Here is a 57671-nt window from a genome sequence, read left to right as displayed (position 1 = left end):
TTCTTAGATCCGAAACTGGAAATCAGACCGTATAAAACCGGTGTGAGTTACGGACTGATCAAGCCTGTGGACGGTGTTGTTTTCTCACTGAACAATGAAGCGGTTACCGGGATTAACATTGAGCGAACCAAGCAGATCCAGGAAAGCCGCTACCTGATCCATTCCACTATCGGAGATCAGGAGATGCGTGTTTGCGATTACACCTTTACCTCACATCTTGCACTTGGAAAACGGGTGGAATTCACGACCAAACCACACGAAAAATACAATCACAACGGGAGTCTCGGATTAACAGACGGCGTTGTAGGCCGGAAACCCTGGAAAGGAAACGAATGGCTGGGCTTTAATAACGACACCATTCAATTTATACTGGATCTGGAAACGGTAACCTCATTCAGCAAGATCGAGATCGGAACCCTGAATGACCCCGGTTCCTGGATTTACCGTCCTGAAAAATACCTGATCCAGCTTAGTTCCAACGGGAAGAAATACAAAACGGTGGCAAAATCAAGTATGAACGGAGACCTCATCCGGGTAACAAAAAAGATGAAAGCCCGTTATATCAAAGTCAGCATTTACAATAAAGAACTGATTCCTGCGGGACAAACCGGTGCCGGTTTCACACCCTGGACATTTATCAACGAAATCATCTTATCCGAATGAAGGTAGAAATTTGTGTAGGCACCCTGGAAGCCGCCCGTATTGTCAGCAAACAATCTGTCAATCGAATTGAAACATGTATTGCTTTGGAACAAGGCGGATTAACTCCTTCAAAAGCAATGGTTTCCTGGATCCACAATACTTTTCACCTGGAACAGCATGCACTGATCCGTGTCCGTGCCGGTGGCTTTGTTTACAACTACGACGAAATAGTGGTCATGCGCGATCAAATTGTGGAATTGAAAGATTCGGGAATAACAGGTTTTGTAGTAGGTGCTTTGACAAAAGATTTCAAATTGAACATGGAAGCTTTGGAAACATGGAAACGCACGGCACCAAATGTAGATTTCACGTTTCATCGGGCATTTGATCATATCGATGACTGGAGAACTGCCATGGACCAACTTATAAAAATGGGTTTTAAGCGCATTTTATGCACCGGATCTGATCAGAGTATTGCCCAGGGATTAAATCGCTTGAAAGAGTTTGTTTCGTATGCAAACGGACGTATAGAAATTATGGCTGGCGGTGGAGTGAAAGAAGAATTGATTCCGGAACTCAAAGCAACAGGTGTGGATGCCATTCATTTTTCAGGCACTTCCAAAATAACAGTTGAAGCGGGAACTGCGTTTGAAGAGAACTTGCTGTTTCCGGATGAGAACAAACTCACCGCAATTTTAGCAGCCATCCAGGGATAAATTATTTTATCCTAATCAAATTGGAATTTCAGAATTCGCGTTTTAACGAACTCCAAATCTCTCCATACAAAAAAATCCCGACCTCCATCAGCTGACAGAAATCGGGATTCATTATTTCAAATATTATTAATTCTTAATCAACTTGAAAGATTGTGTAGCACCTCCTACTTCAATGTTCAGAAAATAAACTCCCTGTGCTTCAGTAGAGATATCGAAAGTAATCCCACTTGTTGTCTGTGGTCTTTCTTCACGAATCATTCTGCCTGTTACGTCACGAATCACAAATGATTTCAAATTCACTTCTTTATTGAAAGAAACAGTGATCTTTCCATTTGAAGGATTCGGGTAAACCGAAACATCTTCAAAATTCAAATCATCGATTCCAAGATTCGAGATGGTTACACATGCACTTGTATCAGAACAGCCTAAGCGTGTTACGATAACAGCGTATGATCCGTTTGCAGGAGCAATAAATGACTGGCTGGTTGCACCAGAAATAACACTGTTTCCGTTTCCGCAATTGATCCACTGGTATTGCGCGGTTCCTTGAGCAGAAGAGATCGTAGTACCGGCAAGTGTTGTATTTAAATTCAAAGTTGTCTGAGTAACCGAAACCGTTGTACACGTTCCAGCTGTTACACATCCTCCTTCTCCTCTTACGAAATAAGTTCCGGGAGCAGAAACATTAATGGACGTTCCCGAACCTGCGGATGTTCCTCCACAAGATCCTGAATACCATTGCCATGCCGTTGCATCGTTCAAATCACCTGCAGTAACAGATAAGGTTGTTGAACCACCCGGACAAATCGTTGTTGTTCCACCGATCGTTGCAGCAGTCGGAGGGGTACAAGGTGTCGTTGGAGTATAACAAATTTCAAGTCCCCAAGAAGTTAGTGCACCACCGTCTTCATTAAACACATCCGCAACAGTTAGTGTCCAGACACCACTCATGTTTTCTCCGTCGAAAGCACTCAATAAATCCTGAGCCTGGTATGCTCCACCACCAATCGGCGGACAAGGAAGAGCGCCCGCAGCTGCCTCATCGTCAAAATTGACATCGAAATTATCTTCATCTTCACAAATATCTTCCCATAAGGTAACAGTTGTACCATTCGGGCTGGTTAAAGTAACAGCAAGGTCATTAATCCAGGTATGTGTTCCAGCAAGATTTACAACGTTCAAATCATTGATTGTTCCTCCAGCAGGAATTGTTAATGTAGAAGTTACACTTGTCACCTGATCGTCCGGAATGGTAACCGGAATATTGGTTGAATTGAACGTAGAACAAGAAGCAGTTGTAAACGAGAACGTTGCTGATGCTACCGGTGCGGAACATGAATTTAATGTTTCAACTTTCCAATAGTAAGTTGTAGCCGCACTTAATAACGTTGGCGTGTAAGCAGGAGAAGTTAAACCCGTTGCACTTTCAACTACAGCTGTAAATGCTGCATCAGTAGCAATTGTAATATTAAATTGAACACCAATTCCTGCATTTGTCCAAGTCATGGACGGACTTACAGGAACACTCGTTGCAGTATTCGCCGGACTGGTTAAGGTTGAGGCAACAACACCCGAAGTTGAGATCAGTACGGTACCATTTGTAAAATGAGGTCCTGATGTTGAAGCACCATTGATTGTCAGGTTATACGTTCCGGGAGTTGCACCGGCAGTATTGCTGATCGTCATAGTAGCATTCGTTCCGGGAGTTGCCGGGTTCGGATTAAATGTAACCGATGTTCCAGCCGGATTTCCGGTTGCAGACAAGGTAACAGGATCCGTGTACGCCCCGATTTGTCCAACAATCACTGTAAAGACCGCATCAGTTCCCTGACAAGCCGACACAGAAGTATTTTGCAAATTCAAAGTATAATCATTTGTTGATGCAGTAATAGCAAACACGTTATTTGAAACATCGAAAAATGTTCCATTTTCACACATCACCATGATGATTGCAGTTGTAGTAGCAGTATTCGGTACCGTGATAATTTGTGATCCGTCATTTGGAACATCATTTGCAATTACGGAGAATGTAGCACCACCATCTGTAGAGATCAATACATCTACGTTAGCACATGAAACCGGTGCCAGGTTTGTACTTGCAACAGACCAGGTTACTGTTTGGGTTGAATTACCCGGCCAGCTGATTCCTGAAGCTGTAGGATAATTTACAATAAAAGGTCCGGCAGCAGTTGTTGTTGTTATAACAAGATCCTCGTGATCATTACATCCGCCATTTGCTTCATTGTCTCTAACAGTACAACGGAAATTCATGGTTCTATTTACCGTTGGAAGGACTTCCCAGGTAAATGGTCCGCCGGACATTAAACTTGCGATGGAAGGGAAATAACGAGTACCGCTTGCAGAAGGAGTTCTGGAGCGGAAATTTGGTCCGTTCGTTGAAGTTCCAACCGGCGGCTGAGTCGAATTCTGATTATCCATTTGCTCCCAACAATACGTCAATACATCCCCATCGGGATCAGTTGCCGTTGCGGTCAAGGCAAACGGAGTGTTTGCAGGAATTGTCACACTTCCAACTGTTCCTGTAATTGTTGGTGCAGCCTGGCTTGGGATCACTGTTGAAACCGCACAGCCATTTCCTGTACCAGCCAGGAATACATGCATTTCATTCATATTTACTCCGTGGAAATGGTCATCTGAATTTGCCTGTACATTTTGAGGCGAACAAATTCCGGCATAAGCCATAATTGAACTTCCCGAACCAGGCTCCATAGCTGTTGTTCCATTTGCATTTCCTGCACAAGAACCGGCATTTCCTCTGAAACTGTGGTTTCCGGAAAACTGGTGGCCCAACTCATGTGCTACATAATCGATATCAAAAGGATCTCCAACAGGAGCGCCTGAACCGGTTACCCCGCTTGCTTTCTGACTATTCACGCAAACTACGCCCAAACCGGCAAGTCCACCTGAATTTGTGCCGAAAACATGTCCTACATCATAGTTTGCAGCACCAATGTTCGTATTTGTATATGTTTGGTTCTGATTGATCATTGTACCCGGGTTTCCGTTTGTAAACGGATCTGTTCCTGAGTTTGTAAAGATCAAAATGTTATTGTTTGCTATGATTGTCATAGTTACAGCCAAATCACGCATGTAAACACCGTTTACGCGATTCATTGTGGTAACCTGAGCTGCCTGAGCCAGAACAACTGTTCCACCGTGGAAAGCTGTGTATTCTCCCGTAGCAGATAATGCCAGGCGGTACGTACGTTTTGTACAGTTTCCAAAGCTTTTTACCATGCCATCCGCTGAACCTTTGATCTCTGTTGGAAATTGTTCTTCCAAATGACAGGTGAAAATTTTGTCTGTTGTGAAATCTGTACGGGAGTAAACCTGGTAATTTTCAAGATCTCCACCACCGAAAGAATACGGATCAATGAACAAAGTCGGTTTTCCCGGAACTAAGGTCATTGCATGGAAACCCTGAGGAGTTAAATCAAACTTCACGACCTCACCTGAATTATCCATCGCAATTCCATCAAAGGATCGGATTTCGGGAAACTGAGCAGCCAAACCAGGAGACATGGTTTCATTTTCATGAACCTGGTAGTTTCCGAATGTGCCATCCGGTTTAGGAAGTTCAAGGAAAACAGGAATGTAATTCGGGTCATCAATTCGCTTAACCTGCGACAGGAGCTGATGCATTTTTGCAAGGTCCAATTTAAAAGTCACGAATTTCGCCGGTTTAATGTGACGGGTTCCGCTAAGGGGAATTTCGCTTTCCGAAATCATTTTCCAAGTGCCTTTTTGCGTTTTCGTTGTTTGCGAAAAACTAACAGAACATAGAGATACACTTAAAAAAAACACGCCGGAGAGTAGTATTTTTCTTTTCATAAGAGAGTAATTTGAGCACTGAATTTACAATTTAAATTAGTATCTCAAATAATTTTTAACTTCTAAAATTGAATTCTCAAAATGTCTTTGTCGGTTTATTTGTCATTTCAAACACCAGTTTCCCTCCATTTTTCAAACTTTGAAAGCCCAGTTTGAAGTCCTTCATCCTTATTCCATTCAAATAGGCAGCTTTAACGTATACATTGTTTTCACTTTGATTTTTTGCAGTGATCTCAATTACGGAGCCATTCTCCAGGTGAATCTTTGCAGACTTTACCAAAGGACTTCCTAAGATATAATCATCCGAACCCGGACAAACAGGATAAAAACCCAAAGAACTGAAAATATACCAGGCACTCATTTGCCCGCAGTCATCGTTCCCGCTTAAACCATCAATTTTAGGAAGATATTTTGTTCTCAACACCTGGCGGACATACTTCTGAGTCAAGTCCGGTCTCTCTACCCAATCAAACAAATAAATGACATGATGTGAAGGTTCGTTTCCATGGACATAAGAGCCCATAATTCCTTCCCTTGTAATATCTTCGGTATGTTCAAAATACTTATCTGCCAATTGCATTGTAAACAAGGAATCCAAATGTGAAGCAAAGCGTTTTTTTCCGCCCATTAACTTAATCATGGAATCTACCTGGTGCGGAACATATAAACTATAATTCCATGCATTTCCTTCAATATATCCGGCCTGATGTGTTTCCAGAGGATCAAACTTTTCAATGAATTTCCCTGAACTCATCCGCGCACGCATAAACCCGGAGTTTGGATCGAAAACGTGCCGGTAATTCGCACTTCGCTTGGTGAACTCTTCGTAAACATCCATCCTTTTCAAGCCAAGGGCCAACTGCGCAATACACCAATCGTCGTAAGCATACTCCAGGGTCTTGGAAACTGAACTTCCGCTTTTGTCCTCAGCAACATAGCCCAAATCCACATAAGAACCGATTCCTTCAAAATAACGTGTTCTGGCAGTTTGAACACAGGCATCCAGGGCTTCATTGTAATCAATTCCCTGCAAACCCTTATTATAAGCATCTGAAATAACAGAAACCGCATGGTAACCGATCATACACCAATTCTCATTTGCATAATGCGACCAGATCGGCAGCATTTTTTCCGCACTTTGTTTCTGATGAGCAATCATGGAATTGACCATCCCTGCGTTTCGTTTTCGCTGAACCAGGTTAAACAAAGGATGCAGTGCACGGTAGGTATCCCAAAGTGAGAAAGTGGTATAATTCGTAATATCTCTGTTCTTATTGTACCAATTGGAAAAATCCAAGCCGCGGTATTGTCCGTCAAAATCCTGGTAAACAGTGGGGCCTAAACAAGTATGATAAACAGCCGTATAAAAATTTGTCCGGTCTGCTTCATTGACCATTTCAACATCAAACTTATTGAGTTCCTTTTCCCACAAGATTTCTCCGGCTTTTACATAGTTATCAAAATTCCAATCAGGCGCCTCGTATTTCATGTTTTCCGAAGCCCCGGCCATACTTACGCTTGACAAAGCAACTTTGAGAAGCAATTCTTTCGAAGAGTCCAGATCGAAATCAAAGAAAGCTCTGAATTGAGCAGCCGACATTTCAGGGAAATTATCCTTCAGATTGAATTTCCGCCAAAAACCCTGGTAGACTTTTTTGGATTGAAAATCATCGTAACCGTAAGATTTGATCGGGCGGGAAAATTCAATTGCAAAGTATACCGTTCGGTTCTTCGCCCAACCGGAAGTTTGCCTGAAACCGATAATATGGTATTCATCCACCACACGAACGTAAGTATTTACGTTCTTCCCGCTGTAATTATAAATCCCGGAAATCAGGTCGAGGATAATATGCGCTGAATCCTGTTTTTCAAAAGTATATTTGTGAATGCCAACTCGCGTAGTCGTTGTTAATTCTGCTTTGATCTGATGATCATCCAGCAACACGGAATAATAGTTCGGTTTTGCAATTTCATTTTTATGACTGTAAGCAGATCGAAAACCGCTTCCCGGGTTGGCAGCAATACCGGGATTCAACTGCAATTTTCCACTAGTCGGCATGATAAGGATGTCTCCCAGATCCGAATGACCTGTGCCACTGAAATGGGTATGACTAAATCCGACAATTGTAGGATCCTCGTATTGATAACCCGCACAATATTTATAGACATCCGGATTGTATTTTCCATCAACGGCGTAAGAAAGTGTATCTGTATCAGGACTTAATTGCACCATCCCGAAAGGAACAGTTGCCCCGGGAAAGGTGTGACCCATTTTAGAGGTACCGATCAAAGGATTGACATAATTCAGTTTGCTTTGACCAAAACAGTGGCCGGATAGATTAAGGATCCCAACAATTAAAAAAATAAGACGCATGAGCTTCGATTTATCCGAAGGTAGCAATTTGTTTACTCATACTTTTTGCCGAGGCTGAAAAAGTATGCAAAACAGCCTTTAAAGCCATTCAGGGAAGCTCGTGCAAAATTTTGTTTTCTGTGTTTTCAGTCAAAAGTGGCAGATCAGGATCTGAAACGCAAGCGCTTTTGACAAAACAAAACTAAAACAAAATTTTCCTTACTTCACTTCTTGGAATGGCTTTTTTCAACGCATTAAAAATTCTCTGAATGCTTTTCTACGCAAATTAATCTATTCCATTATTACTAGAATCTAAGATGTTTTACCGTATGTCCGTTATAGATCAATTGTTTCAGGGAATCGATTCCGATTGTAAGGTGTGCATCAACATATCCGGCAGTTACAATTGAATCACTTTCGCTGGTTTTTACTCCTTCCGGTGTCATAGGCTGATCACTGACTAAAAGCAAAGCACCGGTTGGAATTTTATTCGCAAAACCAACCATGAAAATAGTTGCTGTTTCCATGTCAATAGCCATCGCACGGATCCGGCTTAAGTATTCTTTGAATTTTTCGTCGTGTTCCCAAACCCGGCGGTTTGTGGTATAACATGTACCCGTCCAGTAATCATAACCCGCATCACGAATGGTGGTAGAAATTGCTTTTTGAAGTGCAAAGGCCGGTAAGGCCGGAACTTCCGAAGGAAAATAATCATTACTTGTTCCCTCACCGCGAATGGCAGCGATCGGCAAGATCAAATCCCCTACTTCACTTTTGTTCTTCAACCCACCACATTTTCCAAGAAACAAAACAGCTTTCGGTTTGATAGCAGACAGCAGGTCCATACAAGTAGCAGCAGATGCGCTTCCCATTCCGAAATTGATAATGGTAATTCCGTTAGCTGTAGCACATTGCATCGGCTTATTTCTGCCGATTACTTCTACACCGTATGTCGCTGCGAATTTTTCCACATAATTATGGAAGTTGCAAAGTAAGATGTATTCCCCGAAATTTGCCAAGTCTTCACCGGTGTAGCGCGGCAACCAATTTTCTACTATGTCTGATTTTGTCTTCATTGTGTGATGTGAGTTTTGTGAAAATAGGGAAGATATTTGAGACTGCTGTGTTATTTTTTGGTGAAATCAGGCTAAAACGATATTCTTACATCCCATTATCTTGTTTCGCTCCGTTCTCATTTTTTTACCACAAGGGACACTAAGAACACGAAGACTTGTTTTCAAAAAACTGTTCAGAATATAATAACCTTTGTGTGCCTCGTGCGCTTCGTGGTTCACTATTTCCGAAGGAAAGTCCAAAAGGTCTTTTTACTGATTCCGGTAACTTTAATCTGAGGATATAACTCCTGGAAGGATGCCGGAACTTTGATCTTTTTCGAATCATCCCAACTCATTTTTGTTCCAAAAGCTTCGTTTCCGTTAATCTCCAAATAATCCACTTCCTGCTTTGTATGAGTAAGCCAAAAGAATACTTCCGGTGTTTTTCCGGCATATTGATTGGCTTTATAACGCTCACTGATCACCAGGTTTTTCCACAGCTCTTCCACATCGTTCCGGAATTCCAAAGGCTGAAATGCACGGATCAGGCCATTACGGATCCCATTATCCAGGAAATATACCACATGACTTTTCTTCAGTTCGTAGCGGTGGCCATTGTTGTAGGAGGAAATCAAAACCAATAAATTGGCTTTGGCGAACAATTTCACATACCGTTCCACGGTTTCATTGTCCAAACCGCACTTTTTACCCAAATCGTTGAAACTAATGACCTTCCCGATATTGAAGGCTAAATGTCTCAGTAATTTAATCAGGTTTTCTTTCTTATTGATTCTTTCGGAGGCGCCTAATTGTGTGAAAATACTCGATTCAATAATTTCCGAGACGATGCGTTCCGCCTGATCTTCCTGCATAACCACTTCCGGGTAATAACCGAAGATCAAGCGCTGTTCCAGGGATTTATCTTCCTGGACCAAACCATGAAACTTTGCGCTTTCCGAATAGGAAACCGGGAACACATTCAATTCCAGGCCCTGTTCCCTCAAAGCTTCCCATAGATCTTCGTGCAATTCCGGTTCAAAAGAACAGATCAAAATCAGGTTTTCAAGGGAATTCAGTTCTATAGCGAAGTCGATATATTCCTGAAGTGTTTCCAATAATTGAGCATCGCGAATGATGATCACTTTTTTATCCCGGCTGAAACTTTTCAATTGAGTTATGGAATCCATTGATTTCCGTTCTTTTTTATTTGAACAATCAATGATTCCCACATTGGGATCTTCCAGATTGAAAATCCGGGAGAGAAGGGTTAAGCGTCCGGTTCTCCGGGCTCCTTTCAATACAACGATCTTACTTTCCTGGCATTTTTGACGGAGGACGGGTTCAAGTGTTCTTTCAATCATGATTTACAATTAGCAAATCGAAGTTACTCTTATCCGATAAATTCATTTGAAGGTTGCGAAAAATGAATAAACAATCGCCTGTTGGTTACTCCTTTTCTCTCAGGATTTCAAACTTTTGGAAGAATTTGACAGGGCGGTCCGAATGCATAAATTTGTTTCCTCCATAACAGATCAATTCGTAGCATACATCTCCAAATTGGATAATGCGTTTCCACTGATAACCTTTTATAGGATCCATTACCAGACCTTCAATACCTTTCGCACCGTCGTCCAGTACAAATTCCCTTGTTTGTGCAATTTCGTTTTCGATGAAGCTATATCGGTTATCATCCAGATAATCAGGTGAATCGTGAATCACCAGTTCAAAGGTATTTCCCTGGCCCAATTCCTGGTAAACGTAGTGTTTCTTGCCGGTATCCTCCAATTGAATCGGTTTTCCACCGAAAGTCATTTGGAACGTATTTTCCTCATCTGTCACCACATAACTTCTCCAGGATTGCACGAGTTTCTTTGTTGCAGCAGTAGAATTCGAGTAATTGGCAGTAACGGCGCGAACCTGAAACCCTTTTTGTCTGAGTAGCTGCAAAACTCCATCTGCTCCGTATAAGTGACCGGAACCAATCGCGCAGAAAACACTTCGTTTGCGGATTAAAGTATCCAATCCTTTTGCCATAACATGATTTCGTTTGGTAATCAGTTCGTCATAAGCATCGGGAGCGGTTTTGAATTGTGCTTTCAGCATATTTGTGAGCGAAGCAATATCGCCGTTTATATACGTTTGAATAAATACCTCTTTGGTAAAAAACAATCCGTTTATAGCTGTCCGGGTGTTGAACAATTCCGGATTTTCAGCCAGTTTCATTTGGTCCTGAACTGTTTCCAGCTGGTAAAACCCTTTTCCTCCGCAATAACCTGTTTGCTGAAACCAGGCATCCAAGAACTGGGGCCGGCCATCTTCGGATCCGTAAACTGTTTGGGTCGCTTTCCGGGAACTGGCAAACGAACGTTTCTTATCGAATAAATCAAAATTGAAAAGATTCAAACGCACATCGTACTGATCATAGATCTGTGTGACATCTGTTTCGAGGACAACTGCATCCACACTCGCAAAAGCAGTATACAACGAATCCGGGAAATTGAACAGCCGCGGATCATTCGAATGCATACTTCCAAAGACGTAGCTTGGTTTTTTATTGCCTTTCGCTTTAATTTCCCATAATAACTGGTATTCCTTTCCAGTCTCCTGCGCAAATGAGGTAGAAGAGCTGATCAAAAAAAGAAATATCCCGATTTTATACATAGCTGCAAAAGACGATAAAAAAAGATTAATAGTTATATTTCAGTGAGTTAAACAAAGCTAAAATTAACTAAAAAATCAGTCTGTCAACATGATTTTCACCAAAAGCATAAGGAATATATGCCAGGGAATCAATTGGTTTGGTTAAAATCAGTGGTGTTGACTTCCCAAGTGAAATAGTTCCATGAGTTTGAGACAATCCCATTGCATACGCAGCATTGATCGTCAGCGCGTTTAAAGCTTCTTCCGGAGTGAGTCGCATTTTGACACAAGCGAGGGAAAAGATCTGCTGTAAATTGTCGCAGGGAGTAGTTCCCGGGTTGTAATCCGTAGCCAGGGCAACCGGAAGTCCTTCCTGGATGAACTTTCGTGCATTTCCATAAGGAATACTTATAAAATGTGAGCATCCCGGGAGGAAGGTAGGCATGCATTTACTTCCCTTCAAAGCCTCAATATCCTCATCGTTCGATTCTTCCAAATGATCTACGGAAAGTGCGCCCAATTCCACAGCAGCCTTTACGCCACCCATGATCGAAAACTGGTTGACATGTACTTTCGGGATCAAGCCGGCTTTTTTTCCTTCAATAAGGATGTGCTGCATTTCTTCTACAGAAAAATAATTCCGCTCACAAAAAACATCAATGTAATCTGCCAGCCCTTCTTTCGCAATCAGGGGAAGCATTTCATTCACGATCAGGTCGATATAAGCCTGGTGATCTTCCTTGAATTCTTTCGGGAAAGCATGTGCTCCCAGAAAAGTTGCTTTGATGGCAATCCCGGCTTCCTGCTTTAAGCGTTTGATCACCCGAAGAATTTTCAATTCAGCTTCTACAGACAAGCCATATCCCGATTTGATTTCAAGAGCTCCGGTACCATTGGCTTTCATTTTGCCGATCCGCTTCATTGCTTCCTGGAACAACTCCTCTTCCGAAAGTTCCCCCAATCTGCGTGCAGAATTGAGAATTCCACCGCCTTTCAAAGCAATTTCTTCATACGTCAGGCCATTGATCCGATCTACAAATTCCTCTTCGCGAGTCCGTGCAAAAACAGTATGCGTGTGCGGATCACAAAAAGCAGGCATGACACTCTGGCCTTCGGCGTCAATTACCTCAACACCGCGCCAATCGGTAATTCCTTCCCAATCTTCCATCGCTCCGTAAGCCATGATCACTCCGTCTTCCAAAGCCAAAAAAGCATTTTTAATAACAGGAACTACTTTCATTGCTTCACCGCAGAGCATTTCCGGAAAATTCTCTCCTACCTGGTACAGTGTGTGAATATTCTTAATGAGGATTTTAGACATTGTGCTTGTATTTCAGGTTTCAAAGGTAATACTTACAAGCAGGGAATTATCAATTATCGATGACTTAATAGCACGAATTGAGAAGAGAATTAATTAACAAAAGGTGGGGTATCCATGCTTTATCTATGCTTTATCTACGGAATATAGTAGCTATATCCATACTTTATCCATTTAATATCCTTCCTGACTCTATCGAACATTTAGCTGATTCTCTTATTGTTAAAATGCGATATTAAGAAATCGTTAAGCCAATTTTAACTAATTTCGTTACTGAACTGCGAAAAACTATGAAGAATACACTCCTTTGCTTATTTCTGAGCATCTCCTATTCCGTATTTTGCCAAACATTTACCGGCGGAGGCGGACCCATCAATGACAACACCACCATTGACATTCCCGTTTCGGTTACGGGGCTTCCAACAACCATCGATACCAACAACTTTGGTCTGGAGACGGTTTGCATTAATCTGACACATACTTACAATGCCGATCTGACAGTTTGGATCGTTGCACCGGACGGTACGACAGGTATGCTGTTTTCCAATACAGGTGGCGGAGATGACGATTTCACTAATACTTGTTTAAACGCAGATGCCCCCAGCAGTTTGTCTTCCGGAACAGCACCTTTTACCGGAACATTCAAACCATCCGGACAAATGGGACTGGTCAATAACGGTCAAAACCCGAACGGAAGCTGGAAACTGCGTGTGAATGATAATTACGGAGCGGATCAGGGAAATGTAATCTCTTTTTCAATCACTTTCGGAAACAATCCGGCTGGGTATTTCGCTTTTTCGTCCTCCCTTCTTCCAATTGTGGAGATCAATACGAATGGCAATGTGATTCAAAATGATCCAAAAGTAATGGCAGACATGAAGATCCGCTTTAACGGACAAGGTGTTCGGAATTATATGACCGATTCACCTGCTGAATACAACGGAAAAATCGGAATTGAACACCGCGGGAATTTCTCTTTATCGCTTCCACAAAAACCATATGCTTTCGAAACCTGGGATATCAATGGGAATACGATTGATTCTTCCTTACTTGGAATGCCTGCTGAGAGCGATTGGGTTCTGCTGGCAAATTACAACGACAAATCTTTTTCCCGGAACATTCTTCCCTACCACTTGTTTGACTCAATGGGTCATTACGCTACACGAACCCGTTTGGTAGACGTTGTTCTGAACGGAGAATACCAGGGCATTTACTTATTGGGTGAAAAGATCAAGCGCAACAACGACCGCGTGGATGTCAACAAACTGGAAGCTACGGAAATTTCAGGTATTGATCTGACAGGTGGTTACATCCTTAAGATCGACTATTGGGACAACAGCAATTCCTGGCAATTAAGTCACAGCCCGATCGGTTTCCCCGGACTGGATATCCACATGGTTTACGTTTACCCGAAGCCTGACGAGATCATGCCACAACAACAAACCTATATTCAAAATTTCATAGATGATTACGAGGACGCTTTGTACGGAGTCAATTTTAACCATCCGAGTCTTGGGTACCGTGCTTTTATCGATGTCCCTTCTTTCATTGATTATTTCATTGTGAACGAAGTCTGCAGAAACGGAGACGGATTCAAGAAAAGCCGCTTTTTCTCCAAGGATCAGGACAAACCCGACGGAACAGTGAAGAAATTGAAAGCCGGTCCTGTTTGGGATTTCGATTGGGCAGAGAAAGACATGTGGGGAGGTTCTGAAGACGGATCTCAATTCATGTACGGTGAATGCGCCCAGGATGTAAATGCTCCGGGATGGTATATTCGTTTGTTGCAGGATACCTTATTTGCCAATGAACTGCGTTGCCGTTATGATGACATGCGAAGAAGTATTCTGAAAGAATCTTATATCAATGCAAAAATTGATTCGGTAGCTCAGACTGTGAATGAAAGCCAGGCCTGGCATTATCAAACCTGGGGACATTTGGGCAGTGCAACCGGTACACCGGAAGTACAAGCACCAAGCCAGACCTATGCGGAAGAAGTGCAGCGACTGAAAGCCTGGTTTCAAAGAAGACTGGAATGGCTGGATATAAACATGCCTGGAACATTGAATGGTTGCAGTATGCTTGGAATCCAGGATTTGGTGAATGCAAACAAAATTACGGCTTATCCGAATCCATTTTCATCCATTATCATAATCGAATGGACACAGGCAGATCTTGCGGGAGCACAACTAGCCATTCGCGACGGTTCGGGAAGAACGATCAAAACCCAGGAAATCACGGCAGGATCAGCAAACGATAAATCGGTAACAATTACAGATTTACACGATTTGAGCAATGGTGTTTATTTTGTTGAAATTGTAAAAGGTGATGAGCGGGCTACGTTGAAAATCATTAAATAAGCTGAGGGTTTAAATTCCCGCAGATGTCGCAGAAGAACGCAGATATGCAAGTAGGAAAATGAAAAAGCTGATAATTATAGAATCAATTAGAGCGAGCAACAATGTGAGAGAAGAGGACAATAAAAAAGCCGATGAAAAAATCATCAGCTTTTTTATTGGTACCTCGGGCCGGAATCGAACCGGCACACCCGAAAGTACAGGATTTTGAATCCAGCGCGTCTACCAGTTCCGCCACCGAGGCATTTATATTTTGCTGTCCGACTGACAGCCACTTACCGATGCAAGCGGGTGCAAAAATAAGGAATTATTTCAAATCAACAAGTGCATAGGAAAAATTTACCTCTCAAATCCATATTTTTCGATACCGTAAGTAAGGATTGACAATCTTTCGTGCAAAAATTCGTATCGGATTTAAGGTGCTTGTCTAAATCAAATGAATGAATTCTTCGCCGATTTGGTTGAGCTCATTGAAGTAAATAGTGGGAGAAGTACCAACAATTTTTTGAAAGTCCTTGTTGAAATGTGACTGATCCGTATAGCCCAACTCATCCAGTATAGGCGCATGTGCAGACCGCTCCAGTTCGTAACGCTTGCTAAATGATTTTATCTTTATTATTGTTGCATAGTGTTTCGGGCTCATTCCTACACATTCATTGAACTTTCTCCGGAAATTGCGCTCGCTCATGAAATGATCTTTGTATAATTCCGAAATGACTATGTTTCCCTCCAACGAATGAATTTGTTCGACAGCTGCAGAAATCCCTGGGGAATAACGATTCAGATTTCTCCTGGTAAGCGTATCCAGCAGAAAATGTTCCAGCAACAGGTGTTTTTCCCTTTCACCGGGTATTTCCCTTAATTGTTCCGGCAAGTTATTGATCGCATTACCAAATATCAACGCTGCCGGAATATTACATGCTTTATACTGCTCCAGGGTATCATTCACAAAAAGGTGAGCTGAACCCGGTTTAAATACAACTCCCACCAGGTGAACATCTCCCTGGTAGCACAAAAAATTCCTATCCGGGTGAATACCGGTTAAAGCCACTTCCGGCATCATTGAAAACCCACTGCCGTCGCGTGAAACAAGCACCGGAGCAGTGCCCAGGTTAAATACCAGGTCCAGTGTGCCATCCGGTAAGCGCCGGTGTGTGGTGCTCAGCTTCTCCCCATTCGACGAATAGAGTGAATAGAAAGAATGAATGTATTTTCCCAAAGACCTTGGGATTGTTTTTATAATATTCATCAGAATGGCCGTTTTTTACACAAATGGTCTAAAGGAATCCATCTACATTTACGCCAATCAAATTTAATGAAATTCAAAAACAGATGACAACAATCAAACTTCTTGCACTATTTCTTCTCTTATTCATAAATCCAGACTTCGGTCATGCACAGGATTCCGGGAAAATGAATCCAAAAGAAATCAAACTCCTGATTGACAGCCTCGGGAATGCTTTAAATCGCTGGTACATTTATCCCGATAAGGCCGCACTCATGGTTCAAAATGTCAAAAAGAATTTCAAGAGCGGCACATACAACACCGTTCAGAACAAATCCGAATTGTGTTTACGCATAATCAATGATCTTCAGCAGGTTCACAAAGACCCGCATCTACGTATGGCCTATGATCCGGAATTGGCCGGTTTCTTGGAAACACCCATGTCTGACGAAGCAAAACAGCAGAACTATGAATTCGATTTGAAAAATCACCGGGAAAGTAATTTCTCTTTTGTCAAAACAGAGATTTTGTCCGGAAATATCGGGTATTTGCGATGGGATGGATTTTCCGGCTTCGTACAGGAGGCAAAACCAACCCTCGATGCTGCCTTTGGATTTGTTTCCAACTGTAAAGCATTGATCGTAGATATGCGTTATAATGGTGGTGGATCTCCCCAAATGGTACTTCAAACCGCTAGTTATTTCTTTGAACAAAAAACCCGCATGAATGACATCATCGACCGGAATAACGATACCGTAAAGGGATGGACAGATCCAACTATCAGTACCTTCAAGCTTAAGATGCCGGTTTACATTTTAACCAGCAGGTATACCTTTTCAGGGGCAGAAGATTTCACATATGGACTGCAGCAAATAAAACGCGGAACTGTAATTGGTGAAACGACCGGCGGCGGCGCACATCCAACGGGCAGCTTTAGCATTGGCCAAGGATTCATATTGGATATTCCGACCCATCGGTCGCCAAATATCATAAGTAAAACAGATTGGGAAGGAACCGGTGTAACACCCGATGTTGCGGTACCATTTGAACAGGCCCTGCAAAAAGCACAGGAACATATTTTCACCGATTTTTTATCAAAAACCAACGACGAAAGAGAACGCAGGATGCTTCAATGGAATCTGACAAGCCTTGAGAACAGGAGTCTTTTAGCAAAACAAGTCCAGGAAGGAAACATAAAACTGACGAAGGAAACCCTATTGAATTATTGCGGCGAATACCATCCCTCCGAACCAAACTCGGGACTCCCTGTAATGACGATTGTTTTAAATGAAAATTCCTTGTACAGAAGATACGAAGGAGCCCCGGATTTACGCCTGATCCCCATTTCTGCAACTCAATTTGTCTACGATGATGAAAGCGGCAGAACCATGAACTTTGAGGTCAACGGAAATGAAAAAGCATCCAAACTGATTTTATCCAATCCACGGGGGATGTTTACATTAAACCGCAAGCCTTAATATTTGGAATATTGAAATCAAAAGGGTAACTGAAACGTCGTTCAGCTACCCTTTTTTAGTTTAACAATTACTTGTCAGTTTGCACCGGAAGTTCTCTCATTTCATGCACTACTAATCACTTTAAGTATTCCGATGTTTTTAGTTTTAAGGATCGTTATTGGTATTTTTAATTGTTCAAATCTCGTCAATTCGCATTTGATCTGAAATAATGCAATTGAGGTATAATTTCTTAAACACTAACAGTTAAAATCTGCAGTGCTTTTCTGTCTATTTGTTTGAAATACGCAATTTGAGAGCTGACACTCATAAAAACTTCATTTTGGCGGTTTTGATCCAAAAAAAAGTCGTAATTTTCATTTTGAAAATTCATATCAATATGAAAAAGAATTGGGGGAATCTTCTTTTTGAACGCGTTTTATTTGTAATCATCGGATTGCTCCTGATATTCGTATGTACTACCGGATATTGGGTCTACGACAGTTTATCCCAGGTTTCAGAAAGTCCGCTTCCAACAAATCTGAAGGAAAACCGGAGATTTATTGTTCGCGATCTGAACAGCAATATTCTTAAATCCGATAACCTTACCTATTCTTACCTCTATCAAAACAATGTAGATGCTCCCCTGGATTTTGAAATTCTTGAATCGCAGACCAATCGTAAAATAGAATTGCTAAAGTCTTATAAAAGCGATGATTCTACCTATCAAAAACAGATCAGGGTTTTAAGCACATTGGTAAAAGACCGCTTTTCCAATCTCGATACACTCATGAGTATTAAGAATGAAAACCGGGTGGACGAGACCATGTCGATTGTGCAGAATGAAGTACAGAATGCCAGCGAGATAGCCAAAATAAAAATGGAGATCCGCGACCAGGTAAACGAATTGCAAACTCCACAGGCACAGCCCCAAAGTGAGGAAGCGAAAAAGAAATGGTTCCAGCGGAAAAATAAAAAACCGGCGCCAACTACTACTGTAGTTCAACCTCAGGTAAAAATCAAAGCATCTGATATTGCTGCTGCGAGTACAAATGAAATCGCTAAAAAGATCCAATCGGTTAAAAACGTCGCCGTATCTAAAGAGTCTTCACTCAATTTATACAAACTCAATCTGCAGCAACAAAACAGCCAGTTGAGTAAACAGATAGGTCAAATTTTCCAGGCAATTGAGTTAGCAGACAAGAGAGAACTGCTGAAAGAGACCCAACACGCTAAGGATATAGCATCCGAAACCAATCAAATTATCTTTTTATTCAGTGTGATCTCCAGTTTACTGATCCTGATGATCGTGTTACTGATTATTACTTTATTCAATAAATCCAAGGAAACCAATGCGCAACTGAAGCTGGCAAAGGATAAGAGCGATCAATTGACAGAAGCCAAATCGCGCTTCCTTGCCACCATGAGTCACGAAATCCGCACACCGCTCAATGCTATTTCCGGATTTACCGAGCAATTGTTCTTTGAACCCCTGAATCAGAGTGCTGCCAAAAAAGTTAAGATCATCCGCAACTCGGTGAGGCATCTTTCCCAGATAACAAACGAAATCCTGGATCTGTCCAAACTGGAAAAAGATCATATTCAGCTGGAAAAGATTCCCTTTAATCCGGCAAGTGAGGTCATGACTCTCCTGGAACAACACGAACTTCAGGTAAGGGAAAGAAACAATCAATTGGTAGTAGAACTGGATCAAAAACCATTTCCGAATGTGCTCGGTGATCCTTTGCGCTTCAGGCAAATTATTATTAATCTGATCAGCAATGCCAATAAGTTTTCAAAGGACGGCCTGATTACCATCCACCTGCGATTTGAAGAACTGGAAAAACGCCAGATCCGCTGTTTGATCGAAGTTCAGGACCAGGGAATCGGCATGTCGGCAAGTCAGAAAGAACGCATTTTCGAACCCTTTGAGCAGGCTGATCTGACAGTAACCCGGAAATACGGCGGAACCGGGTTAGGCTTAAGCATTACCAAGCAAATCATCGACAAGCAAGGTGGAACGATTCGCGTGAACAGTGAAGAAGGGATCGGGACAACCTTTTATATCGAAATTCCATTTGAAAAAACGGAGGACAAAGTGGATGCCCCGCGCGAACCATCCCGCACGGATTTCTCCTTTTTAAAGGACAAAAGTATCCTGATCGTAGATGATGAACCCTTCAACCGGACATTATTGAGAAGTTTATTCCATGGAGTAAACATTACTCTGCTGGAAGCAATAAACGGTCTGGAAGCATTGGAGCAACTCAAAAACAACGATATCGACATTGTACTGCTCGACATTCGAATGCCCGAAATGAACGGACATGAACTACGCGAGAAAATGACAGAGATGGAAACCCTCAACCAAATTCCCGTTGTTGGATTAACCGCTACTTCAAACCCTGAAAAAAGGCAGCGCATGATGGATTCCGGCTGGACAGAAGTTTTAACCAAACCTGTCAATCCGGAAGACTTGAGAAGAGTTTTATTTCAAATTTATAAAGATCACAATATGGGAACTGAATTAGACGAAGCTGATTTCAAAAGCCTCCAAAAACTGACCAACAACAACGAGCCTTTTTACAAGGAGCTCCTGCAAACCTTTGTGAATTCAACAGAAAACGGTTTAACCAAAATGAAAGAATTGACCAAAGAAGAAAAATGGAGTGATGCATCCGAACTTGCTCATCAGCTGGCAGCACCTTTCAAGCACTTCGGAGCCAACAACTGTTATACTACCCTCAAAGAAATCGAACGCATGGGAAAAGAATCCACTGTCGATCCTTCCATCCATGAATTAATGGAAGCTTTTGAGGAACAGGCAAAACACATCATTACACAGGTAAAAGAAAAATTAAACTAAGAAATAACTATGGAAACCGGGATTACACAGCGCATATTTATAGTGGAAGACAACGATTGGTATCAGAAACTATTGGTGCATACCGTTTCTTTAAATCCTGATTATGAAGCAGAGGCTTTTTCGACCGGAAAAGAACTACTTGACCGTTTGAACAATGAAGTTCCCGACCTGATCACCATGGATTACCGTTTGCCGGACATTTCAGGTGAAGAACTGTTAGAAAAGATCAAAGCCATGTGTCCCGGAACACAGGTAATTGTGATCTCTGAACAAGAGGAAATTGAAACCGCAGTAAGCCTTCTGAAACTAGGCGCCTATGATTACATCGTAAAGGGCAACGATCTGAGGAATCGCCTGTTGAATACGCTGGCAAACGCACAAAACCAGACAAAGCTCCTAAAAAAGATCGAAAAGCTGGAACAAGAGGTTCAAACGAAGTACAATTTCAGTGATACCATCATCGGACAAAGCAGTAAGATGCAGCACATTTTCATGCTGCTTCAAAAAGCCGTTTCCAATAATATTACCGTTTCGATTACCGGGGAGACCGGTACCGGGAAAGAGGTTATAGCAAAAGCGATCCATTACAATTCCATTTATAAGGACAAACCTTTTGTGGCCATCAACGTAGCTGCCATTCCGAAGGAATTATTTGAAAGTGAATTATTCGGACACGAAAAAGGATCCTTTACGGGAGCCAATCAAACCCGCATCGGGAAATTTGAAGAAGCGGACGGTGGGACCCTGTTCCTGGATGAAATTGCCGAATTGGACCCGGTTTTCCAGGCGAAATTATTGCGTGCACTCCAGGAGCGGGAAATTACACGTGTAGGAGGAAACAAAGTCTATAAATTCAACTGCCGCATTATTGTTGCAACACATAAAAACCTTTTGCAGGAAGTCAAATCAGGAGCATTCCGGGAAGATCTATATTACCGTTTATTCGGTCTTCCTATTGAATTGCCCCCGCTTCGGGAACGTGAAAAAGACACCTTATTGCTCAGCAAGAGCTTCGTAGAGCGTTTTTGTAAAGAAAACGGGATGACTGTCAAGAAAATCAGTCCGGCTGCTCAAAACAAACTGTTGGCTTATCCCTGGCCGGGAAATGTACGGGAATTAAAATCGGTGATTGAACTAGCCTCAGTAATGTCTATGAACGATGTGATCGAAGCAGATGATATTGTAGTAGCAAGCGCAGATATTCTTTCCGGAATTATTGCCGAAGAAATGAGTTTAAGAGCATATAACCGGAGGATTGTTCAGTTGTTTTTGGATAAGTATAACAACAACACCAAATTGGTGGCAGACAAATTAGATATTGGTCAGACAACCATTTACCGCATGCTAAAAGAAGAAGATGAAGACTAATTTTTTTTCATTTTGAAAATATTTTTTTCATTTTGAAAATATTTCACTATTGCGCCAATCCTGAAACCGTTGATAGTCAACGGTTTTTTTGTTTCCGGGTCCTTTGGCACGTTCTTTATAATAGACTATGCAAGAAATTACTTTTGAAATAACGATTTCAAGAGACAATTAGAGTTTTGAAATACGATTTGAGTTACAGTATAGAATTATTTCCGTTCGATGTGGCAGCAAGGTCCCTTTGGGACCGCTCCACAAAAATCAGGAAAGACATTCAACGATTTTGCAATAGTGTAGACTTAGGAATTATGGTATAGTGGGTTTGAAGTACAAAATTCCTAAGGCACCTGTTGCGATATTGAAGATTATGAAGAAAAATTAAGAGTATACTATCAATCATAACGCTATAAGTTAGGTAACAATTAGGTTAGTTTAGGTTTCAGTTTAGGTTTAATTTAGAGGTAATACATGTACAGGTTGATAGTGAAGTACGTGTGGTAGCTACACCCCCCGATGGAGAATATTCATCGGGGGGTTTGTATTTTATAAACCCGTAGGGACGCGATTAATCGTGTCTACGGGTTTTGTTATTTAATCATGGTGCATTGCCTTCATCACTGCATCCAAATCAACATTCAAACCTTTTGCAACTGCGGTTCCTAAATTTTGATCAGCGCGGAAAAAATGACACAACTGCCGGTTGATAATGAGGTCTTTCTTCGGGCCGGTAATCCCATTCATTGCTTCTACGATGTTTGATACCAGATTATGCCGGTCGTAATCATTCATCGCTTTGGTAAACAATAACCCCGGCTGAGTATAATGATCGTTGTCATTTGCTCCGTTCCGATCATACCAATCAGCTAAGGTGCTATCCAATTGAACAGGTGGTTCTTTATAAGACATATCGATCTCGATCTCGTCAAAGCTATTCGGATTGTAGTTGGGTGCATCTTCCTGATTCCCGTTTACTGTCATCATTCCATCCCGTTCGTAATTGGCAACCATAAACGGACATTTGTTTACCGGGATCTGTTCGTAATTCACCCCCAAACGGTACCTGTGGGCATCCGGATAAGACAACAAACGTCCCTGGAGCATTTTATCGTGTGAATACCCTATTCCATCTACCACATGTGCGGGGGCAAAAGCACTTTGTTCCACATCTGCGAAGAAATTCTTTGGAATCTGGTTTAGCTCCATCACTCCAACGTCTCTTAAAGGAAAATCACCGTGTGGCCAAACCTTGGTCACGTCGAAAGGATTGAAAGGAAACTGTCCGGCTTGCTCATCGGTCATGACCTGAATTTTCAAGGCCCATTTCGGGAAGTCTTTTCTGTCAATCGCCTCAACCAGATCGCGCTGTGCGAAATCCGGATCTTTGCCCTTCATTTCCGCAGCATCGGCACTTATGAAATTTTTAATCTCCTGCATTGCTTTGAAATGGAATTTCACCCAAACCCGTTCGTTATTCGCATTGATCATACTGAATGTGTGCGAACCAAAACCATGCATGTGTCTGTACCCCTGTGGTGTTCCGCGATCACTCATCACGATCATTACCTGATGCAGGCTTTCGGGATTCAAACTCCAAAAATCCCACATCATGGTCGGGCTTTTGCAATGAGTTCTCGGATCACGTTTTTGCGTATGGATAAAATCGGAAAACTTCTTAGGGTCTTTTATAAAGAAAACAGGTGTATTGTTCCCAACCAAATCCCAATTTCCATCTTCCGTATAGAACTTCACGGCAAACCCGCGCGGGTCCCTTTCCGTATCTGCACTTCCCTTTTCTCCACCAACGGTAGAAAACCGGACAAAAACTTTGGTTTCTTTTCCAATTTTATTGAAGATCCTGGCTTTTGTGTACTTCGAAATATCATTTGTTACAGTAAAAGTTCCGAATGCACCTGACCCTTTGGCATGAACCACGCGCTCAGGAATGCGTTCGCGATTAAAATGAGCCATTTTCTCATGCAGGATAAAATCTTGCAGTAAAAGTGGGCCGCGTGCACCAATGCTCATTGAGTTTTCATCTTCCACGTAAGGCTTTCCCGATGCAGTAGTTAGTCGTTTCTTGTTCTCAGACATATCCGTATAGTTTCGTTTACAAACAGTGTTGTTTTAGGACTTAGAAATTACGCATAAAGACTGTGAAATCAAAACAATGGTTTCTCATTCTAAACATCAAGAAGGAAGACCAATTACAAGCATTCACGTTTTCTCCCACAGATGCACAGATTTTTATGGCGCTTACCAGTCATTTAAGCGGTAGACTCACTCTAATCTGCGTATCAGTGGTAAAATAAAAGCTAATGTACTTCTGTTGTAATTGTTTGTTGTGAATACTACTCAGAATCTGTGCGTCTATATAAACCAAAAAATTGTAACTTTTAGAAACCTCAACCAGTCTTAGAAACAGACGTCAAACAAAAACAAATGAAAGGAACTACTTTGCTTCGCTTTATTTTTGCTGTTTTCATCGGAATCAGCCAAACTGTTTACGGACAGACAAAAGAGATCAGATATCGCTACGAAACAAGTCTGAAGGCTCTTTCTAACGACAAACTGGCTGTTCGCTTAAGGATTGAAGGCTTTTCCGAAGATTCCCTCACCTACTGTTTTCCGAAGATTATTCCGGGAATCTATGGAGCAATGAATTTCGGACAGTATGTTTCATCCTTCGAAGTCTTCGACAAGAAAGGAAAGAAACTGAAAACCGCGAAAACAGATGTGAATTCATGGAAGGTTTATGGAGCTCAGCGTATTGCATCCGTTTCCTATTTAGTGGATGACGCTTGGGAAGCGTTTGATTATAAAGCAGGACGCGGTTTCTATCGCTCTGCGGCAAGTTCATTCAGTGACAGTTCATTGGTGCTTACTCCCAACAGTCTTTTCGGCTATTTCAGAGGACATATCAAACACCCCATTGAAGTCAGTATCCGAAAAGGAATTAATTTGTATCCGGCAACCAGTCTCAAGAAAACGGTGAAACCGGATCACGATTTGTTCCTTGCCAAGGATTACCATCAATTGGTAGACAATCCCATCCTGTATGCTTTGCCCGACACCACGATGATCCAGTTACCTGGAATCTCAGTCGAAGTAGCCTGTTACTCCACCTCCGGAAAACGGATTTCCAAAGATATTGCAGAATACATTCGTCCATTGCTGATGAGTCAGACGAAATACCTGAACAACAAACTGCCGGTAGACCATTATACTTTCCTTATCTACCATAATCTTGCCCCGGATAAGAGTCATTTGGCCGGAGACGGTCTGGAACATTCCAATTCGACCTTGATCCTATTGTACATGCCATTGGATATTGAAACCATCCGTCAGAATATTTATGGGATTGCGAGTCATGAGTTTTTCCACACCTTGATGCCATTAGGCTTGCATTCGGTTGAAATTGAAAATTACGATTACAATGAGCCTGTCTTTTCGAAACATTTGTGGCTCTATGAAGGAATGACTGAATACTTTACCATGCACATGCCTGTGAAAACCGGATTGCAGACGGAAAAGGAGTTTTTCAAGATCGTAGAAGGCAAGATTGCCGACATGAAACACTTCGATACGAAACTAGCCATGACCGACCTGAGTCTTCACCCCATGGAAATGCAGGATGAATATTACAATGTGTACCTGAAAGGTGCATTGATCAATTTGTGTATGGATATCAAACTCCGCGAATTATCCGGAGGAGAATACAGTACGAAAGACCTGGTATTGGACTTAATGGCTCACTACAGGGGGAAAGCATTTGAAGACAAGCAGTTTTTCGCCGAAATGGTCATTGTAAGTGGGTTTAAAGAGCTGGAAGAGTTTACCAAAAACTACATTGAAGGAACGCAGGAACTGCCTTTAGAAGAAATCCTGCTAAAAGTCGGTTTAAAACTGAAAGACGGAAAAATTTCGGAGGTGGAAAATACAACTGCGGAACAACAGAAATTGCGTGAGGCATGGCTTCATTAATTGCAAATTAAATAGTTATCAAACCGCTTTCGGATCCGGTTGTTCAATGATCCGAGATTCAGCAGTTGGCTCGAGTTTATGACCGTGGAACGTTGCGTATTGCTTGGTGAATTCTGCACCGAAGAACAAGATCATGCAGGAATAAGAAACCCAAAGCATAATCAGTACAACTGATCCTGCAGCCCCATACGCAGATTCAGGATTTGCCTTCGCGAAATAAATACCCAATCCGAATTTTCCGAGTATAAAAAGCAAGGTTGTGGTCATTGCCCCGATCCAGACATCGCGTAAACGGATTTTAGCATCTGGCAGCACTTTAAAGATCAATGCAAAAAGGACCGTAATCACACCAAAGGAAAGCAGGAAATTTAAAATTTTCAGTAAAAAAGGTATAAAGTCGGGAAGCTGGTTTTTGATCAATCCGCCAAGCGCTTCCAATGCAGCTGTAAGCACCAGGGAGGCCAGCATCAGGAATCCCAGCGATAAGACCAAGCCGAAAGAAAACAATTTGTTCTTGATGGTTTTCAACCATTTCTTTTTGGCAACCACTTGTACTTCCCAAATCTGGTTGAGAGAAGTTTGCAGTTCGGAAAATACTGCGGTGGAACCGATTAAGAGCATTACAACTCCGATAATCGTAGCAATAACAGATGATTTTTGTTCAGATACTTTCGCAATAATATTTTCGACAGATTCAGCCGTATCATGACCGAGCGCACCTTTTATCTGCTCGGAAATCTCTCCCTGTACCGCTTCCTGACCGAAAACCAATCCGGCGATGGCAATCACGATCACCAGTAAAGCAGGAATTGAGAAAACAGCATAATAAGCCACGACAGCACTTTGCCTGAACGGATCAGCCTTGAGCCAGTCTTTCGCAGTTGCTTTCGTTATGGTCCAAAGATTGGCAAAAAATGATGTCTTTTTTGGCATAATGATCTGTTTTAGTCAATTAAAATTTAGGAGTTTCGATCCTGAATTCCAAAAAATAAATCACAGATGTGGGAAAGATGTAAGTTTTTGTTACGATCTGTCGGCACCGAATAAAAAAACGCCATTCCTCACAATGAGAAACGGCGCTTCCTGTAACTCAAACTTACCCTGTTACTGTTTGATAAATTGTGTGGTTCGTGAACCCAATTCACCCGTTATTTTCACAAAGTACATCCCGCTGTTCAGTTGGTTGACAGTGAAATCCATCCCATAGGTATTTCCAACATTTGAGGGCCATTCTGTCATCAATACTCTTCCGTTCAGATCCAGGATCTGAACCATTGCTTTAGCGCCAACATTTCCAACATACTCCACCCTGATCTTATCAGAAGAAGGATTGGGGGAAACAAGGAATTCATCAGCCATTTCATTTTCGGGAAGATCCAGCGTGTACCCTACGGTAAAATCATAGCGGTGGTACGAACCGAAATCTCCGGGGAATATTTCTACAATAGAACCACCAACTTCACGGACGCGGAAGGCCCCATTGGTTTCACCTTCTGTTTGAGCAGAATACCAGAAACTCAATCCGTCGTCATCCGAATCTTCAATAATAATCGCATAACATCCGGGAGCAAGGTTAAACGTATCCTTGTAGTCCGTGGAGCTTTGAAGTGTCTGACGTTCAAAAATCACGTTTCCGGCACCATCAACCAAGCGCCACTTATTTTCGTAAGCTTTGTTATTGGTAGTAAACCACGCATAGAAGGGGTTTTCAACCACTTCCGGGGCTGCATATCTCGTCTTGAACTGATTATTTTGAGCGTACTCATCAATTCCCGGTGCACCTCCAATCTCTGAAATCTCAGCATGGAATCCGTCTGTAGTTGCCGCGCCGAACCAGAACTGGTTATCCGTTATCGGTAATTCGACCACTTCTTTTTCCAGGAAGCCTAAGTTTCCGGTCCAGTTATAACTTGCATAGAAATTAGGTGTTACCCAATAACCTATTTTACATGAAGTTAAGGGTTGTTCACCGGTATTCTGGATCAATACACGCGGATTGGAACAGGTTGGGTTCCACTTGCTGTAGTACTCATAATTATTCGGATTCAGTACATCAACAATCGCCGCATCGTGCTGGAAATTAGGAGCAGAATAGGAAACCAGGTCAATGGCAGTAATGTAATCGCCCCCGGCTTGTCCCGCATCATTCACCGGCACATCACTGATATAGTAATCAACCGTTACCGTATCACCCGGAGAAACAAAAGGAGTTAATTCATGATCGTAGTCTTTCACCATGTCACCCGGGCACCATCCCTCGCGGGCGTAAGGCCATGTTCCACCCTGGGAAATATTCGGATTCTCACCACATTGGTCAGTTTGCCAAATATGCCAGTTAAAGCGCACAACGCCATCTACAAGCAAACGGTGTTCTTTATCTTCCCATTCGCAACAATATCCGGCTCCAAAATGTCCGTGACCGGTCATTCTCGTTTTGATTCTAAATGTTTCTGAAGTGTCGGACAGAATTACCTGCTTTGCCTGCAACACCACATCGTTGGCCATTTGGCCGTAGTTGTACCCACGCCAATTACTCCAAATCGGTTCCACGTTGTGCACGTCACGTGGAGGAATTCCTTCCAGGAAAGCAAATCGAAGATTGATGAGTTCCCGGTTGTCGTGCGCAGCCAAATCTACCAGGCCGTGGAGGTATTGCTGATAATCAGTTACATCATAAATCCAGGAAAATCCCTGCGGACCAAGATCAAACTGAATACCATAGGGAGTAATGTATCTTCCGATTTCAATTTCGTTCAGCAATTCAAATGGTGCACCGTAATAAGTGATCGTTTCATTAAGCAACGTGTCTTCGTTTACGCTGTTGCCTGAGGAAATAACAGTTGAATTCACCGCTAAGGTATCAATCGTTCCCTGGCTGTACGTCAGCATGTTATTCGTAATAACGAAGCTGTTATCCAAAGCTCCATACTCAAACACAACACTGGTTTCCGGATAAAGCGCAGCCAGTTCGGTTGTTGTGGTAGCCGCATTCATAGTTCCCTGCGCCAAACTTACTTTCGGAACATAATTCAGACTTCTCGTTCCGCTAACCGGGCTGTTGTTGTGCTGAACCATATTTGCAGTCAATGTTGCTCCAAGCCGGTTGTGACCTGAACGATCAATCATTGCCAACTGTCCGTCAAAATCATAGTATACTTCCAGATCAGCATAATCCGGATGTGTACCATTGGTTTTTTGATTTTTCCATGCTGCAATGGTTGTTGGGCTCAAAGCACTTGACCAAATTTTAAATTCATCGATAAATCCTTTCCATTTGCCCGTATAATCTTTATTTGCCCCAAGAATAAACCGCGTTACCTTTCCAACCGGGAAATTCAGGTTGCTACCCGAATGCCACAATGTTCCGTCCAGATAGATGAACATTTGCCCGGTTGAAGCTTTCTTCACAAAGGCCCAATGGTGCCAGGTATTGTCCAACACCGAGGCATTGGAAATTTTGGAAATCCGGTTATAGGAACTACCCAGACTTCCGGCATCCCAATAAATCACATTATCTGACCAGGGCATATGAATATTCAGAATCCGCTGATCCAGGGAATCCGCAGCTTCGAAAATACTTGTCGCGACTCCGGTATTTCCATTCCCTTTGGACCAAAATTCAATTGTTACATCCTGGCCCAGATCAACATTGCTCAGGTTTATCTCTGCGTAATTGGTTCCATCAGAAACGAAGGTCCCGTTGGAATTATCGTAACTTAAGGTATTCGCAGATGAATTAATTGTTGCTAATTCCAAGGCCGGAAGAGCAGTCCTGGCATCGTTGTAAGTGATTTCGATGACAATATTTGAAGTTCCGTCGTAATTAAACGGTGTGGAAAAATGAATTGCATTTGTTCCGGAAATCACATTGTTTAAGGACGCATTATAAACTGTCGTAAACCCGATGGTTTCCCAAGTTGTCAGGTTTGTTAGTGAAGTTGTCTTCATTTTAACCTGGAAGCCCTGCAGTGAAGCGAGTGAGTTCAGGAAATCAAGCTGCATAGCCTGAATGTCACCCGAGTTTACACCGGATCCTGCTAATTCAGAAGCGGAAACAATCCACTGCAACTTCCCTCCGTTATGTCCGTTTTGAACAAAAGCCATATTCGTTGCATTTGTTCCCGATACCGGGTAAAATGTAAGTGCATCCGGCGTTCGTTGAGAAATCGCACGTGTTTGCTGATCGTAAAAAGGAGTTGATGTGTACGGATAAGTTGCCGGAGAAGTGAGGTTTACCCTATAACGTTCGCCATCATACTGAGTTGAATCATAAACTCCGAGATGTTCAAAGATCCGGGCATTTGTCAGTGCATCCCATTCTCCGCAATCGTACTGATCCGCCGTTGTAAGCGGACTACACTTCAATTTGTAATACATCAATACTTTTTCAAAGCGTTGATTGTCTAAAGTTGCCGGGAATTGGAAACTTGCTCTGCGGGTAATGATCGAATCAAATGTAAATGTTTGTACCCACGTTGTGTCCTGGGCTAACAATTGAAATCCACACAGAAGGATAAAAAGTGATAGTAATATCTTTTTCATTTTCTTATTTTAATTGTGGCCCGAAAATAAAGCACCGCGGCTGTTCAGCGACACAAAATCAGAGGCCAACTGCCCCGATTAACGTTTTTAACGCTGTCCAGGATCAGGAGATCAGCATGGGGGAAGATCCTCAACTCCAATAAAGTTCTGATGTGGGAAAGATGTAAGTTTTTATTTTGCCTGTTGGATTTTATCCTCGTAAATTCATAATAAACTACCGACCGGATCATGTGAAACAAATGAGGGATGGGTAAACTAAGAAGAACATTAGGATTAACAGAGGTTATATTCTTTGGTACCGGATCCATTCTGGGAGCCGGAATCTATGCAATTGTCGGTAAAGTTGCCGGTTTCAGCGGAAATATGATCTGGCTTTCCTTTGCGATAGCTTCCCTTACCGCATTAATGAGTGCTTTTTCCTATGCCGAGCTAAGCAGCATGTTTCCCCGTTCGGGTGCAGAATATATTTACGTAAAAAATGCATTCAACAAGAAGATGGCCCTTGCAATCGCATTGATCATCTCAATCAACGGAATCGTGAGCGGGGCCACTGTTTCCATTGCATTTGCAGGTTATTTCTCCCAATTACTGGATATTAACCTATTCCTTGCGGCATTCGGGATCATTTGCTTTGTTTGGCTTGTTAATGTGGCCGGCATCAGGCAGTCTTCTGTCATCAATATTATCTTTACGGTGATCGAATTTTGCGGTTTGGCCCTGGTGATTTACGTAGCTGTCCCTTATTTGGGAAAAGTGAATTATTTGGAAATGCCACCCGGAGGATTCAACCATGTTTTACTAGGGGCAGCCCTCAGTTACTTTGCTTACATCGGTTTTGAAGAGATCGTAAAACTGAGTGAAGAAACAAAATCACCTGAAAAGAACATTCCCAAAGCACTCTTTTCAGCCAGCAGTATTGTAATGGTTGTTTACCTCATCGTAGCTGTTTGTGCAATCAGCGCAATTCCCTGGGATCAGCTGGGAAAAAGCAAGCATCCTCTATCAGATATTGTGAGCAACGATATGGGGAAAACAGGAGTAACAATCATTGCGGCGATTGCCTTGTTTTCGACCACGAATACCATATTGTCCAATATGATAGGAAGTTCGAGGGTATTGCTGCACGTAGGAGAAGAAAACAAAAAATGGAAATGGCTTTCAGTGGTATCCAGCAAGCGTAAAACCCCCGTGTTTGCCTTGATCCTCGTGGCCGGATTGATGATTGCCTTTGCCGCTATCGGAAAGCTGGAAACAGTGGCATTGATCGCCAACTTTTTCATTTTTATTACCTTCCTTTTTGTAAACATCTCCGTCATTGTATTGCGGGTAAAACAGCCGAATACAGCAAGACCTTATAAAGTACCGCTGGGTATTTACAAGATACCCATTCCATCTTTGCTGGGAGTGCTACTGACCTTGCTTCTGCTTGGATATGCAGTTTATGGGTTGTTTGTTTCGGGTGTGTGAGTTTGTAAAAACAAATGCAAATTATTATTCATGGAACGGATTAATTTCTGTCAGCACGAGCGGGACGCTCGCGCTAGCTTGGGCTACGTCTCAGGGCGGGGTATGTACGGGATATAGCGCTCTACCTACGCTATACCTACGCTCTATCCATGCTTGATCTATTTATATCCAACAAACAAAGACAGTTTATACCAATAAAGGAGAATAGTTAATCTTCCAAAACAATCAAAAGAATAGCTACCAGATTAGTACATAAACTTTTAGGTCTTCAATAAAATCATTTATTCACGCCAATTGATCGCTGAATATTGCCAAATAATCAATAACACTTCTGACTTGCGGAAAACCACAATCAGGAGTAAAATAATTCGCTCTATTTTTAATTCGAAAACCAGCCGGAAATTCCAGGCAGCTCATATTCATTGAATTAAAGCGTTAATCCGCTAAATATCTCTATTGGATTTGTAACTGATCAATCTGTTTTTTCTGCTATTTACTGAATGCTGAAATGAAAGATTCGAACGCTACATTCCTGAAAACCGATGGTGGAAAAACCAAATCAAATGCTATTGAAGTTCCTTCTATTACATTACCGAAAGGTGGAGGAGCAATCAAATCTATTGATGAGAAGTTTTCCGTGAATGCTGTTAACGGGACTTCTTCATTTTCCATTGATCTTCCTTTTTCCTCGATCAGGGGAGTATCTCCTTCGTTAACTCTTTCCTATAGCTCAGGTGGAGGTAATGGAATATTTGGTTTGGGTTGGGGTTTAAATTTAGAATCCATTAAACGCAAAACAGATCAAGGATTACCTCAATATCTTGATGGAATTGATTCGGATACTTTCTTATTTTCTGAATCCGAAGACTTGGTTCCTGAGTTTACAAAAAAACCCGATGGAAGCTTTCTGATAGGCCCTGATAATGATTATGTCATCAATGAGCGGGTTTCTGCAGATGCGTTGTTTACCATCAGAAACTACAAGCCACGTATCGAAGGATTATTTGCCCGCATCGAACGATGGACGGAAAAAGCAACAGGAATCATTAAGTGGCGTGTCATAACGAAAGAAAATATCACCACACTTTTTGGGTGGAGTGCCAATTCGGTCATTTCAAATCCCGAAGACCCAACTAAGATTTATGAATGGCTTCCGGAATTTGTTTTTGATGATAAAGGGAACTGTTCACAAACCATTTATAAAAAAGAAGATTCCACCGGTTTTGACGATTCATCCCTACATAACAGAAATCGGCTGAAAAACGGTTCAATTACCTACACCAATCTCTACCCCGACAAGGTACTATACGGAAATAAAACACCTTACAAAAAATTCGGAGATGCATTTCCTGCTGAAGCAGATTATTTATTTCAAACCGTATTTGATTACGGTACAACCGACTCCAATACCGAAGCATTTGACACACTGAATCCATGGGATTTCAGAACTGATGCTTTTTCAGACTATAAAGCAGGTTTTGAAATCAGGACCACAAGGCTATGCAAGCGGGTTCTACTCTTCCATATTTTTGAGGAACTGGCTTTAAAAGCCAATAAATCAGATAAAAAAACACTTATAAAATCTATAAACTTTGAATACGATTCAGCCACCGAGCAAGCTTTTACTTTTCTGACTAAAATCACTTCTTTCGGTTATATCAAAAAACCGGATGGAAGCTATTCGCACAAGCATTCCCCACCAATGGAGTTTGAATACCAAAAGCATCAGTGGAACAAGGAAGTGAAAACCATTTCTCCTGATGCATTGGTTCATGCACCGGCGGGTTTAGACGAACAGGACTACCAATTCACAGATTTATATAATGAAGGTTTATCCGGCATTTTAACAGAACAGGCAAACGGTTGGTATTATAAACACAACCTGGGAGACGGAAAATTTGAACAGGCAAAATTAGTTTCTCCCAAACCTTCATTTACGGGCTTGGGTAGGCAACTTCAACTCGCTGACCTGGATGGAGATGGTGGAAAGCAACTCGTTAGTTACGGAGCAGAACCACGGGGTTTCTTTGAACTGGATGATGACAATCAGTGGCAGGGCTTGCAGTCATTTAAAACTCTTCCCACTATTAATTTCAGTGACCCGAATACCCGTATGCTGGACCTGAATGGAGATGGTAAACCGGAGTTAGTCATTTCTGAAGAAAATGTTTTTACCTGGTATGAATCTGAAGGCAGAGATGGATTTTCTCCCGCAGAACAAACACTCAAATCGTTCGATGAAGAAACCGGTCCGCACATCATTTTTGCAGATGCCGAACAAACAATCTTTTTGGCCGACATGTCCGGTGACGGATTAACTGATATTTTACGAATCCGGAACGGTGAAGTATGTTATTGGCCGAACCTTGGATATGGAAAATTCGGGGCAAAAGTGGGATTTGACAATTCACCTGTTTTTGATCATCCCGATGCATTTGACCCATCCTATTTGCATTTGGCTGATATCGACGGATCAGGTACAGCCGATATTATCTATTTGGGGAAAAGCAAATTTACCTGCTGGAAAAATCTGAGTGGAAATCGCTTTGGTACTTCGCCATTTGAAATTGATTCTTTTCCTGAAATCCATTCTCAATCCAAAATAACGGTAACGGACTTATTGGGAAATGGTGTTGCCTGTATTGTATGGTCGAGTTCCTTATCAAAAGACGGTGATGTTCCGCTGAAATACATCGATCTGATGAACAGTCAGAAACCGCATATCCTGGTTTCTTATAAAAACAATCTGGGCAAAGAAGTTTCACTGGAATATACGCCTTCTACTAAATTTTACCTGGAAGATAAGCTGGCCGGAAAACCCTGGGTAACAAAACTGCATTTTCCAATTCATTGTGTTTCGAAAACCACCACAAAAGATAAAATTTCAGGACATAAGTTTACCAGTGAATACAGCTATCATCATGGATATTACGATCATGCGGAACGCGAATTCAGAGGTTTTGGTATGGTACAGCAAACAGACGCTGAAACGTTCGAACACTGGGTAAAGAGTGGTGCTGTAAATATTACCGATGAAACATTGCATCAAGAACCGATAATAACAAAAACCTGGAATCATACGGGCGCTTTTCTACGAAATGAAACGATCCTCAATCAATTTGCGAAAGATTATTGGCACGAAGAAATTCAGCGACAAGGATTCCCGGTAACACATCACGAAGTTACATTACCCGATGCAAGACTAATTACTGCTCCCGGAATTGATCCGATACTACTGGACAACCTTTCCATGCAGGAATGGCAGGAAGCTTACCGGTCTTGTAAGGGAATGGGATTACGTGTAGAAACATTTGCAAAAGATGCCGCTAAATTCGGAAACACGGATGCTGCCCGTAAAAAAGAACTCACACCTTTCTCTGTAGCAACTCATAATTGTGTGATTGAATTGCTGCAGCCCAAAGGCAAGAACAAGCATGCGGTTTTTATTGTGAAAGAAAGTGAATCCATTTCGTATAATTATGAACGAAATGCGGCAGATCCGCGCATTGCACATAGTTTTAATATCAAACTGGACGAATATGGCAATGTACTGGAATCGGCCTCTGTAGTGTATCCGAGATTAGTTGTTGATGCAGCACTTCCACCGGAAACACAAGCTGAACAGGGAAAAACAATTACTATTTATACCAGAAATCAGTTTACAAATGATGTGATTGGAAATGACGTTTACCGTTTGCGATTACCATCCGAAACCAAAAGCTATGAACTGAAAGGGGTTTCAAAAAGTAATGTTTATTACTCATTGAGTGATTTTGAGGACATACTTTCGGATGCCAATTCGGATACTGCTCTTTACCATGAGTTGGACAAGCCGTTAAACGGATCAACTCCACAAAAGCGATTAATAGAGCATGTCCGCTCAACCTATTACAGCAACAACCTACAAACAGGATTAGCTCCCAATCAGTTAGAATCACTGGCTCTTCCTTACGACAGTTACCAATTGGCATATACCAAAGAACTGTTGCATGCTATTTATTCCGAAAAAAAATCAGACAGTGAATTGGTTGATCTGATGAAAGAAGGTAAATACTTTTCAAGCGACGGGGATACAAACTGGTGGATCCCATCAGGCAAAATGAATTTTATTGATCCTGGGATTCCCTGGGCAGACTCGCTTATTAAAGCACAAAACCGGTTTTATACCCCGGTTTCATATACAGATCCTTATGGTGCAGTAACCAAGGTGAAATTTAATGGACCGGATTGTCTTTTCATTAAAGAAACCACAGATGCTTTAGGAAATAAATCCGGCGTCGACAGCTTTAATTTCCGAACACTTTCACCCAAAAAAATGAAAGATGTGAATGGCAACTTTTCAGAAGTCATCAGTGATGAATTAGGTTTAATAAAAGCAAGTGCATTACTGGGTAAAGGTGACCAGGCAGATGATTTGACAGGAATATCGGAAATAAGCGATCCGGCAGAAACTGCAGCTGTTCTTAGTTTTTTTCAAGCGGCTAATTCTGTTGATCTTACCACTATTGGAAAAAATTTATTGAACCATGCCACCACCCGTTTTGTGTATGATTTTGAAACCTATATGACAAATGGCAAACCGGTTGTGGTTGCGGCAATTGGCAGAGAAACACATTACCGGAAAACAGACGGGAACCTGAATCCTGAAAGTAAGATTCAGATAGCATTTGAATATTCGAGTGGTCTTGGGGAAGTAATCATGAAAAAAGTTCAAACTGAGCCAGGCCTTGCCAAACAAGTAATTGTCAATCCGGATAATACCCTGGATATAACCGAGATCAATACAGACACAACTGTTCCCAAGCAACTTCGCTGGATCGGAAATGGAAAAACGATCAAAAACAATAAGGGAAATCCTGTAAAACAATATGAACCGTATTTTTCAACTACCTGGAAATACGAAGATTATAAAGAATTGGTTGAAACAGGAGTAAGCCCGGTTATGTATTATGATGCAGCCGGTCGTTTGATCAAAACCGAACTACCGGACGGAACTTTTTCGAAAGTACTATTCGATTCGTGGAAACAAGAAATATACGATGCGAATGATACGGTATTGGAAAGTGACTGGTATATCACCAGAACAGCAGTCGGAGCTGATGCAAAAGAAAAAAAAGCTGCACTTAAGGCTGCTAAACATGCAAACACACCAAATACACTTCACTTTGACACATTAGGAAGACCTATTTTATCGGTAGACCACATCCGAAACATTCAAACCGAAACTGATGAATTTCAGCTTACACGCACAGATTTAGATGTTGAAGGAAATCTCAGGATAGTAACAGATGCCAGGAATAATGTGGTAATGCAGTACAAATACGGCATGCTGGGAAATTTGGCCTACCAACAGAGCATGGATGCCGGAAAACGTTGGTTATTAACCAATATATTAGGCAATCCACTATGCACCTGGGATGAAAGAGACCATGAGTTTCAATACTTCTATGATGTGGCGCACCGTCCGCTTTATAGTGTGGTGATCAATACTGTTGGAAAACCCGGAGATAGCCTGTTGAACAATATCTATGACCGGATTGTTTACGGCGAGAGTCTGTTGTTACCAAATAGGAGTAATGAAGGGCTTTTACAGGCTAAAAACATATTGGGACAGGTGATTCAGCATTACGATACAGCAGGATTAATGGATGTCTCTAATTATGATTTTAAAGGTCAACCACATTCCACTACCCGAAAATTGGCGAGCAATTACAAAGAAGTTGCCAATTGGACAGATGCCAAGCTTGCGAATCTAAATCTTGTTTTGGAACCCGGTACCGGATTTGTTTTTGAAACTGAGACAGATGCTTTGGGCAGGATAACCAGGCAAACCTCACCGGATGGAAGTGTCAGAACACCTTCCTACAATGAAGGAGGACTGCTGAACGGTGAAAGTATTTTACATCCTGGAGATGCGCTTACTTCCATTTATATCAAAAACATTGACTACAACGAAAAGGGACAACGTGAAAAAATCACTTATGGCAATGATGTAAGTACCCGGTTTCACTATGACAAAGAAACCTTCAGATTAAAAAGACTGGAAAGCAAACGTTTGAATAATGAAGTCCTTCAAAACCTGCATTACACCTTCGATGCTGTTGGAAATATTACAACGATAGAAGACAAAGCAATCCCAATAAGTTTCTTTGCCAACTCGGTAATTGAACCTGTTAGCGAATATACCTATGATGCTTTGTATCGTTTAGTAGAAGCAACAGGAAGAGAAAACAGCGCTGCACTCAATTTCGGTACCTGTGATAATTGGAACGACAAGCCTTTTATGCATGCTGTGAACTCGGGAGATTCCATGGCAGTCCGCAATTATACCCAGCGTTACCAATACGATGAAGTAGGAAACATCCGGGAGATGAAACACCTTGCAGTTGGTGGTAACTGGACAAGAGGCTATGATTACGAAACAGTAAATAACCGCTTGAAAAGCACACAAATCGGTGACAACGGCAATCCTGCCAATTACACGAAGTACAAGCACCACGCAGCACATGGTTTCCTGGAAGAGCTGCCCCATTTGGAGCAGATCAGCTGGAATTTCAAGGAAGAAGTAGTCTTAACTTCCAGGCAACAATGTACCGAAGACAATATTCCTGTCATTACTTATTACCAATACGACGGAAGCGGACAGCGGATTCGAAAAATAACCGAAAATCAGGCAGTAAATAACCAAGCGCCTACCAAAAAGGAAGAGCGTATCTATGTTGCAGGTTACGAATGGTATAAAAAACACACCGGAACCAATGCAGGATTGGAAAGAGTAAGTCTGAGTCTGGTAGACGAAGGACATCGTTTTGTGATGGTAGAAACCCGCAACGGGGTTAATGACGGCACAGAAAAACAGTTGGTGCGTTACCAATTACACAACCATCTGGGTTCTGCATCATTGGAACTGGATGGATCACCAAATGCGAAACTGATTTCATACGAAGAATACCATCCTTTCGGTACAACTGCTTACCAGGCAATCAATGCTGCTATCAAATCTTCCGCAAAACGCTATCGGTATACCGGCATGGAGCGCGATGAAGAAACCGGATTGGAATACCACAGTGCCCGGTATTATTTGCCGTGGCTTGGCAGGTGGCTGAGTAGTGATCCGATCGGAATTGGAGATGGAGTGAATCTTTACGCGTATGCAAGGAATAACCCAATTAATTTATTGGATAAAACCGGACATCTTTCAAAAGAGAATAAGCAATTTATAACGGATGCGAAAAAGCATCTTACAGATAGAAAAAAGAGCCTCAATGATAGTATAGCAGATAAAGAAAAGAAAATTGAAGATCGGTTTGCAAAAGATGATTCCTATATGAAAACCATCTACGGTAAGCAATATGATAAGTTAAGCGAAGCCGATAAAAAAAAGAGAACGAGAGCTGCTTATATAAGTGATCAGATTTATTCTAAGTTATATGATGCAAGGAAGGAAGCCGGGATTTTTAAGCTTAAAACTCAACTTGGTAAAATTGAAGACTTACTTAATTTTTATTCTACACATAAATTTACAGATGACTCGTTGTTATTGGCAAACGTAGTTGTTAATGAGGCCCCAAATCAAAGTGATGCGGCCAAAAAAGGAGTTGCATATGCCTGGATGAATAGAAATGGTGGGACGTTGGTTGTACCAAAAGGGGCAGATATATCGCACTATATAGGCGTTGAGAAGAGACTTGCCGATCTTTCAACCCGAGCTGAGAAAGCAGAAAAAATCGCTGCAAATAAAAAAGCCGCAGGATTAAATGCCAAGGATTTATTCTTAAGAAATTTTAAAGATAGTGTTATTGCTGCTGACGCAAGACTCGCAGATGCAACACCCGATGTGAATGATCCGACACAGGGTGCGACGCATTGGGTGAGTCCACAAAACCTGGATAAAAACAAACCGCCAGGTAACTATTACTTAAGGGAATTTGAAGGCTTGAAGGTTTATTTTCCAACTTGGGCCAGAAGCGAAAAATGGATGGCAGATAACCCCGAAGAAGCGAAGAAAATAGCCAACCCTTCCAAATACCAGGAGTTCGGAATACCAGGAGTTCCACAAAAACAATTCCTTTTTTATAAAGGAGTAAAATAAGTATGAGTAATCATCATCCAAAAAAAATATAACGATTATGAAAAAGCACACTATTCACGGTAGGTTAATTAATAATGCTAAAAAACCATTGAGCGACTTACGCATCGAAGCATGGGACAAAGATTTATTCTTTGATGATTTTATTGCTGAAACAATCAGCAATAAAGACGGATCTTTTCAACTAAGCTTTACCCAAGCACGGTTCAAAGAGTTGTTTTTTGACCGGAAGCCGGATCTTTATTTCAAGATCTTTGCAGAAGGCAACCTGGTTTACAGCACAGAGAATACCGTGTTGTGGAATTTAGATAGGGCAAATGAGGAGGTAATCATTACGATTGACCGGGATGTGGATTCAACGGATGAAGATGACACAGATACCACTTCACCTGATCCGATTAGCGAGGAAAATCTCCGGAAACTCCGTTCCTTGTCCAGTTTGGATAGCTTAAAAAGGGGGATTAAGGATCCGGAATTGGATCATTTTTTCACGACATCCAATGATCAAAAAGCACAGTTAATTGCACAATGGCAGGATCAGAAAAAGCTGAGTGGATCGGATGCTTTGACGTTAAATAACACAGTAGATTTATTAAGAGCTACACAAAGCAATGCCGGGGTGCTGATAGCTTTTTCAAAGAAAGGGATTCATAAAACCGAAGATCTGATCCAACACAATAGCGATTCACTGACACGGATTCTTCAGAAAGAGAAAATAAGCCTTCCTGATTCGCAAAGTATTGAGTCCTATGTGGACGATGTTTTGTCTATGGTAGAAGCTGAGAACCCTTCTGCATTCTTTATGCACCGGATTCTGGAAAAACCAGAGTGGTTAGCGCTTGATGCATCTCTAAAACCTTCACCCAGCAAGCAATTTCGTGCCTTTTATTCAAGCAATAAAACCTTTGATTTAAAAAACGAACCGATTATCTCACTGGAAACAGGCGACCTGAATGAAAAAATTGAAGGAATTTCCCGTCCTACTCCGGAGTTGATCCGGGAATTGTCATTGGCACAGCAATCGCTGCAATTAAGCAATGACAGCAACATGGCGGCTCTATTATTCAAAAAAGAAGTCAACGTCAAAAAAGCTGTTAATACATCCCACCAATCACTTATGCGCGAGTTAGGGATCGATGAAGCGGATGCAATGGAAATCAAGCACAAAGCTCAATACCACCACGAAGCAGCAGTAAACGGTTATTTTGCTTACCGTGAAATTATTTCTAACCCGTATTTGAATAAAACGCTCTCAAATCTAACTCCGGCTAAAGATGAGATTTTAAAAGGCCTGGGTAAAGTCTCCAATTGGGATCATGTAAAAGAATTGAACGGATTAAAAGACATTGACAGTATAGAGGACTTATTTGGATCCCAAAACTATTGTGAATGCGAAAGTTGCAAATCGGTACTTAGTCCGGCGGCCTATTTTGTGGATTTAATGCGGTTTACGGAGAAACGTGTTTTGGTTCACAAACCAGGCGGAGTGGATGTAAAAATCCTGGAAGATACTCATCCGATCCATTTGAAGGTCAGAAGACCCGATTTATGGAAATTGCCACTAACATGCGACAATACAAACAAGCGAATTCCATATGTGGAAATCATCAATCAAGTGCTTATTACATTTATAAACAAGCAGTTGGGGAATAGTAAATCAATTGTTGAACGGCTTAGCCAGGAAAAACCATCACTGGAATTTTCACTGCCCTACAATCAATACTTAGATGAAGTTCGTGTCTGGCTTTCCTATTTCAATTTAACGAGACTGGAAGTCTTAGAGTATCTGTATCCATCACCCAATGCAAGTGAAAAACTGGTAATGGCTATTGAAAGTTTAAATCTTTCTAAGGAACAATACGATTTAATAATAAATCAAAACCTGGCAGCAGCAGTAGATACGGACGTATTGGACTTTCGTCGAAAAAGCGGCTTAAGTTCCGAAGAAACGGAACAAGTGGTCAACATGAAATTCTGGGAAGGGAAATTATCCATTGTTCAGGTAAAAGATGCAGGAGATATTCAGAAATATCACATCAATTTTAGTAGTGCGCTTCCAAAATGGAAAGGTACTCTTCACCGATTAATCCGACTTTGGGACTTATCGGGATGGACGCTGAAAGAACTGGACTTCATTTTCCAGGCATTAGACATCCAGCACAATAATCTTAACTCCGCCGCAATCTTAAAACTGGCATCATTCAGAAAAATTCAACAGCTCTTAAAATTAGATGTTCCTGTTTTAATGGGAATCCTGAAAGGACTTGCGGAAACGAATGATGATGCTTCAATCATCACATGGAAACAATTGCTGCCAGCTGATTGGATCACAAACGAAGAGGCTAAGCTGGAAGATTTAGTGGCAAATACCGACGATGACTCCTTCAATTTATTGATGCGATTGCAAGGTGCTTTTGGTGTCAATTCTGCCGATATGCTGGCATGTCTCGTATTATTAAAAGATACTATCGGTACTCCGATAGCTCCCAATGGACCAATCAAAATTGTGTTTAACACCGATACTCTCAATCTGATTTACCGATATATTCAGCTTTACAAGTGGACAGGACTCGGATCCGTTGAAACGTTTGTGAATTTACTGGAAGTATGGGGCAAGGGTACGGTGAAGTATTTTACAAATGTAAATGAGGATATCCCTGATTTTGTAAGGTTTCTGAATACGTTCAGTAAAAATCAAATCAGCATGGAAGATCTGATCTATCTTTTTGGAGAAGAACTAAAAACCGCCGTGCTTATTGAAGAAGATAAAACAGCATTAACAAGCGCTGACGTTAAAGAATTGCTTGCAAGTGATGCTTTTGCAACAGGAAACAAATTCCAATTGTTGTTTAATAAGTGGATGGAAACAGAACCTGCCGTTTTGGGGTACTACAGACATTTTATTGAAGTTTCGGATGCTGATTTGGATAATTTATTTACTGATTTAGGCGGAGTAACGAGTGATGCTACCTATATCGCGTTTTCAAACATAAAGAAACGACTTGAAAGACTTCAGTTTTTAGCAGAAAAGTTCAAAATCAAAGCAGATGACCTGAAAGTAATCGCAGTAGAAGTACAAGATTGCATTTATCCCAAATTCGGGTTCACCGTTTGGCAAGATATGGAATGGGTGAAAGAGTTTGCTTATTTGGGGACTTGGATAAATGAAACGGAAACGTTGAGAAATTTCGATCTCTGGCTTACTTTGAGAAGTATTGAAAAAGAAAACCTATTACCTCTTGCCGTTCAAAAAGCGATTGCCAAATGGAAAAAAATTGATATCGCCCAGGTTACAACCAATCTTGTAAAAACAAGTTCAATAACGGTAATTAAAAATATTTGGGATCGTTTCGACTGGGCAAAAAAATTGAATGTTAGCAGTGATCTGATCGATAAACTTAAAACAACGAATGTACTGGCAGAACTGGGAACTCAAAGCCAAATGCTTCAGAACGCAATTCGATCCAAATTCAGCACAAATGAAGCCTGGGAATCCGCAATACAGGACTTTAAAAACAAATTGAGCAGCAATAAACGCGATGCACTTTGCAATTACGTCATTTTCAATGCTGATATACGGGCTAAAGGTTTCGGATTTGATGACAGAGAAGATCTTTATCGATATTTCCTATTGGATGTAAGCATGGGAGACTGCTTTACACTCCCACGTATCGTAGCAGCAACCAACAGTTTACAAACCTATATCAACAGATGTTTGTTGGGATTTGAGCAATCGAAAGATGAAAAAGTGATCGTTTCATTGGATGTTGATGAAAAACAAGAATGGGAATGGCGCAAAAATTACCGGGTTTGGGAAGCAAATCGTAAAATATTCCTATTTCCGGAAAATTATGTGGCCCCTGAGATCAGAGACAATAAAAGTCCCGAATTTAAAGAGTTGGAAGACGAGTTACTTCAGCAAAAATTAAACCCCGAAGTCGTTGAAAATGCATACAAAAAGTATATTCAACAGATCATGACTTTAGCGGAATTAAAAATCGCCGGGGCTTATCATGATACGGAAAATAAGCGCATCTATCTTTTCGGTAAAACCAATAAACAACCGGTAGAATATTACTACAGGCACGTTGAATTTTTAAAAAACGGTGGAATACTTTGGTCTAATTGGGAGAAAATGAACGTTGCAATTCCGGCAGAAGATGTATCAGCTATTCGTTACAATGGTAAATTGTATGTTTTCTGGACCAGTTTTCAGCGAAAAGACATTTCTAATGTGACTCAAGGAACACAAAGCATCAAAATGCATACTTATGATGTATATGCCAACTATTCTTTTTTACAGGTTGATAATAAGTGGTGTGCCCCGCAAAAGATAGAACTGGATTATCGAAAAAGCAGCCCCTTTGATCCTTTTTTAAGACTTGAAAAATATAAGAATCAGGTAACTTCCGGTAATACCCCATCATTTAAACCCGGTGCAGAAGAAATACGGGAAAACGTATTAAAAGAATTTGAGCGGACGGTTTACCGTAAGCCCTACCCATCAAAAACACCAGATCGCAATTTATTGAGGCTCGATTATATATGGACTGATAAAAAGAACGCGCTTCAACCGGTATATAAAAATACACGTGCAGTATTTGATGGCTTTACAAAAAATGTCAAAATAAAAATAGACATGCCTATAATCGGTACTATGACCTTCGAGATCGAATTTGCATTTAATCGCTTTGATCAGATTGTCAATGTAGCAAGCAGTTCGAATCAAGATTCACCACCTTCACCGATAACCATTCCGTCGAAAACTTTTACGGTGAAGCTGGGAGATGATAAATTGGATTTTATTTTTTCATTTAATGCGGCAGGATCACAATACACCTTAAAAACAGGTAATTCAGCAGGGAACAAACTTATGTTCTTTAAAGACCCGAACAAGGAAATAGGCAATGGCAGTGTAGATTTGATTCATCAAATTGATTATGTGCCAGTTAATTCATTAGAGTATCGGAAAAACTTCATCAAATTAGCTGATCAAAAAAAAGTACCCTCTGTGTTGCCTACACCCAGTCAATTTGTGTCTCTGAAACAAGAGTACAATACCTATTATGACTCGTTTGCTAATTTTTATGTTACGAATGGAGCCAATAATTACGCAGATGGGGTGAATGATTATATGATCCGGCAGAATGATATGGTAGCGATTCTTACTACTCCTACTCTTCCCGACAGCAATAATGGACATAAACTGAACCCGGAATACATTCAATTACTGTGGGATAAAGTATCTCTTAGTATGGATGATTTATTGGATTACAATACGCAACGGCAGGTTTCAACACAAATTGACTATAGTAAAAGTTTTGGAAATTACTTTTTTGAACTCTTTTTCCATATCCCGATGCGAATTGCAGATCATTTAAATGCTGCCGGAAAATACCGTGAAGCAAATCAATGGTACAGCTACATTTATAATCCGACGGCAATTAAAGAAAAGTTCGAACAATTAGTATTCCCGCATGATGTCAACTGGAGGTTTGCAGCCTTTAGAAATATTGGAATTAAAAAACTAAAGGAAATCTACAGTGATCCCAACACCATTGAAATGTATCAACGAAATCCAGGTAATCCACATGCAATTGCCCGTCTTCGAATTGGTGCATATCAAAAAAATGTGGTCATGAAATACCTGGATAATCTAATGGATTGGGGAGATTATCTGTTTGAACAATACACTCCTGAAAGTACGAGTGAAGCAAGGCATTTATACGATATCGTAAAAACGATTTTAGGTGATAAACCCGAAAAAACGGGACAATGCAAAGAAACACCTACCTTGTCATACGAAGATATTAACGTAACGAAAAATTCGGAGTTCATTTACAATCTTTTTGGACCTGTAAATAAGGGTCCTCAGGGAAAAGTAGCTGCACCACAGAAAGCTGCTAAGAAAGGCGGACCGACAGTTATATCGTCCAAAGGAATACAAAACAGTACTCCGTTTGCAAAAGTTCGCAGTTCAAAAGATCCGATTAAGAACTCCTATGTACAGGATAAAAAACAGGGAAGGCCCACAAAACCTCAAAATTATTTCGACATTGATTCTGATTTGATTTTCTGTTTTCCGCACAACAAAGATTTCATAGCTTATTGGGATCGGGTAAATGATCGCATCTATAAATTGAATAATTGCATGGATCTGAACGGCGTGAAAAAATTAATGCCGGCCTTTGCTCCTGAAATCGATCCGGCATTGCTTGCACGCATGGTGGCTGCAGGAATGTCCTTCGATGAAATAGCGGCAGCGATTGGCGGACAATTACCCAACCATCGTTTTGTTTACTTAATCGAAAAAGCCAAACAATTTTGCGGTGTAGTACAAAACTTCGGAGGTGCATTGTTTAGTGCCATAGAAAAAAGAGATGTGGAAGAATTAACCCTACTTCGAACAAGACACGAGCAAAACATCCTGACTTTAACCACCAAAAACAAGAAGCGGCAAATTGATCAGGCAAAAACAAATCATGAGAATTTAGTAAAAAGCAAGGCCAATATTGAGAATCGAAAAGCCCATTATGAAGGACTTATCGAAGAAGGACTTATTGAATGGGAAAATGTGGAACAAATTGCGAAATGGACTGCAGGATCCATCAGAACAGCAGAAGGAGTCCTTCAGTTTTTATCTGGCGGTTTAGCCCTCATTCCACAAGTTGGAAGCCCTTTTGCGATGAAATATGGTGGAGCTGAACTTGGTTCCAGTGCTAATAATTTTGCTTCTGCCCTAGACGCCACAGCTAAAATAGCGGATAATGTGGCAATCCTTGCCGGGTTGGAAGGTTCACATCAACGACGCGAAGAAGATTGGAAATTCCAGCTTTCGACTGCCACTCATGACCTTTTGGCAATGGCGGAACAATTAAGATCTTCCGAAATAGCAGTGGCTATGGCAGAGTTTGATTTGGAGCTGCATGAGACAAACATTGATCAATACAAGGAATTGTATGAATTTTATACCACTAAATTCTCCGATTATAAACATTATACCTTCCAGGTACAGCAGTTGCAAAAACTGTATCGAATGGCGTTTAATCTGGCTTATGATTTTTCCATGCAGGCACAAAAAGCATTTGAATTTGAGCGTTTTGGAACTGAGATTACAAGTAATTTCATTCAATCTGATAATTGGATGAATGATAAAAACGGTCTGTTGGCAGGTGAACGATTAATGCTTCAGCTGTTGCAGCTCGAAAAAGAGTTTATCGACACGGACAAGCGAACAATGGAAATCACGCAGCATTTCAGCATGCTTCAAATTGCGCCTGATAAATTGTATGAATTAAAAGAAACCGGTGAATGTATTGATTTCTCTATTCCGGAAGCTGTCTTTGACTTAACCTATCCAGGATATTTCAGACGCATTATAAAATCTGTCCGGGTGACGATTCCATGCATTGCCGGACCCTACACAAATATCGGAGCAACATTAGCATTAGGAACCAATAAAATCAGAAATGATAAAGACAGCGCACTGGTTGATTTTGCATTTAATGGTTGTGAAATGATTGCTACAAGTAATGCTCAGAATGATGGCGGTCAATTTGAACTCAATTTCCGGGACGAGCGCTATTTGCCTTTTGAAGGAGCAGGAGCCGTCAGCAGTTGGACCTTATCATTACCAAAGGCGAAACGGGCATTTGATTATACGACTATTTCGGATGTCATCATTCAGATCAGTTATACAGCCGATTATGACGGCGTTTTTAAAGATACCGTAGAAACCAGTTTGATTGCGGCACTAAACGCGATAAATGGCAAGGGATTGATCCGGGTATTCAGTCTTCGCCATGATTTCCCGAATAAATGGAACCTGCTGACATTGCCCGCTAATAATACCGATCATATTTTAGAATTAAAAGCAGAGCATTTCCCCTATTTTACAAGCATGACCGAAATTGAAAGCATCGAACCGAAATGCTATACCATTGACTCTTCGAATAAGCTAGAGTTCATGCCGGATAATGAAGGAATCACGAAGGAAAATAAAATGAAGATAAAGGTTCCAAAGACTGCCGGCAAAAAAGGATATAAAGATGTGATTTTCTTTGTGAAATATAAAGCGAAGTAATCAGATTTGAAATCTGTCAGAACAATTTGAGGTATTAAGAGAAAAGAGTCATCAGAAATGGTGGCTCTTTGTTCCGGAATCCAAGGAATGGGGGAAGAGCTAAAAGGAATTCACACTCGATTGAGTAGTTTTCTTACCAATCTAAAAACAAACGAGCGTCAGGTTTCCCCGACGCTTGTTTACATTTCATTTCAAGCAAATTGCTTATTCCAAAATGATTTTTTTGCTGATTTGTTTATCGTTTGAATGAATGTTTACCAAGTAAACGCCTTTCGGATATCCGGTCAAATCAACCGTTGTCTTTGCAGCAGTTTGTTGAATTGATTTTACTTTTTTACCCAATACATTGTAAATTTCAATACTTGCATCGCTGTAGTCTTCCAATTCGATAGTGTATAATCCCGTACTAGGATTCGGGTAAATTGTAACACTACTTTCCAATGATGCATCATTATTCCTATACGCCAATGAAAGCGTACTGTAATCAGGCGCACTTGGATCCTCGACTATTTGAAGTGTATGACCGTTACCTGATTTAACCGTTGTTACGATCATTGAAAACTGTTTGTAAGGACATAGGTCATTCCAAACCCCACGTGTGATGCGGTAGGTATGATTGTACAAGAATTGACCTGCAGATGGCAAACTGCAATTGGCTATAGTACTTATCCCTGAATAGGTATTGGCAATACAATCTATCCCGTTAAACGGATTCGGTGTGCTAAGAGGATACCACCAACAAGATGGATTCTGGAAGGTGAAAATAGCATTATTAGTTGGATCCAGTTCTTCTACGAACCATGCATATCCAAACCCAGGCTGTGTATTTGCTGTTTGATCGTTTGCCAATGCAGATAAGGTAAAGTAGGACGCAGGTGCCGTATTGACAGATAAACTAAATGATGGATCAGCATTGATGACGTTTACGTACCATTGCATACTGGAAGAACATCCGGTAACATTATCAGTAACAGTGCATAAATAGGTTGTTGAAACGGTAGGACTAACTGTAACACCAGCCATTGGTCCATTGTAAATGGCAGGACCAGCCGGAGAAAGAGGTGTCCAGTTTAAAGTATAAGTACTATTACTTCCCAAATTCATACTGGCATTTAAAGCAGCTACATCCCCGTAACAAATTTTACTCGTACTTCCTTTTAATTTGAAACTTGGAAGGCAATTAATATAAATGATTTTTGACGTTTCAGACCAGGGTACACATGCGTTCTGTACAGCCAATTTTACTTTGTAATATTTACCACAGACGATTGTTGGCCCGCCATTGGCCGCAGTTGGCAAGGTTAATGTTCCCGGTGCTCCTGCCGACCATGGACTCCACCATTCAATAGCACCAACAGCAGGAGTTCCAAACTGATCGCATTCGACAACTGTCCAAACATTATTGGCAACCGTACCACCCGTTGCAGATCCTGTGAAACTAATTGATGATCCGAAACAGAAAGAAGATGCCCCGGTAATTGCTGGAGTAAGTGTTGGACCACATAAGAACTTCAGAGATACATCATCAATGTAATAATAAGAAGGGAAACTAACATTCCCAACTTCTAGCGGTTCACTCAAAGAAGTCGAGCCATTGTCCTTGAAATTACCAATAGTGATGTATGAATAATTAGAACCGGCAGGCGGTATAATAGTTGCGGTTAGATTTGTCCATCCGGCTTTATTGGTAATTGGTGTCAGACTCATTGGTGGAACCAAATAATCACTGGCTCCTACGGGAATAGGTAAAGGAAAAACACCTGTTTGGAGTGTTTGGGATGGTTGCGTATTTGAAAATAAGACAGTAATGTCCTTTGTTCCATAAACACTGTTCGGCGATAAACGTACCCAGATACTGAGTTGGTAGCTGGAACCCGGAATAAGTGGCGATACCAATTGATTCGAAATATATTCCCGGGCACTTGGTTGCGCAGAACTTTGATAAACCGCAACCCCTGAATAACCATTCTCCGAGTGAGGACTAACAGGCATGTAAGCAATAGGTCCCGGAGAGGAAGGATTAAAATTTTGCCAGTTTAACCCTCCATTAACAGAGCTTCCTGCCTGTGCGTTCGTTGTAGGAACAGGTGCACAGTTATTAAAATAATCCGGGGTACAAACCACAGCGGTTGTAGGACTAGTTGGAGGGTTTACCCAAAAACAACAGGGATATCCAGCAGCAGCAGTAAGGTTATTTGGCGCACTATTAACCGTTAGATTCGCGCATGCTTTGGAAAAATATTCCATTTCGCCATTTTTGACTAACTCGTTGGGGGGTTGTACATAACCACTGCAACTTTGGGCTTTTAAATAGGGCATCGCAAACAAGGTTGCAATCACCAGTAAATAGTTTATACGTTTCATAATTATTTGTTTTATACAAATCTCGAGGCTTTCTAACTCCTTCAGAAACCGCAGGATAGCTTTTTTACACAATCCGGTAATTTTTGAACTTACTCTCTGAATTAATAATTAGCTTTGTTTAAAATGTTCAAAAAACTACTGTTTCACTCGTTATTATGCCTGGGTATTATGCCGGCCATTCATGCGCAGCAGCTTGTTTTTAAAAACATTGGTATCGAAGGTGGTGTACCGGCTGTGGAAGTATATCAGCTCTTTCAGGATAGCAAAGGTTATGTGTGGGTATTTACCGAATACGGCATTTCGAAACACAACGGAACTGCTTTTAACCCGGCATGTACCAATATTCCATTCAGTGAAAGCATAGTGTACTCGGTGACTGAATTTGGGGGAAATATGTATTTTCTCAACTCCAAAGCGGCGATTTATCAGATCAATAACGACAGTGCTTTTCGTGTTGCTGGAATTGAAGCCATAAGCGCCGAAATTCTATCGGGAAATCAGACGGCTTACGAACTCTTCTTCGATGATGGAGCCAACCTGTACCTTTCTACTATGCTTTACAAAACGTATAAAATTTCGAAGAGCGACTATTCTATTGCAGGTGGTATTCCGATTACGACACATTCTAAAACCCGTGAATCCGATGCTGCGGATACTGCGTTTCACCTTGTAAGAATGTATCCCCTGAGCGGAAAAAAATACCTAAAGGTAATTGATCATAAGGGAGCATTTGTTCGAAAGCTGTTTGCCAATACTTTTTCCATGCAACGCAATGCGGTGTTGAATACCGATTACGGGGTATACATCGCACGGGGAATTACAGTAAGCCTCGACAAAAAGAACGGTACTTCGAAGCAAATCGAACTGGAAACCGGCATGATCTGTTTGAAACGATCTCCCAACGGCCATTTGTGGATAGGGCTTTCCTATGGTGGATTACTGGAATTGGACCGCGATCTTAATGTAATTGAACATTATTTCGGAAAGATGACCGTCTCAGATGTGTTGTTTGATGATCAGTCGGGGATGTGGGTTTCAACGATCGAAAGGGGAATTTTTTATTCCAAAACCACCGATCGTGTTTCCTATTCCAATATCCCCGAATTGGATGAATGTATTTCACTGCTGAAAGTCATCGATAACAAATTGTTTATCGGAACAGTTGCCGGAAACCTGTTTGTGAAAGAAAAAGACCAGGTTGTCAAGGTAAACCTGAATGGCAACACCGCTCATATCACAGACATTGCCGCATTTGAAGGAATGTATTACCTGGCTACAAAACATTCCATTTTGACCATTAACCGCGATTTAAACCGGGCTGAGGTCTACCAACCCATGACGAACTGCTATGCTTTTGAGAAAAATGGCAAAGAAGAATTGCTGATGCTTTCCGGTTCGGTAATCTTGCGCAAAAAGAAGGGGAAGGATAAGTGTGCTAAATACTTTGTAGATGAACAATCAAAAAGCATTGTTAAGCGATCCCAACAAACATTTCTTATTGCCACTCATAAAGGGTGTTTTCTGCTGGACTCGACATTAAAGCAACCGGCTTATTTAAGGCCCCTAAGGGATAAAAACATTTCCAAACTCAAAACAGACCGTCAGAACAATTACTGGATTTGCACCAAGGGTGATGGGCTGTATTGCCTTTCACCAGAAAATAAGCTTACCCAATACCGCAATCTTCCATCGCAAGTGATCAATGACATTGCGTTTGCCGAAAACGGGATGGTGTTTTTATCGACCAACAAAGGAGCCTTCGTCACCTATTACAACAAACTCCACTTGTCTTCGGAATGGCGGCTGATCCTGGATGAAGAAATCGTGAGCATTGCTTCTTACAATAACAAGATCTACATCGCTACCAAAACCGGGCTCACACAACTGAATGCCAGAAAACTTTTCCGGGAAGATCATTACCGCTTTCATTTGGAATCGATTGTGATTGATGGTAAAAGTATGCCACAAGACTTTTTTAGATCTGCCTACAATCACAACAACATCTACTTCAATTTTGACGTATTGGCTTATCGGTTTCCGTCCAAAAAATTGGTTTACCGCTTAAAAGGAAGTGAGTCGTTCTCAGGCGAAGTGAGTGGGACACAGTTGCATTTGCAAAACCTGGAACCTGGTTATTATACCTTGCATGTTTCACCGAAAATCGGCGTGAGAAATGCACGCAGTCAGACAATACGCTTATCCTTTTACATCACACCCGCAATTTGGCAAACTACCGGGTTTAAAGCAGCACTTGTGGTGGTTGGCTTTTGCTTAATTGCAGGTCTAGGCTGGCTGATTCTATACCGAGCACGGAAAAAACAAGAACGGAAAGCGGCTATTGAAAAAGTACTTACCGAATACCGATTAACGGCTTTGAAGGCACAGATCAACCCGCATTTTATGTCCAATTCCCTGGTGGCAATCCAGCAACTGATTCTTACCGAAGAGAGTGAGAAAGCCAATTTGTATATCGCAAAATTCAGCCAATTGATTCGTTATTTACTGAACTATTCAGATCAGTCAGTGAGCAGTTTGACCAACGAAATCAGCATGATCGATTTGTATGTGGAACTGGAACAACTTCGTTTCAATGACAAGTTTCTGTTTGTGAAGGAGATTGATCCGGCCATTAACATCAGTGATCTCTACATACCTGCCCTGATAACCCAACCGCTCATCGAAAATGCTATTTGGCATGGATTATTGCCCTTGCAGGCAGCTAAACAACCGCGACTCACATTACGAATTGAACAACAAGCGGATCAATTGGTTATTAGCATTGAAGACAATGGTTTCAGCCGGCTTTCAATCTCCAAAGTCGAAACACCGACAGGTCATAAATCTAAAGGGACTTCACTGATCAGAAACAGATTGGATAGCTTAAATCAGTTGCATGAAACCAACGGAGCTCATATTAAATTCGTTGAACTCATGGATGAAACGAATTCAAAGATCGGTACACGTGTGCAAGTAATATTTTCCAGGGAAATTCTTAATAAACTAAGCCATGAACAGCATTAGAAGTATCATCATCGACGATGAATCGGCCAATCGGGCCGTATTGGATAGTTTTCTGAAAAAATATTGTCCGGTGATCGAGGTGGTCGGAAGTGCCGAATCTGCCGAGGTAGGTTACCATATGATTTGTGATTTGGCTCCTGATCTGGTTTTTTTAGATGTCCGAATGCCCATGCAATCGGGATTTGACTTGCTTCGAATGTTTGACGAGATTCCGTTTCATGTGATTTTCATTACCGCTTACGACGAATATGCCATACAAGCATTTGAATTCAACGCGATTGATTATTTATTGAAGCCGGTCGATTATCAAAAACTGATCAAATCTGTTGCCAAGGTCAAGGAAACGATACGTCTGAAAAACAATGCGAATGTCATCCATTTTGTGAATTCCATAGATGATAAACAAGAACTGCTGCGAAGCATCACCCTGCACAAAAAAGACAAGGTACAAATCGTAGACATCGATAAAATAGCCTACATTCAGGCCAATCGCAATTACTGTGAAGTCATCACGAGCGACAACGAACGACTCGTTTCATCAAAAACCTTGCTCGATTACGAACAACTATTGCAGCGTTATTCTCATTTCCTGCGCATCAATAAAAGTGTGATGATCAACATCCGTTTTATCCACGAATACACCAAGGGTTCCACCTGCTTCATCTACATGAAAAACGGCAAAGAGGAACTGGAAGTTTCACGCCGCAAAAAAGGAGAGATCTTGCAATATTTGAAGGAGGAAGGTGTATTATTGGTTTAAGATTGAGAAATAGTAACGATCGCTGGAATATGATGTAAATGTAGTAAGCCATATAAATAAAAAAGTCCGATGTTTCCATCGGACTTTTTTATTGCTCCCTCTGCTGGACTCCCCGACGTTTCGCTTCGCTGCAGTCGGGATAAACTTCTCGTCCAGAAATACCAATAACTAAAAAAGCCATCTGTCAGTTGACGGATGGCTTTCATTTTGCTCCCTCTGCTGGACTCGAACCAGCGACCCTCTGATTAACAGTCAGATGCTCTAACCAGCTGAGCTAAGAAGGAATCTGGTTTCGCGGTTGCAAATATAGCTAAAGATTTGTTTTTAACACAAACTCTACGAAAAAAAATGCATTTTTTTTTAATTAAATCCAGTACTAGCCTGAGTTTCAATACTAAAAATCATCTTCGGTCAGCGTGAAATCGTCCAAACCTGCGTCACAACCTTCTTCTTCACACGGAGATTCGTTGTCATCGATCATATCGAACGGAAGGTCATCCTCGCATTTTGCAGGGCGTAAAATATTCGTGCGGGACACATTCAGCCGGATCTCGGATCTGGAAGATCCATCCTCCTGGGAGAACGATTTTGCAAATGGTGTTCCGACTAACTCGACAAGGGCACCTTTCTTTAAAAAATCCAGGATACGCATGTTCGCTCCTTCTTTTTTCCAAATAGTGCAATTTACCCAAGTTGTTTTGGTCCTTGCTTCTCCTGTACGCTTATCGCGCCAATTCTTATTGTGCGCAACCGGAAAATTCACTGCAATAACGCCACGTTCCATTTGTTTCACAACGGCGTCCTTTCCAATATTTCCAATTAAGCGTGTTTCAAAAACAGTTGCCATATTCTAATTGATGGTAAATTAATGTGTTTCGAGTGTTTTCCCTCAACAAAAGTAATACATTTCAAGTTAATTCTTTCTTTCTACTACAATTGAGTCGGGGAAACCTTTCTTTTTCACCTCATTACAATAATCATCGGCTTCTGATTTTGAAGAAAAAGTTCCGGAAAAATATTTATAGCGATAGCCTGTTTGCGCCACCTGTGTGCGGCTGACAGCGTGTTCCAGATTTTTGAAACTTCCTTTTTCAGTATCCAGCCATTCCTTCGAACTCATGATCTGCACACTGTACGTTTTCCCGACCGAGGCTGTGGTTCCGGAACCCGAAGTCTTCTTGGTGAAGGAGATATTTTTATGCGTTTCCTGGAGGTGGCTTCTCATGGCACGAAATAAAGCTGACGCGATAACATCCTGTCCTGATGTCGTATTCAGGTAATTTGCCTCGGAAACATTTGTCATGAATCCACATTCAACCAAAACACTCGTCATTTCCGTAAATTTCAACACCTGCAGGGAATGTTCGCGGTCATCCGAATCCTTTACTCCTCTTGATTTGCGGCCGGCCCTCGTTTTAAACTCATTTTCAAATGCTCTGGCAAGTTTGACTGAGGCTTTTGAACTCATGGAATGAACATGCGACTCTGTTCCTTTGATAGCAGTATTCGGACTACCGTTGATATGCACCGAAATAAAATAATCTACGTTTTTGGAATTTGCCATATTTACCCGTTCGTCCAAAGTCGGGTAGCGATCATCTGTTCTCGTATACAAAACCGTTACGTTCTCTAATTTTTCGGTGAGATAAGATCCGAATTTCAGGGCGATTTTTAAAGTCAGATCTTTTTCCGGCAGTAAATTCTTGTCGGCAGCCTCATGTCCGGGATCGGAACCCCCGTGGCCCGGGTCAATCAAAATAGTAATTCCCTGACCCAAGGAAACAAAGGAAAGAACTATAAAAATCAAACTCGTATAAACTAACCGCATCCTGCAAATTTAGGACTCAATTAAACTCAGTCTTGAACAAATCCAAAAGGTTACTAAATACTAAATGTTAATTTTCTATCTTTGCGCCGTGAAAGCAACTCTCATTATTTCCGTTTACAAAGATGTGGAGGCACTTGACGCAGTATTGAGATCAGTAAAACTCCAGGTTGAAAAGGACTTTGAGGTCATTGTTTCACAAGATTGCGATGATGCCTGCTTTGACGAATTGATTGAAAAATTCCGGGCTGCATTTCCAATTAAACACATTCAACAGCCGGATCAGGGCTTTCTGAAAACGAAAATGCTCAACAAAGCCATCCGTGCTTCCGAAAGCGACCGTTTAATTTTCATTGACGGAGATTGTGTCCTTCACCCCCGTTTTGTGCAGCAATATGTGCGCTACATCCAAAAAGGCAGAATGTGCATTTCACGCAGGGTAAATCTGGATGAAAAGACTTCCCGCAAGATCCGGAACGGAGAAAAAACGCTTCCCGGTTACCTGGAAATGATTTTGAATAAAAGCACCAGTATCGAGGAAAGTTTTCCGCTTTGGAGTTTGTTACAACGAAAAATAGTTCCCCTACTCGGATCCAATATGGGCTGGCATAAATCCGACCTGGTACGAATCAACGGTTTTGATGAAACCTATGTTACCCCGGGATTCGGTGAAGATTCCGATATTGAATTCAGAGCAAAGAAGGCTGGGATCGTTCCTTTTTCGACACGTTACAAAACCATTCAATATCATTTGTTTCACGAGCGGCCAAACCGGGAAAACCTTGTAAAGATCAGCAAAGATTTATTCCTGGAACGAAAAAAACGGGAGGATTACCGTTGTCAGTTCGGGTTGGAGACACTGGATGCCTAATTACGAATACGTCCCGATAACCATCGAATTACGAATTACTTAATAAATAATTAGATGTTTTTCAGCTTTCGGGTTGCAAGTTCGCGATATTGCAAACCGACCAGTTACAGCAAGGGTTTCCAGCCAAATTAATCGTTAAATTTTAACACAAATTTTTTCACGCTCAAACATATCATTCACATCCTTAACAACATGGGATCAGGGCGGTACTAGGAACTTGCAATTAAAAACAGGTCTGCTGCAATCCCATCCGCCAACAATCTTCCTTTGGCAGTTAAAGCAATATTTTCTTCTGTTTGAACAAGCAGATTCTTATCCTCGTACTCTTTTACGATCTTGAACCATTCTTCATCCGGGGAAAGCATTTTAAAGAGTTGCTGCTTTGAAACACCCCATTTTGTTCGGAGACCAATCATCAGCGTTTCATTGAACTGATCAAAAGACGAAAGTATTTCCCGGGTTTCCGGAAGCTTCCCATTTTCCAGATCGGCCATGTATGATTTATTATTTGCCTGGTTCCAATAACGTTCCACCTGATCATAACCATGGGCTGAGGGACCGATACCCAAATATTTTGCCCCTTTCCAATAAGAAGTATTGTGAGCTGAATAATGACCGTTTCGTGCAAAATTAGAAATCTCATACTGTTCGTATCCTGCTGCACCCAACGTAGAAACGAGCATTTCGAACTGCTCCGACTGTTGTTCATTAGTAGAAACAACCAGTTTTCCTTCGTTCACCCATTTTGACAAAGCTGTTTTCTGTTCAACTGTCAGACAATAAGCAGAAACATGCTCGGGGTTCAGGGCAATTATTTGGAGCAAC

The 57671-nt window shown here is 41.4% G+C and carries 27 protein-coding genes and 2 tRNA genes (2 of these 29 cut by a window edge); 13 read left to right on the top strand and 16 right to left on the bottom strand.

Annotation, left to right across the window (positions count from 1 at the left end):
* Together K0S23_RS13175 and K0S23_RS13170 are read left to right on the top strand one after the other, a co-directional pair.
* Positions 1-663 carry the end of a family 20 glycosylhydrolase gene (locus K0S23_RS13175; protein WP_300358133.1) on the top strand. It extends 1542 nt beyond the left edge of the window, so the window shows 663 of its 2205 coding nt (coding positions 1543-2205); its start codon lies beyond the left edge, outside the window; the stop codon is at positions 661-663.
* Positions 660-1358, top strand: coding sequence for a copper homeostasis protein CutC (locus K0S23_RS13170; protein WP_300358130.1), 699 nt, complete (start codon positions 660-662; stop codon positions 1356-1358). Before K0S23_RS13175 ends, K0S23_RS13170 begins: the two co-directional genes overlap by 4 nt.
* Positions 1359-1484: 126 nt before the next feature.
* Here the strand turns inward: K0S23_RS13170 and K0S23_RS13165 are convergent, their stop codons facing one another.
* From K0S23_RS13165 to hutI, 6 genes are all read right to left on the bottom strand, one after another.
* Positions 1485-5210, bottom strand: a complete 3726-nt coding sequence (locus K0S23_RS13165) for a reprolysin-like metallopeptidase (RefSeq protein WP_300358127.1) — start codon at positions 5208-5210, stop codon at positions 1485-1487.
* Between the two features lie 76 nt (positions 5211-5286).
* Positions 5287-7584 carry a GH92 family glycosyl hydrolase gene (locus K0S23_RS13160; protein ID WP_300358125.1) on the bottom strand — a complete coding sequence of 766 codons (2298 nt, stop codon included), beginning with the start codon at positions 7582-7584 and terminating at the stop codon, positions 5287-5289.
* 284 nt (positions 7585-7868) lie between these two features.
* Entirely contained in the window at positions 7869-8639 is a 771-nt protein-coding gene (locus tag K0S23_RS13155; protein WP_300358123.1) for an AMP nucleosidase, read from the bottom strand.
* Positions 8640-8857: 218 nt separating this feature from the next.
* Entirely contained in the window at positions 8858-9979 is a 1122-nt protein-coding gene (locus K0S23_RS13150; RefSeq protein ID WP_300358120.1) for a DUF4143 domain-containing protein, read from the bottom strand.
* A gap of 85 nt (positions 9980-10064) precedes the next feature.
* Positions 10065-11279, bottom strand: coding sequence for a TraB/GumN family protein (locus K0S23_RS13145; RefSeq protein WP_300358117.1), 1215 nt, complete (start codon positions 11277-11279; stop codon positions 10065-10067).
* Between the two features lie 67 nt (positions 11280-11346).
* A complete protein-coding gene (gene hutI, locus K0S23_RS13140; RefSeq protein WP_300358115.1) occupies positions 11347-12579 on the bottom strand; it encodes an imidazolonepropionase in 1233 nt (410 codons plus the stop codon).
* 287 nt (positions 12580-12866) lie between these two features.
* Here hutI and K0S23_RS13135 point away from each other — a divergent pair, with 287 nt between their 5' ends.
* Complete coding sequence (locus tag K0S23_RS13135) at positions 12867-14936, top strand: CotH kinase family protein (RefSeq protein WP_300358113.1); 2070 nt, start codon at positions 12867-12869, stop codon at positions 14934-14936.
* A gap of 156 nt (positions 14937-15092) precedes the next feature.
* Here K0S23_RS13135 and K0S23_RS13130 read toward each other — a convergent pair.
* Positions 15093-15177 (bottom strand) — tRNA-Leu (locus K0S23_RS13130).
* A 183-nt stretch (positions 15178-15360) separates the two neighbouring features.
* Positions 15361-16182, bottom strand: coding sequence for an AraC family transcriptional regulator (locus K0S23_RS13125; RefSeq protein ID WP_300358111.1), 822 nt, complete (start codon positions 16180-16182; stop codon positions 15361-15363).
* Positions 16183-16265: 83 nt separating this feature from the next.
* Between K0S23_RS13125 and K0S23_RS13120 the strand changes: the two genes are divergently transcribed.
* From K0S23_RS13120 to K0S23_RS13110, 3 genes are all read left to right on the top strand, one after another.
* The gene (locus tag K0S23_RS13120; protein WP_300358109.1) at positions 16266-17636 is read left to right on the top strand and encodes a S41 family peptidase; all 1371 of its coding nucleotides are present in this window, start codon (positions 16266-16268) and stop codon (positions 17634-17636) included.
* 376 nt (positions 17637-18012) lie between these two features.
* Positions 18013-20478, top strand: a complete 2466-nt coding sequence (locus K0S23_RS13115; protein WP_300358107.1) for an ATP-binding protein — start codon at positions 18013-18015, stop codon at positions 20476-20478.
* 9 nt (positions 20479-20487) lie between these two features.
* Positions 20488-21846 (top strand): sigma-54 dependent transcriptional regulator, encoded by a 1359-nt coding sequence (locus K0S23_RS13110; RefSeq protein ID WP_300358105.1) that lies wholly within the window; start codon positions 20488-20490, stop codon positions 21844-21846.
* Positions 21847-22434: 588 nt separating this feature from the next.
* Here K0S23_RS13110 and K0S23_RS13105 read toward each other — a convergent pair.
* The gene (locus K0S23_RS13105; RefSeq protein ID WP_300358103.1) at positions 22435-23934 is read right to left on the bottom strand and encodes a catalase; all 1500 of its coding nucleotides are present in this window, start codon (positions 23932-23934) and stop codon (positions 22435-22437) included.
* 348 nt (positions 23935-24282) lie between these two features.
* Between K0S23_RS13105 and K0S23_RS13100 the strand changes: the two genes are divergently transcribed.
* On the top strand, positions 24283-25824 hold the full coding sequence (locus K0S23_RS13100; protein ID WP_300358101.1) for a hypothetical protein: 1542 nt from the start codon (positions 24283-24285) through the stop codon (positions 25822-25824).
* An 18-nt stretch (positions 25825-25842) separates the two neighbouring features.
* Here K0S23_RS13100 and K0S23_RS13095 read toward each other — a convergent pair whose 3' ends face one another.
* Together K0S23_RS13095 and K0S23_RS13090 are read right to left on the bottom strand one after the other, a co-directional pair.
* A complete protein-coding gene (locus K0S23_RS13095; protein ID WP_300358098.1) occupies positions 25843-26757 on the bottom strand; it encodes a YihY/virulence factor BrkB family protein in 915 nt (304 codons plus the stop codon).
* A gap of 171 nt (positions 26758-26928) precedes the next feature.
* The gene (locus tag K0S23_RS13090; RefSeq protein WP_300358095.1) at positions 26929-30366 is read right to left on the bottom strand and encodes a LamG-like jellyroll fold domain-containing protein; all 3438 of its coding nucleotides are present in this window, start codon (positions 30364-30366) and stop codon (positions 26929-26931) included.
* 246 nt (positions 30367-30612) lie between these two features.
* Between K0S23_RS13090 and K0S23_RS13085 the strand changes: the two genes are divergently transcribed.
* The 3 genes from K0S23_RS13085 to K0S23_RS13075 all read left to right on the top strand — a co-directional run bounded on the left by K0S23_RS13085 (position 30613) and on the right by K0S23_RS13075 (position 48005).
* The gene (locus K0S23_RS13085; RefSeq protein WP_300358092.1) at positions 30613-31833 is read left to right on the top strand and encodes an amino acid permease; all 1221 of its coding nucleotides are present in this window, start codon (positions 30613-30615) and stop codon (positions 31831-31833) included.
* A 508-nt stretch (positions 31834-32341) separates the two neighbouring features.
* Positions 32342-39925: a SpvB/TcaC N-terminal domain-containing protein gene (locus tag K0S23_RS13080; RefSeq protein ID WP_300358089.1), complete on the top strand. Its 7584-nt coding sequence runs from the start codon at positions 32342-32344 to the stop codon at positions 39923-39925.
* 37 nt (positions 39926-39962) lie between these two features.
* A complete protein-coding gene (locus K0S23_RS13075; RefSeq protein WP_300358087.1) occupies positions 39963-48005 on the top strand; it encodes a neuraminidase-like domain-containing protein in 8043 nt (2680 codons plus the stop codon).
* Between the two features lie 204 nt (positions 48006-48209).
* Here the strand turns inward: K0S23_RS13075 and K0S23_RS13070 are convergent, their stop codons facing one another.
* Positions 48210-50369, bottom strand: coding sequence for a T9SS type A sorting domain-containing protein (locus K0S23_RS13070; RefSeq protein ID WP_300358085.1), 2160 nt, complete (start codon positions 50367-50369; stop codon positions 48210-48212).
* A 123-nt stretch (positions 50370-50492) separates the two neighbouring features.
* On the opposite strand from K0S23_RS13070, the gene K0S23_RS13065 reads away from it, so the two are divergent.
* Together K0S23_RS13065 and K0S23_RS13060 are read left to right on the top strand one after the other, a co-directional pair.
* Positions 50493-53390, top strand: a complete 2898-nt coding sequence (locus K0S23_RS13065) for a histidine kinase (RefSeq protein WP_300358083.1) — start codon at positions 50493-50495, stop codon at positions 53388-53390.
* Positions 53377-54150 (top strand): LytTR family DNA-binding domain-containing protein, encoded by a 774-nt coding sequence (locus K0S23_RS13060; RefSeq protein ID WP_300358081.1) that lies wholly within the window; start codon positions 53377-53379, stop codon positions 54148-54150. Before K0S23_RS13065 ends, K0S23_RS13060 begins: the two co-directional genes overlap by 14 nt.
* A gap of 210 nt (positions 54151-54360) precedes the next feature.
* Here K0S23_RS13060 and K0S23_RS13055 read toward each other — a convergent pair.
* The 3 genes from K0S23_RS13055 to K0S23_RS13045 all read right to left on the bottom strand — a co-directional run bounded on the left by K0S23_RS13055 (position 54361) and on the right by K0S23_RS13045 (position 55978).
* Positions 54361-54434 (bottom strand) — tRNA-Asn (locus K0S23_RS13055).
* Positions 54435-54544: 110 nt separating this feature from the next.
* Positions 54545-54997, bottom strand: coding sequence for a single-stranded DNA-binding protein (locus K0S23_RS13050; protein ID WP_300358079.1), 453 nt, complete (start codon positions 54995-54997; stop codon positions 54545-54547).
* Between the two features lie 66 nt (positions 54998-55063).
* The gene (locus K0S23_RS13045) at positions 55064-55978 is read right to left on the bottom strand and encodes an N-acetylmuramoyl-L-alanine amidase (protein ID WP_300358077.1); all 915 of its coding nucleotides are present in this window, start codon (positions 55976-55978) and stop codon (positions 55064-55066) included.
* A gap of 88 nt (positions 55979-56066) precedes the next feature.
* Here K0S23_RS13045 and K0S23_RS13040 point away from each other — a divergent pair, with 88 nt between their 5' ends.
* Positions 56067-56846: a glycosyltransferase gene (locus K0S23_RS13040; protein ID WP_300358074.1), complete on the top strand. Its 780-nt coding sequence runs from the start codon at positions 56067-56069 to the stop codon at positions 56844-56846.
* Between the two features lie 209 nt (positions 56847-57055).
* Here the strand turns inward: K0S23_RS13040 and hemW are convergent, their stop codons facing one another.
* Positions 57056-57671, bottom strand: the 3' portion of a protein-coding gene (gene hemW, locus K0S23_RS13035; protein ID WP_300358072.1) for a radical SAM family heme chaperone HemW. It continues 515 nt past the right edge of the window; the window shows 616 of its 1131 coding nt (coding positions 516-1131); its start codon lies beyond the right edge, outside the window — the gene reads right to left on this strand; its stop codon occupies positions 57056-57058.

This window comes from Fluviicola sp. (genome assembly GCF_029266855.1).
Lineage (GTDB): Bacteria > Bacteroidota > Bacteroidia > Flavobacteriales_D > Crocinitomicaceae > Fluviicola.
This window is presented reverse-complemented; position numbering and strand designations above follow the sequence as displayed.

What these genes read in the sequence shown, in the direction of transcription:
- K0S23_RS13050 (WP_300358079.1), bottom strand. Translation starts at nt 54,997, where the DNA reads ATGGCAACTGTTTTTGAAACACGCTTAATTGGAAATATTGGAAAGGAC.
- hutI (WP_300358115.1), bottom strand. Translation starts at nt 12,579, where the DNA reads ATGTCTAAAATCCTCATTAAGAATATTCACACACTGTACCAGGTAGGA.
- K0S23_RS13075 (WP_300358087.1), top strand. Translation starts at nt 39,963, where the DNA reads ATGAAAAAGCACACTATTCACGGTAGGTTAATTAATAATGCTAAAAAA.
- K0S23_RS13110 (WP_300358105.1), top strand. Translation starts at nt 20,488, where the DNA reads ATGGAAACCGGGATTACACAGCGCATATTTATAGTGGAAGACAACGAT.
- K0S23_RS13105 (WP_300358103.1), bottom strand. Translation starts at nt 23,934, where the DNA reads ATGTCTGAGAACAAGAAACGACTAACTACTGCATCGGGAAAGCCTTAC.
- K0S23_RS13135 (WP_300358113.1), top strand. Translation starts at nt 12,867, where the DNA reads ATGAAGAATACACTCCTTTGCTTATTTCTGAGCATCTCCTATTCCGTA.
- K0S23_RS13125 (WP_300358111.1), bottom strand. Translation starts at nt 16,182, where the DNA reads ATGAATATTATAAAAACAATCCCAAGGTCTTTGGGAAAATACATTCAT.
- K0S23_RS13095 (WP_300358098.1), bottom strand. Translation starts at nt 26,757, where the DNA reads ATGCCAAAAAAGACATCATTTTTTGCCAATCTTTGGACCATAACGAAA.
- K0S23_RS13165 (WP_300358127.1), bottom strand. Translation starts at nt 5,210, where the DNA reads ATGAAAAGAAAAATACTACTCTCCGGCGTGTTTTTTTTAAGTGTATCT.
- K0S23_RS13060 (WP_300358081.1), top strand. Translation starts at nt 53,377, where the DNA reads ATGAACAGCATTAGAAGTATCATCATCGACGATGAATCGGCCAATCGG.
- K0S23_RS13115 (WP_300358107.1), top strand. Translation starts at nt 18,013, where the DNA reads ATGAAAAAGAATTGGGGGAATCTTCTTTTTGAACGCGTTTTATTTGTA.
- K0S23_RS13090 (WP_300358095.1), bottom strand. Translation starts at nt 30,366, where the DNA reads ATGAAAAAGATATTACTATCACTTTTTATCCTTCTGTGTGGATTTCAA.
- K0S23_RS13065 (WP_300358083.1), top strand. Translation starts at nt 50,493, where the DNA reads ATGTTCAAAAAACTACTGTTTCACTCGTTATTATGCCTGGGTATTATG.
- K0S23_RS13155 (WP_300358123.1), bottom strand. Translation starts at nt 8,639, where the DNA reads ATGAAGACAAAATCAGACATAGTAGAAAATTGGTTGCCGCGCTACACC.
- K0S23_RS13160 (WP_300358125.1), bottom strand. Translation starts at nt 7,584, where the DNA reads ATGCGTCTTATTTTTTTAATTGTTGGGATCCTTAATCTATCCGGCCAC.
- K0S23_RS13045 (WP_300358077.1), bottom strand. Translation starts at nt 55,978, where the DNA reads ATGCGGTTAGTTTATACGAGTTTGATTTTTATAGTTCTTTCCTTTGTT.
- K0S23_RS13150 (WP_300358120.1), bottom strand. Translation starts at nt 9,979, where the DNA reads ATGATTGAAAGAACACTTGAACCCGTCCTCCGTCAAAAATGCCAGGAA.
- K0S23_RS13080 (WP_300358089.1), top strand. Translation starts at nt 32,342, where the DNA reads ATGAAAGATTCGAACGCTACATTCCTGAAAACCGATGGTGGAAAAACC.
- K0S23_RS13070 (WP_300358085.1), bottom strand. Translation starts at nt 50,369, where the DNA reads ATGAAACGTATAAACTATTTACTGGTGATTGCAACCTTGTTTGCGATG.
- K0S23_RS13085 (WP_300358092.1), top strand. Translation starts at nt 30,613, where the DNA reads ATGGGTAAACTAAGAAGAACATTAGGATTAACAGAGGTTATATTCTTT.
- K0S23_RS13145 (WP_300358117.1), bottom strand. Translation starts at nt 11,279, where the DNA reads ATGTATAAAATCGGGATATTTCTTTTTTTGATCAGCTCTTCTACCTCA.
- K0S23_RS13100 (WP_300358101.1), top strand. Translation starts at nt 24,283, where the DNA reads ATGAAAGGAACTACTTTGCTTCGCTTTATTTTTGCTGTTTTCATCGGA.
- K0S23_RS13170 (WP_300358130.1), top strand. Translation starts at nt 660, where the DNA reads ATGAAGGTAGAAATTTGTGTAGGCACCCTGGAAGCCGCCCGTATTGTC.
- K0S23_RS13120 (WP_300358109.1), top strand. Translation starts at nt 16,266, where the DNA reads ATGACAACAATCAAACTTCTTGCACTATTTCTTCTCTTATTCATAAAT.